The sequence below is a fragment of the Streptomyces sp. NPDC001153 genome, from assembly GCF_053598315.1.
In genome coordinates, this window is sequence record NZ_JBSFJZ010000024.1 from 89858 (window position 1) to 147528 (window position 57671).

Annotated in this window: 41 protein-coding genes and 1 pseudogene (1 of these 42 cut by a window edge); 20 read left to right on the forward strand and 22 right to left on the reverse strand. The window is 70.6% G+C overall.

Going from position 1 to position 57671, the window contains the following annotated elements:
* From ACWDEN_RS26430 to ACWDEN_RS26445, 4 genes are all read right to left on the reverse strand, one after another.
* Positions 1-3917: SAV_2336 N-terminal domain-related protein (locus tag ACWDEN_RS26430; protein ID WP_450860268.1), on the reverse strand; the 3917-nt coding region annotated here is incomplete at its 3' end.
* A complete protein-coding gene (locus ACWDEN_RS26435; RefSeq protein WP_351610308.1) occupies positions 3914-4891 on the reverse strand; it encodes an AAA family ATPase in 978 nt (325 codons plus the stop codon). The genes ACWDEN_RS26430 and ACWDEN_RS26435, both read right to left, overlap by 4 nt.
* Entirely contained in the window at positions 4891-7074 is a 2184-nt protein-coding gene (locus tag ACWDEN_RS26440) for a VMAP-C domain-containing protein (RefSeq protein ID WP_351610306.1), read from the reverse strand. Before ACWDEN_RS26440 ends, ACWDEN_RS26435 begins: the two co-directional genes overlap by 1 nt.
* 3 nt (positions 7075-7077) lie before the next feature.
* Positions 7078-7425 (reverse strand): CU044_2847 family protein, encoded by a 348-nt coding sequence (locus ACWDEN_RS26445; RefSeq protein WP_351610304.1) that lies wholly within the window; start codon positions 7423-7425, stop codon positions 7078-7080.
* A 481-nt stretch (positions 7426-7906) separates the two neighbouring features.
* Here ACWDEN_RS26445 and ACWDEN_RS26450 point away from each other — a divergent pair, with 481 nt between their 5' ends.
* Complete coding sequence (locus tag ACWDEN_RS26450) at positions 7907-9091, forward strand: beta-ketoacyl-[acyl-carrier-protein] synthase family protein (protein WP_351610302.1); 1185 nt, start codon at positions 7907-7909, stop codon at positions 9089-9091.
* Positions 9082-9204, forward strand: a complete 123-nt coding sequence (locus ACWDEN_RS26455) for a hypothetical protein (protein WP_351610300.1) — start codon at positions 9082-9084, stop codon at positions 9202-9204. Before ACWDEN_RS26450 ends, ACWDEN_RS26455 begins: the two co-directional genes overlap by 10 nt.
* 104 nt (positions 9205-9308) lie before the next feature.
* Here the strand turns inward: ACWDEN_RS26455 and ACWDEN_RS26460 are convergent, their stop codons facing one another.
* Together ACWDEN_RS26460 and ACWDEN_RS26465 are read right to left on the reverse strand one after the other, a co-directional pair.
* Entirely contained in the window at positions 9309-11471 is a 2163-nt protein-coding gene (locus ACWDEN_RS26460; protein WP_450860269.1) for a SpoIIE family protein phosphatase, read from the reverse strand.
* Positions 11472-11759: 288 nt separating this feature from the next.
* On the reverse strand, positions 11760-16412 hold the full coding sequence (locus tag ACWDEN_RS26465; protein WP_450860270.1) for a WD40 domain-containing protein: 4653 nt from the start codon (positions 16410-16412) through the stop codon (positions 11760-11762).
* 216 nt (positions 16413-16628) lie between these two features.
* Here ACWDEN_RS26465 and ACWDEN_RS26470 point away from each other — a divergent pair, with 216 nt between their 5' ends.
* Together ACWDEN_RS26470 and ACWDEN_RS26475 are read left to right on the forward strand one after the other, a co-directional pair.
* Positions 16629-17537 (forward strand): S-4TM family putative pore-forming effector, encoded by a 909-nt coding sequence (locus ACWDEN_RS26470; protein ID WP_351610293.1) that lies wholly within the window; start codon positions 16629-16631, stop codon positions 17535-17537.
* A 67-nt stretch (positions 17538-17604) separates the two neighbouring features.
* Complete coding sequence (locus ACWDEN_RS26475; protein ID WP_351610290.1) at positions 17605-22587, forward strand: hypothetical protein; 4983 nt, start codon at positions 17605-17607, stop codon at positions 22585-22587.
* Positions 22588-22847: 260 nt separating this feature from the next.
* On the opposite strand, the gene ACWDEN_RS26480 is transcribed toward ACWDEN_RS26475, so the two are convergent.
* From ACWDEN_RS26480 to ACWDEN_RS26495, 4 genes are all read right to left on the reverse strand, one after another.
* Positions 22848-23075 carry a hypothetical protein gene (locus ACWDEN_RS26480; RefSeq protein ID WP_228617260.1) on the reverse strand — a complete coding sequence of 76 codons (228 nt, stop codon included), beginning with the start codon at positions 23073-23075 and terminating at the stop codon, positions 22848-22850.
* A 21-nt stretch (positions 23076-23096) separates the two neighbouring features.
* Positions 23097-27377, reverse strand: coding sequence for a polymorphic toxin type 17 domain-containing protein (locus tag ACWDEN_RS26485; RefSeq protein WP_450860271.1), 4281 nt, complete (start codon positions 27375-27377; stop codon positions 23097-23099).
* Entirely contained in the window at positions 27361-27726 is a 366-nt protein-coding gene (locus ACWDEN_RS26490) for a hypothetical protein (protein WP_351610285.1), read from the reverse strand. The genes ACWDEN_RS26485 and ACWDEN_RS26490 overlap by 17 nt, the downstream gene beginning before the upstream one ends.
* A gap of 349 nt (positions 27727-28075) precedes the next feature.
* The gene (locus ACWDEN_RS26495; RefSeq protein WP_351610282.1) at positions 28076-28498 is read right to left on the reverse strand and encodes a secondary thiamine-phosphate synthase enzyme YjbQ; all 423 of its coding nucleotides are present in this window, start codon (positions 28496-28498) and stop codon (positions 28076-28078) included.
* Positions 28499-28951: 453 nt separating this feature from the next.
* On the opposite strand from ACWDEN_RS26495, the gene ACWDEN_RS26500 reads away from it, so the two are divergent.
* The gene (locus tag ACWDEN_RS26500) at positions 28952-30031 is read left to right on the forward strand and encodes an NAD(P)-binding domain-containing protein (RefSeq protein WP_351610320.1); all 1080 of its coding nucleotides are present in this window, start codon (positions 28952-28954) and stop codon (positions 30029-30031) included.
* 12 nt (positions 30032-30043) lie between these two features.
* Here the strand turns inward: ACWDEN_RS26500 and mltG are convergent, their stop codons facing one another.
* Positions 30044-30928, reverse strand: a complete 885-nt coding sequence (gene mltG, locus ACWDEN_RS26505; protein ID WP_351610279.1) for an endolytic transglycosylase MltG — start codon at positions 30926-30928, stop codon at positions 30044-30046.
* An 87-nt stretch (positions 30929-31015) separates the two neighbouring features.
* Entirely contained in the window at positions 31016-32827 is a 1812-nt protein-coding gene (locus ACWDEN_RS26510) for an ABC transporter ATP-binding protein (protein WP_351610275.1), read from the reverse strand.
* A 113-nt stretch (positions 32828-32940) separates the two neighbouring features.
* On the opposite strand from ACWDEN_RS26510, the gene ACWDEN_RS26515 reads away from it, so the two are divergent.
* Complete coding sequence (locus ACWDEN_RS26515; protein ID WP_351610273.1) at positions 32941-33390, forward strand: MarR family winged helix-turn-helix transcriptional regulator; 450 nt, start codon at positions 32941-32943, stop codon at positions 33388-33390.
* A gap of 111 nt (positions 33391-33501) precedes the next feature.
* On the opposite strand, the pseudogene ACWDEN_RS26520 reads toward ACWDEN_RS26515, so the two are convergent.
* The 3 genes and pseudogenes from ACWDEN_RS26520 to ACWDEN_RS26530 all read right to left on the reverse strand — a co-directional run.
* Positions 33502-33692, reverse strand: a pseudogene (locus tag ACWDEN_RS26520) (cation:dicarboxylate symporter family transporter); the annotation flags it as partial.
* A gap of 44 nt (positions 33693-33736) precedes the next feature.
* Positions 33737-35347 carry a peptide-N4-asparagine amidase gene (locus ACWDEN_RS26525; RefSeq protein ID WP_351610270.1) on the reverse strand — a complete coding sequence of 537 codons (1611 nt, stop codon included), beginning with the start codon at positions 35345-35347 and terminating at the stop codon, positions 33737-33739.
* A gap of 164 nt (positions 35348-35511) precedes the next feature.
* Positions 35512-36300, reverse strand: a complete 789-nt coding sequence (locus ACWDEN_RS26530; RefSeq protein ID WP_450860272.1) for a hypothetical protein — start codon at positions 36298-36300, stop codon at positions 35512-35514.
* Positions 36301-36526: 226 nt separating this feature from the next.
* Here ACWDEN_RS26530 and ACWDEN_RS26535 point away from each other — a divergent pair, with 226 nt between their 5' ends.
* The 4 genes from ACWDEN_RS26535 (at position 36527) to ACWDEN_RS26550 (ending at position 41620) form a co-directional block, all read left to right on the forward strand.
* Positions 36527-38332 carry an ABC transporter ATP-binding protein gene (locus tag ACWDEN_RS26535; protein WP_351610266.1) on the forward strand — a complete coding sequence of 602 codons (1806 nt, stop codon included), beginning with the start codon at positions 36527-36529 and terminating at the stop codon, positions 38330-38332.
* On the forward strand, positions 38329-40110 hold the full coding sequence (locus tag ACWDEN_RS26540) for an ABC transporter ATP-binding protein (RefSeq protein WP_351610264.1): 1782 nt from the start codon (positions 38329-38331) through the stop codon (positions 40108-40110). The genes ACWDEN_RS26535 and ACWDEN_RS26540 overlap by 4 nt, the downstream gene beginning before the upstream one ends.
* Positions 40111-40828: 718 nt before the next feature.
* Positions 40829-41296, forward strand: coding sequence for a DUF5709 domain-containing protein (locus ACWDEN_RS26545; protein WP_351610262.1), 468 nt, complete (start codon positions 40829-40831; stop codon positions 41294-41296).
* A 60-nt stretch (positions 41297-41356) separates the two neighbouring features.
* Positions 41357-41620: a type B 50S ribosomal protein L31 gene (locus ACWDEN_RS26550; protein ID WP_351610260.1), complete on the forward strand. Its 264-nt coding sequence runs from the start codon at positions 41357-41359 to the stop codon at positions 41618-41620.
* Positions 41621-41723: 103 nt separating this feature from the next.
* Here the strand turns inward: ACWDEN_RS26550 and ACWDEN_RS26555 are convergent, their stop codons facing one another.
* Positions 41724-42518, reverse strand: coding sequence for a metal-dependent hydrolase (locus ACWDEN_RS26555; protein WP_351610257.1), 795 nt, complete (start codon positions 42516-42518; stop codon positions 41724-41726).
* 145 nt (positions 42519-42663) lie between these two features.
* Between ACWDEN_RS26555 and ACWDEN_RS26560 the strand changes: the two genes are divergently transcribed.
* Together ACWDEN_RS26560 and ACWDEN_RS26565 are read left to right on the forward strand one after the other, a co-directional pair.
* Positions 42664-45177: a DEAD/DEAH box helicase gene (locus ACWDEN_RS26560; RefSeq protein WP_351610254.1), complete on the forward strand. Its 2514-nt coding sequence runs from the start codon at positions 42664-42666 to the stop codon at positions 45175-45177.
* A gap of 40 nt (positions 45178-45217) precedes the next feature.
* On the forward strand, positions 45218-46090 hold the full coding sequence (locus ACWDEN_RS26565) for an acyl-CoA thioesterase (protein WP_351610251.1): 873 nt from the start codon (positions 45218-45220) through the stop codon (positions 46088-46090).
* 120 nt (positions 46091-46210) lie between these two features.
* Here the strand turns inward: ACWDEN_RS26565 and ACWDEN_RS26570 are convergent, their stop codons facing one another.
* Together ACWDEN_RS26570 and ACWDEN_RS26575 are read right to left on the reverse strand one after the other, a co-directional pair.
* Complete coding sequence (locus tag ACWDEN_RS26570; RefSeq protein ID WP_351610248.1) at positions 46211-46768, reverse strand: DUF3291 domain-containing protein; 558 nt, start codon at positions 46766-46768, stop codon at positions 46211-46213.
* Between the two features lie 47 nt (positions 46769-46815).
* Positions 46816-47448, reverse strand: coding sequence for a DUF6262 family protein (locus tag ACWDEN_RS26575; protein WP_351610246.1), 633 nt, complete (start codon positions 47446-47448; stop codon positions 46816-46818).
* A 397-nt stretch (positions 47449-47845) separates the two neighbouring features.
* Here ACWDEN_RS26575 and ACWDEN_RS26580 point away from each other — a divergent pair, with 397 nt between their 5' ends.
* On the forward strand, positions 47846-48238 hold the full coding sequence (locus ACWDEN_RS26580) for a transposase (RefSeq protein WP_450860282.1): 393 nt from the start codon (positions 47846-47848) through the stop codon (positions 48236-48238).
* Between the two features lie 320 nt (positions 48239-48558).
* Here the strand turns inward: ACWDEN_RS26580 and ACWDEN_RS26585 are convergent, their stop codons facing one another.
* From ACWDEN_RS26585 to ACWDEN_RS26595, 3 genes are all read right to left on the reverse strand, one after another.
* Complete coding sequence (locus ACWDEN_RS26585) at positions 48559-49230, reverse strand: enoyl-CoA hydratase-related protein (RefSeq protein ID WP_351610243.1); 672 nt, start codon at positions 49228-49230, stop codon at positions 48559-48561.
* Between the two features lie 168 nt (positions 49231-49398).
* Entirely contained in the window at positions 49399-50442 is a 1044-nt protein-coding gene (locus ACWDEN_RS26590) for an SLAC1 family transporter (RefSeq protein ID WP_351610240.1), read from the reverse strand.
* 75 nt (positions 50443-50517) lie between these two features.
* A complete protein-coding gene (locus tag ACWDEN_RS26595; protein ID WP_351610238.1) occupies positions 50518-51534 on the reverse strand; it encodes an alcohol dehydrogenase catalytic domain-containing protein in 1017 nt (338 codons plus the stop codon).
* A gap of 237 nt (positions 51535-51771) precedes the next feature.
* Between ACWDEN_RS26595 and ACWDEN_RS26600 the strand changes: the two genes are divergently transcribed.
* From ACWDEN_RS26600 to ACWDEN_RS26625, 6 genes are all read left to right on the forward strand, one after another.
* Positions 51772-52344 carry a TetR/AcrR family transcriptional regulator gene (locus tag ACWDEN_RS26600; protein ID WP_351610236.1) on the forward strand — a complete coding sequence of 191 codons (573 nt, stop codon included), beginning with the start codon at positions 51772-51774 and terminating at the stop codon, positions 52342-52344.
* Between the two features lie 451 nt (positions 52345-52795).
* On the forward strand, positions 52796-53467 hold the full coding sequence (nthB, locus tag ACWDEN_RS26605; RefSeq protein ID WP_351610233.1) for a nitrile hydratase subunit beta: 672 nt from the start codon (positions 52796-52798) through the stop codon (positions 53465-53467).
* Positions 53464-54063: a nitrile hydratase subunit alpha gene (nthA, locus tag ACWDEN_RS26610; protein ID WP_351610231.1), complete on the forward strand. Its 600-nt coding sequence runs from the start codon at positions 53464-53466 to the stop codon at positions 54061-54063. Before nthB ends, nthA begins: the two co-directional genes overlap by 4 nt.
* Entirely contained in the window at positions 54060-54407 is a 348-nt protein-coding gene (locus ACWDEN_RS26615) for a nitrile hydratase accessory protein (protein WP_351610228.1), read from the forward strand. Before nthA ends, ACWDEN_RS26615 begins: the two co-directional genes overlap by 4 nt.
* A 612-nt stretch (positions 54408-55019) precedes the next feature.
* Positions 55020-55475, forward strand: a complete 456-nt coding sequence (locus ACWDEN_RS26620; protein ID WP_351610226.1) for a carbonic anhydrase — start codon at positions 55020-55022, stop codon at positions 55473-55475.
* 114 nt (positions 55476-55589) lie between these two features.
* Complete coding sequence (locus ACWDEN_RS26625; protein WP_351610223.1) at positions 55590-56660, forward strand: MBL fold metallo-hydrolase; 1071 nt, start codon at positions 55590-55592, stop codon at positions 56658-56660.
* 46 nt (positions 56661-56706) lie between these two features.
* Here ACWDEN_RS26625 and ACWDEN_RS26630 read toward each other — a convergent pair whose 3' ends face one another.
* Positions 56707-56829: a hypothetical protein gene (locus tag ACWDEN_RS26630; RefSeq protein ID WP_351610221.1), complete on the reverse strand. Its 123-nt coding sequence runs from the start codon at positions 56827-56829 to the stop codon at positions 56707-56709.
* 276 nt (positions 56830-57105) lie between these two features.
* Here ACWDEN_RS26630 and ACWDEN_RS26635 point away from each other — a divergent pair, with 276 nt between their 5' ends.
* Positions 57106-57671, forward strand: the 5' portion of a protein-coding gene (locus ACWDEN_RS26635; RefSeq protein WP_351610219.1) for an alpha/beta fold hydrolase. 262 nt of this gene lie beyond the right edge of the window; the window shows 566 of its 828 coding nt (coding positions 1-566); its start codon is at positions 57106-57108; the stop codon falls past the right edge of the window.

A 57671-nucleotide genomic window follows, 5' to 3' on the forward strand; every position in this document is an offset into this window, starting at 1 on the left:
CGTCGCGCCGCCTCCATCGCCTCCTCCGGCCGCCCTGTCTCCTGAAGGGCTCTGCCCAGACTGCTCCACGCGTCGGCCTCGGCCGAGACGTTGTCTGCGCGACGGGCCGCGTCGCGGGCGCACCGGCTCACGGTGATCCAGTCGTCGAAGAGCCGGCGCCACTCCAGGTACGCCGCGAGGTGTGCGGACAGCGTGAGAGCCGCCGGCGCGAACCGTTCCTCCCCGGCCCACTGAACGGCCGCCATCAGACCCGGCCGCTCCTGGTCGAACCACGCGAGCGCCTTGGCGCGGGTGTCGAACCGCTCCGGCTGCGGCCTCCCCGGAAGCCAGCGCAATCGGTCGTCAGCCGCGTGTGCCCGGCTCGCGTAGAACGCCAGCAGCCGTTCTCGCGCCGCCTCCGCCTCCTGTTCCCGACTCGGGTCACTCGCCGCCAGGCCTGCCGCGAAGGCCCGCACCAGGTCGTGCAACCGCCAGCGCGCCCCCGACTCCCCTGCCGGTACGGGCGTGACGAGGCCGGCCGCGGCGATGTCGTCCAGGAGCGTCAACGTGACCGCTGTGTCGCGGTCGGCGAGCACGGCCGCGGCCTCCGTGCTCGTGTCCGGGCCCGGAGCCACGGCGAGCAGACGCAACAACCGGGCCTGCTCGGCCATGAGACGGCGGTACGACGTCTCCAGCACCGGGCGCATCGAAAGGCCTGTTCCGTACTGGTCCACTCCCCGGGTGCGGAGGACGGCCGTCGGGTCCGGGGCCTCCTCGATCTCCGATACCAGCGAGGCGATGCTCCGATGGCGGCGGCGGCGAAGCAGCGCGGCGGCGACCTGGAGGGCGAGTGGCAGGTGTCCGCAGAGCTCGGCGAGTGCGCGGAGGGCCTCCGGTTCGCGGGATGCGCGGTCGTCCCGCTCGTCACTGCTTCGCAGCGCCGACCTCAGCAAGGCGACCGAGTCGTCCGGGCTCAGTACGCTCAGGTCGATCAGCCGCACCGGGAGGGAGTCGGGGGGGCGATCCCGGGAGGTGATCAGGAAGCGATGACGGCCGGTCGGGGGCAGCAGGGGGAGGAACTGGTCCGGGGACCCCGCGTTGTCGAAGATCAGCAGCATCGGTTGCCTTCTCTCGGCGAGAAAGGCCCGGTATGCGTCGAAGCGCTGGGCGCTTGTCGAGGGCATATGGGCGTCGGACAGTCCCAAGGCCGGGAGAAGAGCCGCAACGGCCTGTCCGGCCGTGACCGGATCGGTGTCGTAGCCGCGCAGATCGGCGAAGAAGACTCCGCCGGGAAACCAGCCCCGTGCCCGTACGAGGTGGCTGACCTGGACGGCGAGGGCTGTCTTGCCGATGCCGCCCATACCCGTGACGGCGCAGACCGGGAGCGGCGGCCGGCTGTCGTCGGCAGGAGAGGGGTCCAGTAGCGCGAGCAGGTGGACCACCTCCGCCGAGCGCCCCGTGAAGGCGTACGGGGGTAGGGGAGGTGTGGAAACCGTCGGCATGGGGCCGAGGGCGGGCGGCGTCTCGGGCTCGGGGTGCGGGATCGATTCCGGTGCCGACTCGCGGAGGACCTTGACGGCCACCGCGGCGGCCTGCGCCGCTGCCCACCGTTGGGTTCCCGCCGCGCCGCTGCCCTGCTTCGCGGCGTCGAGCGTGTCACTGATCCCCCGGATGGCCAACGCCTGTGCCGTGCCCTCGAGGTAGCTCGGGAACAAGGAGCCTGCCATCTCGGCCCCGCTGACGGCGATGGCATCGCTGACGTACTGCCAGAGGTTCCGGTCCAGCGACGCCGGTCCGTCACCCACTACGGGGAGGGCCACGAGGCGGCCGAAGTGCACGCGGGTGTCCTCCCGCAGTGCCAGCCTGGCCTGGTACTGCAGATGAGGTGACCCGAGCCGGAGCTCGGGGTGATAACGCGACCCCTCGGTCGAGTGCGGATCGGGACGAAGTACATATTCCTCTGTCGCCACGACGACGTCCCCGACGGTGACGCTGTCCTTCAGGCTTCCGGCGATGCCGACGAAGAGAACCACCCGCGCCTCCAGCCAGAACACCGTCTGCGCGATCAGCGAAGCCGGCACCGGTGCCTCTGGTGGCTCGAGGACGGCGACGCGCCAGCGCGTGCCGGCAAGACGCCCGATCTCGGCCCGGGTGCCGTACGTGGGGTGCACGCGCTCCTCGGGGTCGTCCAGATGGACCCGTACCGCGGCGTACTCCATGGGAAGCGTCGTGATCACCACGGCCGTCGCAGCCGACGCGTCCACGGGAACGGCCGGTTTCCCGGCCCGGAGCCGGAGACCGCCGGGGGCGGTGAGCCCGAGCCGCCCCAGCACACGCTCCTCCGTGATCGCGAACGGCAGCGACGCACCGTCGACCCGCCCGGCGCCCTGCTCATCGGCCAGCCAGGCGGAGAACTCGGGTGCCCGGCCGATCAGTTCGTGCAACCGGGTGCCGAGCGACCTGCTGGTCCGCAGCAGGTCGCTCGGCGGCACCGTACTCATCAGGATCCGGCGTGTCTCTTCCGGGAAGTCGAAGACACGGTCTTCGGGAGGGGTGGCGTCACCACCCGAGTCCGTGCGGAGCATGAGGCCTCCGAGGAAGACCTCCGCCAGGTGGCTGGTGCGGATGTGCTCTCCGAGCGCCATCTGCACCAGCCTCATGACGGGTACGGTCACCGGCGCGCAGGCCGCGAGATGGGCGGCGAGCCGGTACGCCTCGGGGGTGACTGCCGCGCGGAAACGCAGCACGTCCTGTCCGGGATCACTCGCGTCGGGCCCAGGTGGGGGGCGCAGCGCCGGCTGCGCGACGTCGAGCAGGGGCAGTTGCGCGGTGACGGCCGCGGCGGTCACCAGCCCGGCCCAGGCCTCGACGAAGTCGGGGGTGGGCTCCAGCACGGGTACCCGCAGTCCGTCGAAGGGGACCAGATCGGGTGGCAGGACCGGATCGCGGACCTCCCAGGAGTGGTTGGGGGCGCCCGCGCGGCGGGTCGTGACCTGCCACTGCCGGGCCCGGATGCCGGAGTCGTCACGCAGCGGCCGCGGGAGGGTGTGCATGACCGCGACGGGGCCCAGGCGTGCCGCGCGCGCGAGGGCGTCATGCATCCTGCCGTCGTGCCAGGCGGCTCCCACGCCGTCGCTCATCACCAGCAGGAGGGCGCTGTCCGGCGACGTGTCCGTCGCGAGCAGGCCCCGTGACGTGCTCCGTTCGTCATGGGTGTACGGGCGTGAGGACAGGCGTGGGGCATCCGGGCCGCGGCTGTCGAGGCCGTACACCCGGACGGTACGGAAGGCGCCGCTGCGTTCCAGCAGTTGCCGGACCTCGGTGACGAGACGCCGCCAGAGCAGCATCGACACGCCGTCGTCGACCAGCAGCACGAGGTCGAGCCATCGGGTGCGGGCCGGTCGCATGACGGGGTCGAGCAGCCCGGTGTCTGCCATGGCCGTGACCGTCGCCCGCTCGTCCAGTTCCCGAACTCGCAGATCGGGACGGTTGCGTTTGAGGGGGCGAAGCGCCCGGCCCAGGGGCAGCTCGTCCCGCGTCAGGGCTTTCGCCTCGGGGACCCGCACGGGCAACGCGGGCAGCGTTCCGGGCCGTGCAGGGGCTTGCGCACCGTGCAGCGCCGAGCCGGCCGCATCCGAGCGCGCCTCCTCGCCGTCCGGGCCGGCCTCGTGGCCGCCGGCGTGCGGCGCGCGCCGGTCGGGCGCCGTGAGGGACGGCTCGGCGCCGCGGATGGGCGGCTTGGTCCGCTGCCGGCGCCCGGTCACGGAGGCCGTGGCGATCCGCTCGGCGCCCGTGGAGCCTTCGAGGATGAGCGCGAGCGGCGTCGTGGCGTCCGCGGGCAGGTGCCGGGCCAGCCACAGGGCATCCAGCAGTTCGTCGGCCGACATGTCGACACCGGCATCGGCCAGCAGGCGCAGGACCTCTCCCGGTGACGTCACTGGCCGGCCCCGCCCAGCCGGTGCAGAACGGCGTCCAGGAGTCCGGCGGCGCCGAGGTCCACTCCGCCCATGCGCAGGAAGACCGCGTTGAGCAACTGGTCCGTGGCCAGTTCGCCTCGGGCACGGCGGTTGAGGAACGCCGTCATCAGCTCCTCGGCCTCCGTGGCGGCGGACTCGCCGAGATGGGCGGAGACGATGGCCCGCAGCCGCTCCTCGTCCGGGTCGGGAAGGTCCAGGCGGACGCAGCGGCGCAGGAAGGCCGGAGGGAACTCGCGTTCGCCGTTGCTGGTGATGACCACGACAGGGAATTCCTCGCAGAGCACCCGGCCGCGCAGCAAGTCCGCCCTTCGGTCCGCGTCAGCCGTCATCACCGACACGCAGGACTGTTCTTCGGGAAGCCGGGCCAGCTCCGGAATCTCGAACTGGCCCTCTTCGAAGAGTGTCAGCAGATCGTTCGGCAGATCAAGGTCTCCCTTGTCCAGCTCGTCCACGAGCAGGACGCGCGGTCGTGCGCAGGGCAGCAGTGCGGTGCCGAGGGGACCGAGGCGGACGTAGGAGCCGATGTCGAGGCTCTCGCCGGAGGAGTCGCGGGGCAGGTTGCTCTCCCGCAGCCTGCCGACGGCGTCGTACTGGTACAGGGCGTCCAGGACGGTGCTGCGGCTGTTCACGGCCCAGGTCAGTACGGTGCCGAGGCCGAGCTCGTGGGCGACGGCGTACGCCAGCGACGACTTTCCGGTGCCTGGGTTTCCCGTCACCAGAAGGGGCCGCCGCAGGAGGAGCGCCGCGCTGACCACGTCGGCCTCCTTCCTGCCGATGAGGTAGGGCCGACGGGTCGCCGTGGTCCGCTCCACGAAGCGCCGCCACGGTGGAGCCACGGGCAACTCGACGTCCCGCGGTCGGCCGTCCCCCCGGAACAGCCGCCACGGCTGAGCAGGGGCCGCCGGAGCCTCCTGGTCGGCGTTGGGATCGGTCATCAGCTGCGCACTCCTTCTGCGGGGTCCACGAGTCGGGGCCTGCTCGGCAGGGCCAGGGGTTCCTCCGGCTCCCACACCAGTGCGGGACGCGCCGGATGGCGCACGGGATCGCCCCAGAAGTCGCCGCGGAACCGCCTGACCCGTTCGGGCAGTTCGAAGAGCGGGCCGGCGGGACGCACCTCTTCGAGGTTGCGGGCGTCGGCGTACGACTCGGCGGCGCGGTCCCAGAGGATGACGGGCACCCCGCAGGCCAGACACACTTCGAGCAGGACGCTGCGGATCTCGGCGGATCCGTGCAGGACGACCTGGCTGGTGCCTTCGTGCGAGGTCCTCAGCTTGGTCACCAGCCGCCTCGGGTCCGAGAGCTGCTCGTCCACGACCAAGGGCTCGTTCACGCCGGCCTCCGACCAGCGAGCGCGCAGCATGGTGGCGTGCAGCCGGGCGTTTCGGCTCGTGAGATCCGGACAGCGCAACGACACTCGATAGGGGACGCCGAGGGGTTCGCCCGGCAGCCATTCCAGCACGCCGCCGGTATCCCATTCGTCGATCGGCAGATGCAGCCCGTCGCGATCCACCTGGATCTCGATGTCCTTGACCACGTGGCCGCTGTCCGCCGAGGCCCGCTCGGCCGCTTCACGGATCAGCCGGCCGATCTCCCCGGCCGTACGCGGCCATGCGTCCTCCGGGACGACGGGCCGCGGTGTGCCGTCCGCGTCCACCTGCCACAGGCGGAGGCGGTGGTGGTCGGCGGGGTCGGAAGCGAGGGTGCCGATCTCCGCGACGAGACGGACGACCGGCGCCGGACGCTGGGCGGCCCAGGCCAGCGCGTCCCCTCGGCGCTGGGCCAGAGCCGCCCTGTGCACGCCGAGCCGGCGCGAGGCGCGCTCGTTCCATGCCGTCAGTTCGTCACGGAGCGGTGCGGCAAGGGCTGCCGCCGTGAACTCGACCAGTTTCAGCAACGCGGGGACCGAAGGGCCGCCGTCCGGCAGGGCGTCACCGTCCGACAGCTCCTCCAGTTCGCCGACCGCGGCTTCGACACCTTCCGGGGACAGCGCCGCCCTCCGCGTGAGCGGCAGCGGTGTGTACCTCAGTGCCTCACGGGCGGCCCGTGGGAGCAGCGCGGGGTCGCTCGCCGCGACCTGCTTGAGCCTCTCGACCAGGCCGTGGTACTCGGCCACGGAGAGCAGTCGTGCCATGCCGCTCAGCCGCCCGGCCGCCAGCAACTGGTTCAGCGCTTCGGGGCGCGGTCCCTCCCCGTGTGCGAGGGACAGCGATTCCGTGAGCGTGGCCAGGGCGCGTTCCACGGTGGTGAGCAGGGTGACCAGCTCGTCCACGCTCGGTGGGGAGCCGTCCGCGGGCGTGCCGTATCCCAGCTGGGACGCCAGGCGGCAGGCATGGTCCGCTCGCTGGACCGGATCGGCGAGCAACCTCCAGAGCGCGTGGCTCAGCGTCTCACCGACGGTGTCCTCGCACGTGGCGGGCGCGCGCGTCACGCAGGAGTCGATCAGTTCGCCGGCTCCCGACGCTCGCAACTCGGCACGGATGGTCTGCCAGGGCAGGGCCCAACTGCGACGCAGGACCTGCTGACTGGCCAGTGGGCCCTGGGTGTGGTGATGCGCGACGACCAGGCCCACCGCGACCGTGTCGTTCCTGACCCAGAGGGGCCCACCGCTGAACCCGGGCGCGATCGCGCCCCCGGAGAGCAGGCCGTCCAGGTAGTAGACGCCCTGGTCGGCCAGTTTGGCCTCGGTGTCGGCGAAACCGCCCACCGCACCGTCACCGCCCCAGGCACGCAGCTGCTGGCCCTCGGTCATGTCCAGCCACACCACAGGGCGGACCTGCTCGGGCGCTGCGTCGGCCAGTTCGAGCACGCAGAGGTCGCCCTGCCACATGCCGGACGGTGCGGACCGAGGCGGCACCCAGACGCTCACGTGTGCGGTTCGCCGGGGTGCACCGGTGACATGGAACATCACGTCGAGCCCGTGCGCCGTGGGCCATTCAGTCGCCAACAGAGGCAGGCCCAAGGCGTCGTTGACGACGTGCGCGCAGGTGAGGACCTGACGGGGCGACAGCAGAACTGCCGCTCCCGCTTCTTGGACCGAGGCCTTCGCAGTGTCCCCCGGGGCATGCTTCAGCACAGACACGACGGGCCCGGGCGGGCCGTCCTGTCGGAACCACCCCATGGCTCAGTTCGGCTCTCCACCGAGGCGCCAGCTGGCCGTGATCTTCATGGTGGCCTGCCCGCTGCCGCCGACGATGCCGAGTTTCAGATCCTGACCGATCTGGACACCGAACTCCACGGAGACATCGCGCGGGGGGTTCGGGGCGCTCGCGATCGAGTCGTGCACCTGCTGCAGGACGGGGCCCAGGGGACGCAGCGCGGCCCTGAGCGTGTCGGCGGCCACCTCGGCGACCCTGGAGCCGCCGGCGGCCACCGGTGTCCACTGGCCACCGCCTGCGACCGGCTCCCCCACCTCGGCGACTTCCAGGCGCAAGTCCGCTCCGGCCAGGCTGAGTTCGATGTACTCGGGCATGGAGTCATTGTGCCGACCGTCGGACGGCTGAGTGACGCTGTTCCCACTCTGTTACGGGCGGCTCCCGCCGAGGCGCGCCGGAGCGGTGCACCGGCGCAAGGGCAACCTCGGTCCGCATCCCGGTGCGCAACGGCACATGTGTTCGCTCCTTCGTGCGCGACGCCTTCTCCGTGATCGCCAGGGGCTCGGGAGGAATGGCGGCGGCCACCGTCCGGACGACCTTCTGACGATCAGTCAGGTGAGCCTTATGGAGCCGCCCGGAGGGCGCCGATTGCAGCGGTGTGTGCCGTTTCACGCATTCCAATGCCGCCTAAGTTGTCTGCATCACAGCGGAAATGTCCATTTAGCATCCATGCTCGAAACGGACATCGACGACCGAAGTGGAGCCTATCGCCAACCTTTTGGGCGCAACGCTCCAAAGTGACCCATGACACAGCACTCGCGACATTCCTGCCTGTTTTCCCTGGAAAGGTGCCCCATTATGGCCGCTTATCTCTGTCCTCCTGCCGTGATACACGGCGAGCACGCCGTGAAGACCAGCGAGATCGTGGCGGAGGTGCGCGACCGGCATCCGCACGCGGCGTGGGCGCCGCGGATCGACGGCATCGCGGCCGGCACGGGCATCGAGAGCCGCGGGTGGATGCTGCCGCTGGAGACCGCCGTCGCGCCGGGCAACGGCGGCGGACTGCGGGGCGTCGGCATCGGGGCGGCCCAAGAGGCGCTGGCACGCGACGGTTTCACCCAGCAGGACGTGGACCGTGTGATCGCCGCCCTCGAGGCGATACCCGGGCCGCAGACCGTCCAGGAGCGCACCGCGCCGGCCTGGGAGGCCGTGCAGTCCTACGGCGAGCGTGCGGCGCGTGGGGCCCTGCAGATCGCCGGGCTGGACGCCGCGGACATCGACTGCCTGATCACCAGTAACTCCACCACCCCGGCACTGCCGGGCCTGGACATCTCTCTGGCCAACAAGCTTCCGCTCCGCAACGACGTGATGCTCCTGCCGGCCACGCAGTGGGCCTGCATAGCAGGGACCCGCTCCCTGGCGCTGGCGGCGGATCTCGTGGCCGCGGACCCCGACCGGGTGGTCCTGGTCGTGATCGCGGAGGCGCTGAGCACGACCTACCAGCCCGCGGACGACACCCTCGAGTCCCTGATCGTCCGGCTGCTGTTCGCGGACACCGCGGTCGCCGCGGTGGTCACGGGCCGCCCGAGGCGCGAGTCGGTGCTGCGGCTGGACTCCGCCTGGCACCACACCCTGCCCGGCACCCAGGACCTGCACCGCCTGGAGACGAGGGCGGACGGCACCCACTTCGTGATGGACCGGCGCGGGCCGCGCGCCGTACAGGAGACGGTCAGCGCGATGTGGGAGTGGCTGCGCGTCCGGTACCAGGACGACCCCGACTCCTGGCACCCCGACGTGCTGCTGGCGCACCCCGGCGGGACCCGGGTGCTGGAGTACATGGAGCAGACGATGCCCGAAGCGTGGCCGTCGGGCCTGCTGGACTACAGCCGGGACAGCTACACCAGCGGCAATCGCGGAGGCGCCGCCGTGTTCGACATCATGCGGCGGGCGCACGACGCCGGGCAGAAGCCAGGTAGTCGCGCCGTCCTGTACGCGGCGGCACCGGGCCTCACCGCCACCGCCCTGGAAGGGGAGTGGCTGTAGTGCGAGCCCGCGCCACCCGCACCGGCGAACGGGCGGTCCGCGTCGCCGGTCACGCCACCGGTACCGCTGAGGGCACCGTCCGTACGGCCGGTGGCGCCGGTGGCGTCGGCTGACGGCTGACGGCTGACGGCTGACGGCTGACGGCTGACGGCTGACGGCTACGCCTGTACCCTCGCCGCGCCCTCATACGCCGACCGCACCCCGACCCACGGCCGCGTCACCTCGCCACCTCCGCCCAGACCACCTTGCCGGTGTCCGTCCACCGCACCCCCCACCGGGTGGTGAGCCTGTGCACGATGTGCAGGCCACGGCCGCCGTCGTCGAGGAGGCCGCCCCGGCTCAGACGTGGCCTGCCGTTGCCGGTGTCGCCCACCTCGCACAGCAGGCCGTGACCGGCCCTGATCAGCCGCACCGTGATGGGACCGGTGGCGAAGCGCACCGCGTTCGTGACCAGCTCGCTGACCAGCAGCAGCGCGTTGTCCCGGGTGTCATCCCTGGTGCACCATTGCCGCAGCAGCGCGGAGACCTGCGCGCGGGCACGGGCGGGGGCATCGTCGCGGGCGGCCAGCCGCCAGGTCGCGGTGTCCCCCTTGCGGTAGCCGATCATCCGCGCGAGCAGCAGGGTCACATCGTCCCGCTGGTGCGCGGGTGCCAGCGCGGAGACGACGTGCCGTGCGGCCTGTTGCAGGGCGTCCCACGGATGCACCCTGGACACGACGTCCGCCAGCCTGGCGATGCCCTCGTCGATCGACACGGAAGGATCCTCCACCAGGCCGTCGGTGTAGAGGGCGAGCAGGGAGCCCGGGGACGCGTCGAACGTGTGCACGTCAAACGGCTCCCGCAGCGCGAACTCGGCGCCCAGGCCGGGGTGAGGGCGGACCGCGAGCGCGCCCGCGTGCCCGTCCGGGGAGACCAGGACCGGGGGGAGGTGGCCGGCGCTGGAGAGCGCCACATGGTGGCTGACCGGGTCGTAGAGGGCGATGCAGCAGGTCGACCCGAGGGCGCTGTACCCGGCCGCCAGCCCGGACTCCGCGTCGTCCAGCAGCGTCACGGTCTCGTCCAGGTGCTCCAGCACCTCGTCGGGCGCGAGTCCCGCGGACAGCAGCGCGCGGGCCTCCATGCTCAGCTGGCCCATGGTGGCCGCGGCTCCCAGGCCGTGCCCGACGACGTCACCGACCACCAGCGCGGTACGGCCGTCGGGCAGCGGAAAGCTGTTCACCCAGTCGCCACCGACGCCCGCGCTGTCGGGCGTGGCGGGCTGGTAGATGCTGGCGATCTCGATGGTGTCACCGCCGGTCCGCGGCAGCAGCCGGCGCTGCAAGGCCAGCACCTGCTTGTGCTCGCGCTGGTGCTGACGGGCCAGGTCGACGTGATGGGCGGTCCTGGCAACCAGTTCCTGCAGGTCGAACAGCTCGCTGTCGCGGAAGGGGCAGTCCGCCCGCCGCCATACCTCCGCCACGCCCAGCACGACGGGCGGCGAGCCGTCCAGGACCAGCGGTATGCACGCCACACCCGCCGACCGGTCACCGGGCACCAGGGCACGCATCACCCGCGGACTGCCGAGCACCCGCTCGACCGCCTCCCGGTCGGGTATGACGATGGCCTGCGGGGCGTCGTCCCGCCGTACCGCCTGCGCCAGCAGACGACTCGCGTCGCTGGGCAGATCATCGCCCGGAGTCACGTAGCCCTCGGGCCATGCCCGGTCCGGCACCAGGGCCGCCCGCCGTAGCCGGATGCGCCCCTGCCCCTGCCCGGTGACTCCCTCGCCCGTCCACACGGCGAAGTCGAGGTCGACGGCGGCCACGTCTCCCCAGGCCAGCAGGGACTGCGCCAGCGACTGCGCGGTCTCGCCGATGTCCAGCGAGGTGCCGATCGCGGTCTCGGCGGCGTACAGGTGCAGCCTCCTGGCCATGGCGATCAGGGAGACGGTCAGCCCCTCCTGAGGCGCCGCGGCGGGCAGGATGCTCATCGAGACCACCAGCTCCGACCCGTCGCCGCGCCGCAGGCGCTGGATCCGGGCGACGTGCGCCTCACCGGTCTCCAGGACCTGCCGCAACCGCCGTGTGACCGTCGGTACGTCCCCGGGGGGCAGGAGATCGACGAAGGGACTCCCGGCCACGGCCTCCAGACCCGCGAACACGGGGGCGGCGAGATTGCAGCGACTGATTCTCAGATCGCTGTCCAGGTTGACCACGCCGAGAATCTGGTCCTGACCGCCGGCTGCCGGGTTGCCGGGTGCGGGCCGGCGGGTGGTGCGGTCGTCCCGCGTGTCGGCAGGACCGGCGGCCGCTGCCGCTCCGCCGCGCGGGATGTAGCGCCCCAGGGCGCTGCTGACCAGGTCGAACGGCGACGAGGACGAGGGGGAGGGTGTGGAGTCCATGCGGCTCTCTCAGCAATCCCCGGCGCAGCGCCGAGGCCGTACTCGGACCCGTGCGAGGGGGCCCCGAGATCCCCGACGGCACACCTCATTGAATAACACCGGGGGTCCCTTCGCCCACACCAGCGCATCGCGCGGTGAACACGGACAGTGAGGGACTGCCCGGCCGGTGGAGCCGTGCTCACCTTGCCGGGGCCGCGGGAACCCGTCCGAGACCGCAGCCGCGCATGCGGTAGCTGTCACCCATGAGGGAGGTCACTTCGCCCTGGTGGGCGAGGCGGTCCGGAAAGCTCATCGGAGGATGCTGCACAAGTAGAGGCCGGCCGAGCCGCCGAGCAGGACGCGGTCGTCGTGCGGGTGGAAGGAGCAGGAGGACAGGTGATTGTCGACACGCAGTCGGCACACTTGGGCCTCCGATTCGGTGTCCCACAGGAAGGCGGAGCCTCCCATCGTGACGGCGACCAAACGGCTTCCGTCCCTGGACAAGGCCACGCCCCACACCGCCGTCCCGTCGCCTTCGAGCACGCAGCGAGGCAGTCGGGTCCCCGTATCCCACAACAGCGTGTAACCGTCGTACCCACCGGTGGCCAGGTGCCGGCCGTCGGGTGACCAGGACACCGCACCGATCGAACCGACGTGGCCGTCCCACTCCCCGACCGTCCCCGTGGGCCGACCGGCCTCGTCGAGATGAACCACGCGGAGTTCCATGGACGTGGTGGCCGCGGTCAGTTGTGACCCGCCGGGTGCGAACGCCAGAGCGTTGACACTGGCGCCCACCGAAATGCTGCCGACCCGCTGCCAGTCCGCCGTCCGCCACAGCAGCACGTCGCTGTTGTCCCCGGCGGCCACCCAGCGGCCGTCGGGACTCCATGCGACGGCGCCCGGGTAGGTCAGCGTCCGGGCCAGGACGCGGACCCTCTCGTGTCCTTCGGCGTCCCACAGCAGCAGTCGGCCGTCGTCGCCGACGCTCAGCAGACGCCGTCCGTCCGGTGCCCAGGACACACTCCGCAGATCGCCGTCGTGCGCGTACACGGCGTACCGCGACCAGACGGGGAGGTCCGCGAGACCGGCCTCGGTCGCCATGAGCTGACCGCCCGTGTTCCCCGCGGCCAGGGCACTCCGTGAGGACCAGGCCACGGTGTTCACCCGGCCGGCCAGCCCGGTGTCCGGATCATCCTGCTGGTCGGGGGTCCACAGACGTACCACGGGTTGCCGGGTGCCGACGGCGATCCTGTGCTCCTGCGGATGCGGAGCGATCGCCTTCACCTGGACGCCACGGGCGGAGAAGCTGTCGGTGAGCTGCAGGCGAGGGGTGCTCCCCCACCAGGAGACCTTCCACACGAAGACGGTGCCGTCGTTGTCGCCCGTGAGCAGGGTGTCCCCGGACGGCGTCCACGCCAGCGACCGCAGCCAAGCGGCGCCGCTGGGTTCGTCGCCGAAGACCCGGGCCGTGGCGTCGGCACCGGCGCAGTCGATGAGCGTCACCTCCGCCGAGTGCCCGGCGACGGCCAGCATGTTCCCGTCCGGGTGCCAGTCCAGGGCCTGGACCACGGACTGACCGGTGTCGAGCACCGCCGGTTCACCCTCCGGCTCCCCCCTCCACCGGTGGACCCTGCCGTCGGCGAGCCCGGCCGCCAGCCCGCCCCGGCGGTGCCAGCCCAGTACCGTGCAGGTGGCCTCGCGCCGGCCGGCCAGCGGTGGTCCCAGACTGTCCTCGGTGAACGGCGCGTGCCAGAGCCGTACGTCTCTCCCGCACGCCACGGCCACGGCCCCGGAGTCGGGGGCGAAGGCAACCTGGACAGGGGGACGGTCATCGCCGCCGAGGTCCAGCCGCCGCATGATCCGTCCCTCCGACGGGTCCACCAGCAGCACCTCGCCCCGGTCGGTGCCCACGGCCAGGGACACCACGTCGGGGCTCCACGCCAGGCCGGTCACCGCTCCGCCGCCCGCCGCGTCCACCACCAGGTCCGGTTCCCCGTCCTCCTCGACCCGGTGGATCCGTACCGTGCCGTCGGCGCTGCCGGTGGCCAGCAGCCGACCGTCCGGCCGCCAGCAAAGGGCGTGCACGGCACCCGTGTGGCCGGTCAGCACCCGCCACAGCCGCCCGTCGGGACCGTCGGGAAAGGGTGCTTTCGCGACCAGTCTTCCGGCCAGGGCCTCATGCGTGTGGTGCAGCCGCGCCATCACCTCCCGTGCTGCCAGACAGCGGCTGTACAGGGTGACGGCGAGGTCGACACGCCGCGCGTGTCCGGCCAGCAGGTGTGCCTCCCCGTAGACCAGCAGACCCAGTTCCCTCGCGAAGGAATCCCTGCCAAGAGGCAGGAAGACCCGGCTGCGGCGGCCCGCTTCCGCTTCCAGGGCCGTGGGGCCGCTGCGCCAGACCCGGGCGACCAGGAACCGGAAGTCGGTGGTGGTGTGGTTCAGGCCGATGCCGTCACCGGCCGCCGCCAGGTGGTAGGTGACGTTGTCCAGGAACTCGGGGTCGGCGTCCGGCCCGGCCAGGGCGTGCCAGCCCGTTCCGGCGCACAGCGGCGCGTGGGCGTCCAGCAGGGTGCGATGCGCCTGCCGTACGGTACGCGGGTCGCGGCGCTGCAGGACGTCCCGGATGACGTCGTGCAGCCGTACGCCGTCCGCGTCGAACTGGGCCAGCAGGAAGTGGTCGTCCAGGCGGGCGCACTCGCGTCGCGCGGTCAGTTCGGTGACGTGCCAGAGCCGGGCCAGCCAGCGGTACGGGATGTGCTGGTCCTCCGGGAAGCAGGCCATGGCCAGCAGCCGGGCCAGGGAGTTGCGGCCGGTGCGCGGGATCCGGGCGAGTTCCTCGAGGCTGAGGTCGACGGTGGCTTCCACGGTGCGGGTGTGCGGGTCGGCGTACTCGTCGAGCGTTTCCTGCAGTCCGCGGTGGTCGAGGTCGTCGGCCATCTCCCGCACGGCGTCCGCCAGGTTCATGCCGAGGCGCTGCACCATGCTGCGCAGGACGCCGTTGAGCAGGCGCAGGGCGAGCGGCCAACGGCCGGAGCGCTCGAACAGCGGCAGTACGGTGGTGTTCTCGGTCCCGTCGATCCCCGCCGTCAGCAGGCTCAGCGACTGGGCGAAGGACATCCGGTCGATGCGGACCAGCGGCGCCGACGGGTCCAGGATCCCGCGGCTGCGGGTGGTCACCAGCCGCACGCAGCCGCTGCCGCCGCGCAGGAACGGCTCCAGGTCTTCCCGGCGCCACACGTCGTCCACGACCAGCAGGACGCGCCGTCCGTCCAGTGCGGCGCCCAGGTCGACACCGGCCGCCTCCACGGTGGCGTAGGCCGGGGGTTCGGCGCCGGTGAGCAGTCTGACCAGATCGCGTGCCACGGTGATGATCCGCTGCCGCGGCACGTCCCGGCCGAGCTGTACCCACAGCACCCCGTCGGGGAAGGCCGCCAGCACGTCCGGGTGATGGCAGGCCCACGCGGCCAGTGTGGTCTTGCCGAAGCCGCCGGTGCCGTGGACCCCGGTGACGGACGAGGACAGACCGACGGCGAGAGCCGTGTCGGCGGCTCCGGCCCGCGCCTCCGCTGCGGCCGCCTTCAGCAACGATCTCAGCAAGTCGTCGCCCTCTTCGAGCCGTTCGACGAAATGTGAGGGGACCGCGGGAGCCATGTGCGGCATGGCCCTGGGCCTCGGCGCATCCACGAGAGGCCGGTCGGAGGCCGGGATGGTCATCGGGACGCGTTCGCGGCGGGGGTCGGCGGGCGCGGCCACAACGGCCGCCGAGGGCGGCGGTACGACTCGCAGTGCGGTGACTGGCGGTGCCACGTCGTGGCGTGCCAGTAACTCCTTGCCGGCGTAGGCCGCCAGGCGGAAGAACCGCCACCTGCGGATGTCACCCAGGTTCTCGTACGTGGTGAAGCGCAACGCCGTGGCCAGGACGGACAGCAGCAGCTGATCCGCCCACAGATCCCGCCAGTTGTCCGGGACGACCCCGGCGCAGGCGCTGTGCATGCCGTCCAGGAGCTGTGTCAGCCGGGGGACGAGATGGGCGACATGGGCGTCCTGGGGATTGACCACATAGGCCAGCAGCGTGCGTTCCTGGTCGGCTTCGAGGTCGACGGGCACCTTGTCGGCCAGGACCGAGAGCTTCAACGTCGCCAGGTCCCGTGTCAGGGGGGCCGCCTCTGCGAAGTCCGCCAGGTCGATGAGCCGGTAGGCGTCGGGGCACAGCGTTCCTCTGCGGAAGGGCACCATGACGTTCTGCAGGTGCAGGTCGGAGTGTGCCGCACCGCGCACCACCCTGAACCGCGGATCGGGCAGCCGACGGTTTCCCAGGGCCATGAGCAGCGGGTTCGGTACGACTGTGCCGTCGACATCGATCCAGGCCCCCCGCGACCCGTCCAACAGGAGCGCGTCGATCCCGGCGGCGTGGGCCCGGGCCTCACCGCCGTCCGCGAGCAACTCGCCGAGTTCCTCCCGCAGGAACCCGGAGAGGGAGACGTCCTCGGCCTGCCGGTCCTCGACTCCCCCGTTCCAGTCGATCACCAGTCCCGTGGCCACCGCGCGGAAGGCGGACATCAGATCGTTTCCGTCCAGGCGGGCCATCGTCTCCACACCCCGCAGGCTGCCGCCGGCGGGGTTCTGGAACGTCAGCAGCCGTCCGTCGCCCACGGGATACGGCGGGTAGGCCGGCTCGGTCAGGTGCCGCTCGGCGAAGTCCCGGGAGGCGCGCCGGGCGCGTTCGTGGGCAGCGTGTTCGGCGCGCTGAGCGTCGGGACACAGTTTGACGACCACGATTCCCGTCCCCGGGATCACCGTCACCGCCGCGAGCGCGGCGCCCGTGTAGCCCTTCCCCGACGGTTTCCAGCGCGGGCTGACCGGCTTGACCGTCGTCCCGAGGTCGTCGGCCCAGCGGAGCAACGCCCGTGCCGCCTGCTCGTCCCCCAGGCAGGTGATCAGCTCGGCAAGCTCGGTCATCATCTCCCCCGCACTGAGACCTCGACACGACGGACACGACCAGCCGCGCGTCGACCGGATCCATTGTGGCACTGCCGAGAGCGGCGGCCGGTCGCTCCGGGTACGGCCACGGGGGATCAACTCGGCCTCTGTTGCCACGCGGTGGGCCGAAGCACCTGTGTACACGACACGGACCAGCGGGCAGAGTAAGGGCACGGCCGAAGACGAGGGGGGAACGTCATGGGCAGCGAGCCGCTCGGGGGCTCCCGCATCCTGTCGGAACAGAACGACGAGGCGGCCCTGCACCGGCTGCGGGCCATGACGGCATCCCATCGCAGGGCCCAGCGTCTGGCCAACGCGCGCATGGGCGTATCGGTGCTGCTGGCCGTCGCCGGGCTCGTCATCATCTTCCTCCCAGGTCTCAGCGCGTCCGTGACGGTGCTGGGCGGGGTGTGGGCGGTGGCGTACTCGATCGGCCTCACGCACTGGGAGAGCAGCGAGGCCCGTCGCGCGGCACTGCTGCAGGAGTCGTTCGATGTCAGGCTGTTCCACCTGGAGTGGAACAGCGCGATGGCAGGCTCCCCGCCCGCGGCGCAGCTGATCAACAGCCTCAGCCGACGCTTCTCGGGTGACGAGGCCGAGCTGCGCGACTACTACGAGATTCCTGAACTGCCGCATCCTTACGAGGTGCTTGCCTGCCAGCTGCAGAACCTCGGATGGGGCGCCCGAGTCCGCCGCCGCTATGCCCGCACGGTGCTGACAGCGGTCCTGTTCTGGCTGGGCGCGGGGCTCGTGGTCGGTCTGTCGACGCGTATGAACGTGCTCGACCTCGTGCTGCTGTGGTACGTGCCTTCGCTCGGCGCGGCGATGATGGGCCTGGAGGTGTGCCGTACCCAGTGGCAGGTCGCCGGGGAACGGGAGCGGGTGATGGAACTTCTTCAGGCCAGGGTCGCCGCAGGCGGTGAGACGAGCGCACTGCTGGCTTTCGCCAGGCAGGTGCAGGACGTGATCTTCCAGTCCCGGCAGCGGTACACCCGCGTGCCGGACTGGTTCTTCCGGCGCTTCAAGAGCACGGACCGGGCCGATTTCCAGGCCGCCATGGACGACATGCGAAGTCTGGTCGCCCACCGGACGCCCCAGCCGGGCTGATGCCGCGGCGTTGGGAACTGGATCTCACATCGCCCCGCGGACGGGACACGGATCAAGGGAAAGCAAGGTGGAGAACGCGGACGGCCTTGAATATCTGTTCGACGACGAGCTGGCGTCCAAGGCGCTGGTCGCCTGGGCCCGCAAGGGAGTGCATGGCCGCTCTGTCCGGCCCTTCAAGCCCCTGTGGCAGCCGTTGGGCCAGAGCGCCAGTGGGGCCCTGCTGACCGCGGTGGTGGTCAGGCCCACGCCCGGCGTCGTGGTGGTCAAGGTGTCCGCCCCCGGCCAGGAGGACGAGGGGCGCAACCACGCGGATGCCCATGAGACGGCGAAGGACCATGTGACCAAGCCGCTGCCCTGGTCCTGGCCGGTGCAGGACGGCCGCATGCTGACGTTCCAGTCGCCCGCGACCGGCAGCCTGCGCGAGGTGCGCGCCATGGCGGCCCTGGAAAGGAACGAACTGCCCGCCGGCTGCGCCCATCTGACGAAATGGCTGCTGACGGAGTGGAACAAGGGCCCGGGCGGCGGGACGTCCGACTGCCGGCCCGTCGGCGAGCTGCTGCGCGAGGAACTCGGCGCGCTCGTCTCCAGCGGTGGCTCGGCACTCGCCTACGGCTCGCGGATCGGGGGCTTGGAAGCGGACACGCCGTGGATCCGCGTCGACGGCCTGGACCTGCCGAACCCTCTGGCGCTCGCCACCGGAGACACCGGGCGCCCGGAGCTCGACGTCGTACGGGGACGGGCGCACGGCGACCTCCACCTGCACAACGTACTGGTGCCGTTTCGGGAAGGCAGGGCCCGGTTCGAGGAGTTCCAGCTCATCGACCTGGCGACGTTCTCCGACAACGCGCCGCTGTCGCGGGACGTGGCGATGCTGCTCCTGTCCGCCCTGGCACCGACGGCCCGGGCGCAGCCGACGGACGAAGGCGACGCCCTGCTGCGCCATCTGGTGCGCCCCCACGAGAGATACCTGCGCCGGATCACCCCGGCGGCCAGCGACCTCGTGCGGGCGGTGCGGGAGACCTGCGGCGACGTCTCCAAGGGCGGCCTGTACGACGTGTGGATCCCGCAGTTCCTGTTCTCTCTGGTCGCGACCGGCCTGCGGTTCAGCACCTACGAGAACCTGGGCGATGGCGGACGGTGGTGGTATTTCAGGCTGGCGGCGCACGCCGGCGGTGAGCTGTTGAGGTGGTTGGAGGACCGCCCGAGCCCCGGTGGAGTGCCGATCACCGCGCCGGTACCGGCCGGCCCGCGAGTGCCGTCCCGCACACCAGCTCCGCTGGATCAGCGGTCCACGAAGGACACGGACACGGGGCCGGCGGACAGCACGGCGCAGGCCGCGTCCGTCTCCAGGGGTGCGGCCACGGGCCGGTCCGAGGAACTGCGCCGGCTGGAGGCGTACAGCCGCACCGCCGTCGTCGCCGCGGGACACCAGGGTGCTTCAGGCACCCACGCCCAGCCCCTGGACCTGGCGGCGCTCGCCGTCCCCAGGGACCTGGAACGTGACCTGCTCGACCTGCTCGGCAAGGGCCGCTCGGCGTGCGTGAAAGGGGAGCCCGGCACCGGGAAGACGACGCTGCTGTGGCGGCTCCATCGCGTGTTCGCGGCGGACCCGGCAGGCCCGCGGCCCTACTTTCTGCGGGCCGGCGACCTCTGGAACACGGCATCCGGTGCCGGACTCACCCTGGAGACGGTGCGCGCCGCCTGCCGCTTCCTGCCGGGTCCCGCGGTATTCCTCTTCGACACCGCGGACCTGCTGGTCTCCGACACGGCAGGCCTCGTTCTGCTCCAGGAACTGCTCACGATCGCCGCGGAGAACTCGGTGCCGGTCCTGATGACCTGCAGGGAGCGGGAGTGGGACGTCCTGGAACCGTACGTGAGGGACTTCCACCTCCAGCAGCACAGACTCGGCCCGTACAGTCCACGCGAGCAGGAAGAGGCCATCCGGTCTCACGCGCGGTACTTCTACGAGGGAGAGCCCGAGGTCTCCGTGGACGAGGTGTGCCGTACCGTCACCAAGGCGGCGGTACAAGGGCTGCCGATGCGCGAGGTGTGCGCGGCTCCCCTGACCCTGCGCATGCTGTTCGAGACGTTCGCCCCCAAGCCGCCCCTGGTGGAGGAGATCGACACCGCGACCCTCTACGACCTCTACTGGACCCACCGCGTCCGCCAGGACCAGCGGGCGGGGGACGCCCTCCGGACCGGCACGGTGCCGCCGCCCGATCTCTCCGAGGCCGGCGAGGAACTGGCCCAGTTGATGCTGGAGGAGGGCAGGGTCGAGCTGTCGGCCACGGAGCTGGGCAACGGTTCACCTGCCTCCTCCCGGATCCCTGAACCGACACGAAGCCTGCAGGGGCTCGTGGCACGAGGTGTGGTCGAACGCCAGGGTGCCGGCGCCACGGAGCGCTACTCGTACTTCCATCAGACCTTGTTCGAGTACGCGGCCGGCCGCCGGCTCTGCCGGACTGCCGCGTCCGACAGCCCGTCTCCGCTCAGCGAGCTGCTCGGCTGGCTGAAGGAGCATCCCGACGATCAGTTCCGGCTCGCCGTCGCCGAGCAAGCGCTCATCCAGGCCGGCCGGGCCGGCGGCCGTGCCGCCCGGGCGTGCACGGCTCTGCTGACCAGCACGCTCGCCGACACCTGGGACGACGACTCACCGGAGCTCCATGGGTTGCGAGCCATGCAGGTGCGGGTCTACGCCCGGCTCCCGGCGCCCGATGCCGCATTGCGCCGTCATTTCACACCGGTGATCGCCACGCTGAGTCCCGCCCTGGCCAGGATCTACCTGCAGGCGCTGCCGACGACCTGTCACCAGGACCGCGAGCGGATCGTCGACGAGCTGCTGGGGCTGTGGCGCGGTGGTCATGACGAGCTGAGACAGCCGGTGCTCATCGCTCTGACATGGTTCGCCGAGCTCCTGCCGGAGAGCGTGATCACGGTCCTCGACCGGACCTGCCCGTCCTCCGCGTCCGGCAAGGGCCCCTGCCGGGGCACGCGCTGTGATCCCCGGCAATGCGTGTGGGCCTGGTTGCTGACCCTGCACAACTCCGAGATGTACAACTTCCTCGGGGTCCTGGAGGCGCTGGCGCCCAAGCGCCCCGACTGGGTGTGGCATCGGCTGCGCATGGTGATGACGGATCCGCACCGCGACCTGGCTCCGATGGCCCGTTGTCTGCGGCTGGCCGCGCGGCGGCAGGACTGGCCGGAGCGGCCCTATCCCGCGGTCCGGCACGTCGTGCGCCACCGTTGGGGTCAGGACCTCCAGGGCAACAAGAACGGTGTTCAGGTCCAGGCGGCACTGGGACGGTTGATGGCGAGCAGCTGGCTGGCCAACGGCCGGCAGCCGGCTCTGGACGCCGTCCTGAGGTCCGCGGCCCGGCGTCCCGAGGCGTTCATGTCGTACGCACAAGTACGTGCTGTGGCGCAGCTGGCGCTCCAGACATCCCCCGATGAGGTCCGCCACTTGCTCGGGGTGCTGGAGGAGGTCACAAGGCCCGCATCGCTGAATTTGCTCTCCACGTGTCTGCTCCTGCCTCTGCTGACCGCCACGCAGGAGACCGCCGACACGATCGGCGGCGACAATCCGTCCCGCCGTGTTCCCGGGCCGGAGCCGGCCGCCACGAAAGCCGTCCGCAGCTGGTTGGCCCGGAGGCTGCGGGCACACGACCGGGCCGTCCCCGCCGACGCCACGCACCGGCTTGCCGTGGACACCTGGAAGCGCGACCTGGATGTGGCCACCACGGCCCGGCTGGTCGGAGAGGCGTGGCCCGAGGACGCCGCGAACCGATCAGCTCACCGCCGCGACGAGCGCCGTACGGAGGAGGAGTTGCGCCGGATCTGGCTCACCGACCCGAACGTCGCCATTCTGCTGGTCGCCGCCGCGGCGGCAGAGCACCCGCACGCGCGAAAAGCACTGCGGCTGTGGCGAACCGACCGGGCGAGGAGCGGCAACGTCAGGGGTCTTGCCCGGGGCATCGGCGTGACACAGACGGACAAGAGGATCGCCCGCTCTCTGCAGGGACTCGTACCGCAGCACCCCGAGCTGCTGGACGAGTTGTTCGCTGGAGGATCCGTGGATCTCCGGCTGGATCCCGGCTGGCTGAACGCGGTGCTCAACCACCGCGGGGCGGACGTCGACCGTCGGCTGACGACCGTCCTGCGCCGGCATTCCGCGGCGCTCGAGGAACTGTGCGATCTCGCCTGGACCCGGGACTACGGTGCCGAGAACGCCCAGAAGGCCATCCATGTGCGCCGCATGCTGATCACCCGGGGCGTCCTCAGTCCCCCGACCCCGGCCCGGCTCTGCGAGATGCTGGACAGACGCCACCATCCACGTCACCTCAGTGCCGCGCTGCTCCTCGTCGAGACGATTGTCGAGCACAGCTCGAACGGCTCCCTGAACACTCCGGAGTGGCGGCAACTGGAAGAGAGGACCCTACGTGAGTTCGCTGCTGCCGAGTACACGCAGGGGCGTACCGGGCAGGGTGAGCGGTGGCACGAGAACGTCCAGGCCGTGGCCCGCCGGTGCCTGATGGGCCTGGTGTGCCGCCACCACCCGCTCGATACACAGGAGCAGGTCGCTCAGGCACGTCTCAGCGCACTGCGCCACTTGGCAACGGCTACGCAGGTCGACGACGTGACGGTGCTCGGACGGCTCCTCGAACGCCTCGTCGAAGCCTCGCCGCAGGATGCGGTGAAGTTGGTCAACGCGGCTGCCGGGAGACTGCGCACACTGTCGACGGGCAAGGTGACGACACTGGCCCAGCGCTGGTACAGCCCGATCTCCCGTCTCGTCGAACGGGCCACCCCGGAACAGTGGAGGGAACTCGTCGGGGGTTCGTGGGAAGGCCCCGACGAGCTCCTGCGCGTACTGATCCGGAGTGGCGTTCGCAAAGGTACCGACGAGCCGGCGAGGTATCTTCTCGCGATCGCCGACAGCAGCCCGTGGCCCGACGTGATCCGGGAGACGGTGCGTGTCGGCACCCTCCTGCGCACCGAGGGCAGCCCGCAGCGCTGGCTGCCGGCCCTGAATTCCGGTTCGAAGCCCTCCTGACCCGGTGCCACCGACCATCGGCCGACCGTCAAAATCAACCGAGTCGCGAACACGCATCCACCGTCGGTGCCGTGGTCATCCCCTCGGGGCGACCACGCCGGCTGGAGGCTCGTAGGCTGATCGGCGCCGCGGTCAACGAGGCCCAGCCCCGCAAGACCCGAGGACCGGGCTCTCACCTTGTCTTCCGGAAAGAGACTGCTCTCAGGCATCACCGCAGACCCGCGTCGTAGACAGTGACGCCCAGACGTCGGCGACGGCCGTCAGTAGTAGTCCTCCTGCTTTCGCATATGCCCCGTGGGCTCGATCTCCTCGCGGAGGAACGTGTATACCTCCTCCTCTCCGTCGATCAGCACGGCGTAGGCAGGCGGAGTCGCTTCGTCGGGCGGCTCGGTGATGCCAAGGATGCCTCCGAGCTTGCCCTCCAGATCGGGTCTGTCGGAGGCCCTGAGCACGCGCACTTCTCCGTAGAACGGGAGGGTGTCCGCCATCTTGGAGTCAGTCCTTTCCCATCACTTATGGGTGATCTCGCCGTCGAGGGACACATTAAGGTGGCTACCGTCCCTGCTGAGCCATCCCATCTTGGCCTTGCCCAGTTTGCTCAGCTGAACATCCCACTCGAACGGCTGCCCGGCGGTCCTGGACGGTCCCTTGATCCATTCGTTACCGAACCGGTCGATGTAACCCTTCCGAGCGCCACGGGGCAGGCCCGTACTGACCGACACTCTCTTGTCCGGGACGAAGCGGATGCGTCCCGTGTGGGGGAGCTGAGCGTCCTTGATGAGCCCCTTGACCCCGGTCCGGGGTGTGGGAACCACCTCTTCGCACTTCAGACCCAGCGGGTCGACCAGCAGCAGCGGCGCGTCGACGTAGGCGTGGTGATCGGGAGCGGCGTCGAGCCCCAGCGGGTCAGGACTGAGGTACCGGGCGACTTCCGGATCGTAGTAACGGAAGTAGTTGTAGTTCAGGCTTGTCTCAGTGTCGGCGTACTGGCCCGGAAAGCGCAGCGGGCAGAGGACAGATTCCGGCTCGTCGGTCCCGGCAGGGAGGTGGGTGCCCCACAACGTGCTACGACGCTGCCACACCACCTCGCCCTCTTCGGAGACGAGCTCCATGGGGGAACCGGCGTTGTCGGTGATGACTGCGAGAAAACGCGTAGCGCTCTCGGGGCCCGTCTCCTCGGCGAGTCGCGCGAGGAAGGAGCCTCCCGCGGGGACAGGCGACGGTGTGTGAACGGTCTGGGTGACGGGGCGGTGTGTGTCCGGTTCGTAGTCCCACGTGGTCACCTTGCCGTCCGGGCCCGTCTGTTCGGTCAGACGGGTGTCATCCCAGGAGAATTCGACACGGTCGGCGGGTGATCCATCCTCGGTCTCACGGTGCTTGGAGATGCGCCGGCCCAGCGGATCGTAGGTGTACCTCCATCTGTCACCGCTCGGCGTGACCACCTCGGTCAGCCGGTCCTCCGCGTTCCAGCCGTAGGACCATGTATGGGTTTTCCCACTGAGGAGTTTGCGCGTACGGCGGATGAGCCGGCCTTGGGTGTCGTGCTCGTACGTCGTCCGCCCCGCCCGGCGGACGATCGTGCCCTCGAACGCGCGCTCACCGGGGGAGCCGTGGCCAGGTGCCGACACCTGTCGCACTTTGCCGGTGGTGTCGTAGGCGTAGGTCTCGGTCCAGCCGTGGGCCCGTACCTCTGTGACCCGGCCCGTGCCGTCCAGACCGAAGCGGCGTGTACCCGAAGTCAGCTCTCGGATCTCGGTGAGATGGCCGTCGACCCGGTAGGCGTACGTGCGGTGCTGGAGGAGGCGGCCCGGATCGGTCCCAGCGGTGGCGAAGGCCAGAGACTGCGCGGTCATCTGCCCGTTCGGGTTCCAGCTCTGCGTGAGGGTCACTCCCTCGCCGAACCGGCGCTCGATCTCACGACCCGCTGCGTCGTGCGAAAAGTCCAGAGAGCCCGCCGCTGAGCGCAGTCGCACCGGTCGTCCGGCCGCGTCATACGTCCAGTCCGAAGCCAGACCGGATGGTGCCACGCGCCGAGTACGGCGCCCAAGGGCGTCGTACCGGAAGACCGACGTGCGATCGTTGACCGTCTCCGACAGGATCCGCCCCAGCGCGTCCCGTTCCAGAGCCACCTGGGCGTCCGCGTTGGCCGCGCGGCACAGGTTGCCGTCCGGTGTGTACGCGTACGTCGTGATCTCACCACTGTCGGTTTCCTGGGCCACGACCCTGCCGCGCGCGTCACGGGTGAAGCGCAGAACCTCGCCGGCGCCGTTGGTCCGGGCGATCAGCCTGCCCGCGGCGTCAAACGCGTACGTCAGCGTGCGCCCGTTGAAATCCGTCTCCGCGATCAGCCGGCCAGCCTCGTCATAGAGGTAGGACCAGGTTCGCCCCTCGGGGTTGGTGACGCCTGTCAGACGCAACTCGGTGTCGTATGTGAACCCGTACCGGGTGCCGTCCGAGTCTGTGCGGGTTGCCGGGACGTCGAAGGGTGCAGCCGTCTGCTGGGTCGTGTTTCCGGCGAGATCGGTGTGCGCGATCAGGTTGCCTTCGGCGTCCCAGGTCCAGGATTCGCGCGTGCCGTCGGGGTACGCGTGCCACTTCGGCTTGCCCTCGACGGTCCACCCCATGCGTGTGGTGTGACCGAGTGGGTCGGTCACCGCGACGATCCGGCCGAACGAGTCGCGGCCCACGGTCGTCTCATGTCCCAGCTCGTCGCTGAGCGTGATCGGCAAGCCGGCCGCGTTGGACACGATCCTCCGTGTCTGACCGAGCGCGTCTGTGACCGCGGCCAGGTGCCCTGAACTGTCGTATGCGTAGTGGGTCTCGGCACCGGTCGGGTCCACGGTGGCAATCACATTGCCACGGTCGTCGTAGGTGTGCCGCCAGGTCGCCCCACCCGGCTCGACGACCTTTGTCGGCACTCCGAGCGCGTTGTACTCCGCCTGGGCCTCCTGGCCATCGGGGAGGCTGAGGCCGGTGAGGTTGCCGGCGTCGTCGTACGCGTAGCGCGTGGTGTAGCCCAGCGGGTCCGTCACCGCGAGCGGCCGGGAGCCGTACTCGTCCCACTCGGTCCGCGTGACATGGCCCAGAGGGTCTGTCTCCTCCACCACCAACCCTTCGGTGTTGTACCGGTGGACCGAGACATGCCCCTGGGAGTCCGTGTACGTCGTCGTGCGGGCGGTGTCGTCGTAGGTCAGGGTGCCGGAGAGAATGCCGTCGATGCCCTCGGTACGAGTCACGCGGCCGCGGTCGTCGTAGACGTACGAGAACCAGGTGCCGTTGCGGTCGGTCCAGCGGGTGACGCGGCCCTCTGTGTCGTAGGTGAAGCGCAGGGGCTCGCCGCTGGAGTTGATGACCTCGGTGAGGTTGCCGGTGGCGTCGTAGCCGTACCGCATCACGACCGTGCCCTCGTCGGCTGTGCTGCCCGGGCGGTAACGGGATGGCGGCTCGTCCAGCAGGCGCAGGGCCGTGATGCGGGGGCCCTGGGTGTCGACGGCGACGTAGTAGCCGCCGGAGTGGCGGATGCCGAACGGGATGCCCTCGTCGTCGCGTTCGACGTCGATGCGGTCGCCGTTGCGGTCGGCCCAGGAATCGAGGGCCAGGTGGAACACGCCGAAGGAGGGGGACGGGACAGGAGCGGCGAAGGTGCGGGTCACGCCCGTCGACGGGTCGGTGACCGTCATCGCGCCGTCCGGTTTGCCGTCCCACTCCAGGGGCCAGCGGGCGCCCTTGGCCGGCATCGTGGGCACGCCCGGCTCGGGGATCGGGTACACCAGGCGCATGCCGTCGGCAGCGGCGAAGACGACGCCCTCACCGTCGATCTGGAGGCACTCGTCCAGGGTGGAGATCCAGGTCGGGCCGAAGCAGACGCCACCCCGGTAGGAGGAGAGGTGAGTGCGCGTGAACTGAAGCGGCAGACTGCCTGGCAGCGTGAGGTCCGTCTGCGTCATCAGCATCGCGCCGGTCGCCACGTCGATCGGCTCGCCCACGCACGGCGTGTCGTCGGCGTTGCGGGCCGCCGTGCCCAGATCGACCAGGTCCGGGCGGAGCGACGGCGGGCGCAGCAGCAGCGGGGTGGTGTCGGCGAGGCCGCCTTCCATGCTCGCCTTCAGCAGGCCGCCGCCCGCCCCGAGCGCGCCGCCGAAGATCATGCCGTCCTTGGCGGCCTGGTTGACCTCGTCCAGGCTGAAGCCGTGCTGCAGACCCGTCGCCATCTGCAGCGGCTGGGCCACGGCGAGGTCGACGGTGACCGACTCGACCCCGCCGAACGCGACGCCGGCGAAGGCACCTCCGATGATGTCGGCCACCACTGCGGAGACCCCGACGCCTATCGTGGCGCCGAACTCGATGACCGCGTCTGCCGCCGCTGCCGCCGCCCCGGAGGCGATGCCCGCGGTCATGATGGCCAGGGCCACGCCACCCGCGATCACGGCGGCGTCGATGGCTATCCGCGTCCACAGCTTGTTGATCGCGTCGTCGATGCCGTCGGCGAACTTGTCCAGCCCGTTGGCCATGTCCCGCGAGGACTCCGCGAGGTCGCTCAGCCAGCCGCTGTGCTGGTCGGTGGCGTAGCGGCCCCAGAACTTGTGGAACGCCTCGATCGACTCACCCGTGTTGTTGTGGATGATCCCGGACGCGCTGCGGTGCACAGGGGAACGGACGTCATCCACCGAGTGGGCGAACGCGCGCCAGGCCTTCGCAGCGGCCCGTAGCTTGTCGGGGTCGGCCTCGGGCCACCACAGGCCCATGTCGAGAAGGATGTGGCGGGCTTTGGACTCAATGCTCACCGGCACCGTCGCTCTGCTTGTGGGTCTTTATCTCCGTGAACATGCCGGCGATGAGCTGATCGTTGTCCACGTGTCCGTCGGCCATGTCGACCATGGCTTCGTGAATGCTCGTCAGGCCGAGCACCAGGATGCCCGCCGCGCTCTCGATCTTCTTCTGGTGCGGCTTGTAGACGTCGCCGAACTGGTTGCCCTGGTCGTCGTGCCCCCAGGGCTCGCCCAGGCCGTCCAGGGTCTTGATGAGAGTGGTCAGGGCCTTGCTCAGATCGACGGCCCCCTGGTGAAAGGCCGGTGCCGCTGCCTTGATGTCGGCGGTCTTGATGTCCAGAACCTTGCCGGGGACCTTGCCGTCGCCCATCGCTGTCGTCTCCCCCCGGTTCGCAACTGCGGCTTCCGACCCTAGAGGAGGACAGTCAAGGGAAGGCCATATCGAAGACATGCGCAGGCAATGCACGGACGGTGAGACAGCGCCCCACAACGACGTTGCGCGGCGCCTTGGGGCTGTCGGAGGGCAGCCGCACGCGCGCACAGCAGAGAGATCAAGCGGCGCTGGCTCGCCGCCGCGACACCATCCGCTCCCGGCTTCGCAGCCTGGGCCACCGCACCTGGCGCGTTCCACCCTTGCGGAGCGGTCACGGGCTGATCCGGCGGGGGCCAAGGGGCATTGGGCGCGGCCGGAATTCGGCGCTACGGTTCCGGCACATACATCAGCCGAGGAAGCTCAGCCGGACCTTGCGCTCGGGATTGTCCCTGTTCGTGTCGACCAGGCAGACCGACTGCCAGGTGCCCAGCTCCAGGCGGCCGCCGATCACCGGGAGGGTCGCGTGGGGCGGGACGAGGGCCGGGAGGACGTGGTCGCGGCCGTGGCCGGGGCTGCCGTGGCGGTGCTGCCAGCGGTCGTCGGCGGGAAGCAGGGTGTGCAGGGCGGCGAGGAGGTCGTCGTCGCTGCCTGCGCCCGTCTCGATGACGGCGATTCCGGCCGTAGCGTGCGGGACGAAAACACTGAGCAGGCCGTCGCGGCCGGCCGCCGCCTCGCGCAGGAAGTCCTCACACTCGGCGGTGAGGTCGACGACACGCTCCCGGGAGCCGGTGGAGATGTTCAGCATGCGGGTGGTGAAGGCATCTGGCATGCCCCCATCCTGGCCCATACGCGGGGTTTCGCAGTCCGGGCTACGAGCACTTCCCGAGACGACTGGTCCACAAGACGAGACGCCGCTGGCCGGGACACGGGCGTCTGGCCACGTTCTGCCGCATGGTGCGTTCGTATGTCGCCGCGGCCGCCGACTCCCCTTCCGGTCTGCTTCTCCCGTCGGGCTCCGCTGCCCTGACTGGTCGGTGTGGGTCCGCCGCCGTCGGCCATGGCGACCCGGTCCGGCGTGTCGGACGCGCCGGTGCAGATGCTGCGTACCGTGCCGTTCGTCGGTCTCATCCCGTTGTTCATCGCCTCGCTCGCGCGGGTCTTCGCCGAGTCTGCCGGGCACCGCGCTGATCGGGGACGGCGTGATCCCGGAGTTGTCGGCCGGCTCCTGCCCCGGGACGACGCTCCCGGGAAGATCCCTGCCCGGCACCAGGTTAGTAGAAGCGTGAACGAATTGCGTGAGGTCGAGGTTGTCGTCATCGGCGCTGGTCAGGCCGGGCTGTCCAGCGCCTACCACCTGCGGCGCACCGGATTCGAGCCGGACCGCGACTTCGTGGTTCTCGACCACTCCCCCGCGCCGGGCGGCGCCTGGCAGTTCCGGTGGCCCTCGCTGACGTACGGCAAGGTGCACGGGATGCACGCGCTGCCCGGCATGGAGCTGACGGACGCCGATCCCGCCCGCCCCTCGGCGGAGGTGATCGGTGCGTACTTCGCCCGGTACGAGGGCGCCTTCGACCTGCGCGTGCGACGGCCCGTCGACGTAAAGGTTGTACGGGAGGGAGACGGCGGGCGGCTGCTCGCGGAGACCTCGGACGGCACCTGGTCGGCGCGCGCCCTGATCAATGCGACCGGCACCTGGGACCGGCCGTTCTGGCCGCGCTATCCCGGTCAGGACACCTTCCGCGGGCGGCAGTTGCACACCGCGCAGTACGCCGGGCCCGAGGAGTTCGCCGGACAGCGCGTCGTGGTCGTGGGCGGCGGCGCCTCGGGCACCCAGCACCTGCTGGAGCTGGCCCCGTACGCGGCCGCGACCACCTGGGTCACCCGGCGGCCTCCGGTGTTCCGCGAGGGGCCGTTCGACCAGGAATCGGGCCGCGCGGCCGTCGCGCTGGTGGAGGAGCGGGTGCGCCAGGGGCTGCCCCCGCGCAGTGTGGTCTCGGTCACCGGGCTGCCCCTCAACGACGCCGTCCGGCAGGGGCTCGCGGACGGGGTCCTGGACCGGCGGCCGATGTTCGACCGGATCACCCCGGACGGCGTGGAGTGGGACGACGGACGGCACGTCACCGCCGATGTGATCCTCTGGGCAACCGGCTTCCGCGCCGCGCTGGACCATCTCCGTCCGCTGCGGCTGCGGGAGACGGGCGGCGGGATCCGCGTCGAGGGCACCCGGACGGTTGCCGATCCGCGCGTCCATCTCGTCGGCTACGGCCCGTCGGCCAGCACCATCGGCGCGAACCGGGCGGGCCGCGCGGCCGTCCGGGACATCAGGCGACTGCTGGACGAGGAACAACCGGTCGCCGCGTGACGTTCCGCCGGCTCAGCGGGCCCGAGACCGCGGGAAAGCCGGGCTCACACTCGGGCTCTGCGCCCGACCCGTGCCCTGGTGGAAGGAGTTGAACTCCGCCACGTTGCGCATGTGTGTCGCGTAGTCCGAGGTGAAGCGGGTGTCTCCGGGCTTGACCGTGACGAAGTACAGCCAGTCGCCCGGCGTCGGGGTGAGCGCGGCGCGCATCGCGTCCTCGCCGGGGTTGTCGATCGGTGTGGGCGGCAGGCCCATGCGCTGGTACGAGTTGTAGGGGTTCTCGATGCGGGCGTCGATCTGGCTGGTGCGGACGGTGCTGCGGTTCAGCGCGTAGTTGATCGTCGAGTCCATCTGCAGCGGCATCCCGCGCTTCAGCCGGTTGAAGACGACCCGGGCGACCTTGCCCATGTCCTCCCTGGTCGCGGCCTCGGCCTGGACGATGCTGGCGATGGTGACGGTCTGGTAGACGTTCACCGCGTTGCGCTGCGCCCCGGCCGCGATCGGCGCCGCACCGAACTTGCTGTCGGCGGTGTCGACCATGAATCGCAGCAGGGACTCGGGCGTCGCTCCCCTCTGAAGGGGGTACGTCGCCGGGAAGAGATAGCCCTCCGGGTTGCCCGCGGCGTCGCTCGGCAGCTTCAGACCGGCCTCCCCGACGGATGTGCGTGTGCTCCCGGCAGGCAGCCGGAGAGCCTTGTCGATCGCGTCGTACACCTGGCTCGCACGCCAGCCCTCCGGCACGACCAGCACGGCGGGCGGTGTCCGCTCGGATGTGCCGTCCAGCGTCAGCAGTGGCACCGCCACGGCGGTGCCGGCCACGACGGCGCCGGCCACGACGAGGACGAGTCTGCCCCGGCGGGTCAGTCGAATCGTGCTCCGTGGCGGAATGTTCGTCTGCATGCGGGAACGGTAATACGCATATCGCCACGAACCCGGCATATGTTCAGTCTGTCGGCCGCAGCGTCAGCGCGTCGGTTACGGCCGCGTTCAGCGCGTCGGTTCGAGCTGCGCGTCCCGTCGCACCAGCGCCGCGTACCGCCCGCCCAGTTCCAGCAGTTGCTCGTGGCCGCCGCGTTCGGCGACCCGTCCGGAGTCGAGGACCACGATCTGGTCGGCGCTGCGGATCGTGGACAGGCGGTGGGCGATGGTGATCGTCGTCCGGTCGGCCGACAGGGCGTCGATCGCCTCCTGGACGGCGGCCTCCGTACGGGTGTCGAGCGCGCTGGTCGCCTCGTCGAGGATGAGGACCGGCGGATCGCGCAGGATGGTACGGGCGATCGCGAGGCGCTGCTTCTCACCGCCGGAGAAGCGGTGGCCGCGTTCGCCGACGACCGTGTCATAGCCGTCGGGCAGCGCGGCTATGTGGTCGTGTATCTGCGCCGCCCTGGCCGCCGCCTGCAGTTCCCCGTCCGTGGCGTCCGGTTTGGCGAAGCGGAGGTTGTCGGCGACCGAGGCGTGGAAGAGGTACGTCTCCTGCGAGACGACACCGACCGCGCGGGCGAGGGTGTCGAAGTCGAGGTCCCGGACGTCGACGCCGTCGATGGTGACGCGCCCGCCGGTGACGTCGTACAGGCGGGGCACCAGATAGCCGAGCGTGGACTTGCCGGCGCCGGTCGGGCCGACGACGGCGAGGCTGCCACCTGCGGGCACCGTGACGTCGATGCCGTCGAGGACGGGGCGGGTCATCCTGTCGTCGTTGTCGTAGCGGAACTCAACGCCCTCGAAGCGGACTTCGCCCTTGACCTGGTCGAGGTGGACGGGCCGCTCGCGCTCGGTGATGTCGATGGGCAGGTCCAGATACTCGAAGATGCGCTGGAAGAGGGCGAGGGAGGTCTGGATCTGGACGCCGGTGGCGAGCAGGCTCACGGCCGGCCGGAACAGTCCCTGCTGGAGCGAGACGAAGGCGACGATGGTGCCGAGCGAGACCTTGGGGCCGCCGAACTGCAGGGCCAGGCCTGCTGTCCAGTAGATGACGGCCGGCATCGCGGCCATGACGATCGTGATCACGGCCATGCGCCAGCGCCCGGCCATGTTCGACTTCACTTCCAGGTCGACCAGGCGCTCGGACTCCTCGGCGAAGGACGCCGTGAGCGAGTCGGAACGGCCCATGGTGCGGCCCAGCAGGATGCCGCTGACCGAGAGCGACTCGGTGACGGTGGCCGCCATCGCGGCCATCTGCTTCTGCCGCTGTGTGGTGATCTTCTTGCGTTCGTTGCCGACGCGGCGGCTGATCCACACGAACACCGGCAGCAGGAGCAGCGAGACGATCGTGAGCCGCCAGTCGAGGGCGACCATCGCGACGATCGTGGCGACCACGCTGGTGACGTTGGAGACCAGGGAGGTGGCGGTCGAGGTGACGGTGGCCTGCATGCCGCCGATGTCGTTGGCGATCCGGGACTGTACCTCGCCGGTGCGCGTGCGCGTGAAGAAGGCGAGCGACATGCGCTGCAGCCGGCCGTAGACAGCGGTGCGCAGATCGTGCATGACGCGCTGGCCGACAGTGGTCGAGATCAGCGTCTGGAGGACGCCGAAGACGCTGGAGAGCACGGCACTGAGGATCATGCCGAGCGCGAGCAGGCTGAGCAGGCCGATGCGGCCCTGGGGGATCGCGACGTCCAGGGTCTCCTTGAGCAGGAACGGCGTGGCCACCGAGACCAGCGAGGAGGCGCCGACCAGCAGGCCGACGATCGCGAGCCGCCCGCGGTAGGGACGGAAGAGCTTCAGGATGCGGCGCACCTGCCGGGGCTGTTCCTTGGCGTCGGCAGGCGGGGTCCAGGACGGTTCTCGGTCGGGATGCATGGGCTCCTACGGAGGTGAACGGGCGCCGGTCGGGATCGGCCGACGATGACGAACGGATCGTAGCTCATTGTTACCTATACTCACAATGAACTGCATCCTGATATTGTTCCCGCATGACCACCCCCGATCCCGACGGCCTCCTCGCCGAGCAGCTGCTGCGGCTGACCCGCCGGGTGCACCGCATCCAGAAACGCCATCTGGAACGGCACGACCTGGGCGTCACTCCGGCCCAGTCCCGGCTGCTGCGCACCCTCGCGCACTACGCCTCGCCTCCGCGCATGGCCGACCTCGCCGAGCGCCTGGAGGTGGTGCCGCGCGCGGTGACGACGCTGGTCGACGGGCTGGAGGCGAACGGGAAGGTGCGGCGGATGCCGGATCCGGCGAACCGGCGGGTGACCCGGATCGAGCTGACGGACGAGGGGCGTACGACCCTGCGTGAGCTGCGCGGCGCACGCCGCTCGGCGGCCGAGGAGATACTCGCTCCGCTCACGGAGAAGGAACGCCAGGTGCTCGGCGTACTGCTGGACACACTCATCGAGGGGGACGGCGGCCAGCGCTGCTGAACACGGCGCAACGGGCACGGCGTACGGGGCACCGGGCTCGGCGTACGGCCCGTCGGCATGGATCAGCCGGCGCGCGACGCGAGTTCCTCGACGGTCAGCCCGCTTCCGGAGCAGTTCGATCCGCCCGAAGGCCTTCAGATCGCGGCCTTGGCGATGTCGCGGACGACCACGCGGAACACCAGCGGCGAGATGACCGCCTTGACCAGGCGCACGAAACCGTCGCCGAGCGGCCGGATAGCCGTGGCCGGCTCCGGCCACGGCTTCCCGACGACGATGCCGAGCACGAATACGCAGGCGCCCAGCCGTGTAGATCACCGCGCGCGTGGCGCACTCCGCAGCGCCGTGCTCAACAGCGCTCGCGATCCTCCGTCAGCACTCCCTGAACCGTGGTCAGCGAACGGTCGTAACAGCCGTCGGAGCCGTACAGCCGATAGCGCTCGCTCGACGTGCCGACCGCATGCCGCTGGTCGCGCGGAACGTTGATCGTGTACGCCGCGTCGCCGCTGTAGGTGTCGTCGAGCCGCGACCAAGCGACGCGTCGGCCATCCCGCAGTTCCACGACCGACGCGCGGTCGCCGAGCGTCAGCACGGTACGCAGCCGGTCGTCCGCACCGATGGTCGTCGCGCCGTTCATGGTGTACGTCCGGTCGGTGCGCGTCGCCCGCGCGGGACCGTCGCCGGCGACGGTGACCGTCTGGTCGTCGGTCCAGGTCGCGTCCAGTGCGTCCGTGTTCTCCCCGTCGGTCCACCGGTGGACGGAGGTGTTGGCGAGTGTGCGGGTGACGGTTGTGGTCACGCGGCCGTGCGAGGTGTCGAGGTATCCGGACACGGTGAGCCGGTGTCCGGCATCGGTGTTCACATGGTTCTCCGAACCGGGCGTGTAGGTGGAGGAGTTGGCGATGTCCGTCGCCTTGTTCTCGGTGAGCGCCCCCGTGACGTGAGCGCGGTGCGCGTCCTGCCAGACCAGGACGTTCACCGGTGCGCTCCAGCCCGACTGGCCCGCGGGCACGCCGACGACGGAGACCTCGACGCGGTGCGGACGCCCGTCGTCGAGCAGGCCCGCGAAGGGGGTGAGGTCGTATTCGATGGGCCGGACGTCGAAGGCGTGCGGCGCCGGGATGACGTACCAGAGGAAGGGGTTGGACCAGCCGCCGGTCCAGACGTTCGGGAACGGTGCGGCGATTCCGGCCAGTTGGCCGTCGACCTTGATCTGCACCTCGCGGTAGGGGCCGTGATCGGCCTTGCAGGAGTACGACGCCGGGTCGGCCACGGTCAGGTACCAGAACTCCTCGCAGCCGCCGCCCGAACCGGTCGCGTAGACCTCGGCGACGATCCGCTCGCTGTTGCGCGGGGTGGTGAGGGTCGCGCCGTCGGGCGTGTCGGCGAGGGTGAGCACGCGGTCTGGGGTCCGCTGCGAAGGACGGCCCGCGTAGAAGGTCAGAGTGACGTGTACGTCGATGACGCCGGTGTAGGTGTCGTCCACCACGTTGCCGATCAGCATCTCGACGTCCTGCGGGCTGCGGAAGGTGTCGCTGTAGCGGGTGACGTCCTTCTCGACGTGCCATGCGATGCCGTCGGGCGAGGGCTCCGGGGTGGAGGTGCGCAGGATCTCGACCCCACCGACGTGCAGATAGCCGAGGCGGTCGTACTGACGGCCCTTCACCTTGCCGTCGAGCCGCAGGACGACCTTGCTCCAGTGGTCGCCGCAGCCCTGGGGCGGGGTGTAGGCGCCCCGGTACGGCGTGAAGTCACGGAACTGGGCGTCGGCGAGGGTGACCTGGCACGACGTGGCGTGCGGTCGCTCGACGGGCGGCGCCGCGGTGACCGGATCGTGCCAGTCGGTTCCGAACTCGGCCGGGACGTCGGCCGCTTGGGCCGCAGCGGCTCCGGTGCCGAAGAACGCGCTCGCCAGGAGGGTCGCCCCTGCGAGCATGGACATGACTATCCGTCTTCTCATGCCCGGTGTTCTACGGGCAGTCGGGGGCGACCCGCAATGACGCCTCGGGAAGAACGGCGCGATCGCACGCCGGGCGTGCCGACGCCAAGTCGCACGTCACTCACATGGATGCCCGTGCCGGGCTTGGCCATTCCTGGCCGCCGGGTCCCGCACGCGCCGGTGCGTCAGGCGCGCAGTTCCGCCTGGTCGCCCATCACCATCACCGGGTGCAGGTCCGGGTCGAGCGTGCGCAGCAGGAACTCCATGGCCTCTTTGGACACGCTGACACACGCGGACGTGCCGTCGCCGTGGTCGAGATGCAGCCAGATACTGCCGCCTTTGTCGTCGCCCTCGGGGCGCGTGGGGTCGTCCGGCCGGGTGCCCGGGAGACGGTTGTAGTCGATGGCGATGACGTAGTCGAAGTCGTGCTGGTGCGCCTCGCCCCACTCGTTCGGCGGCGCATAGCCCTCCTCGTCCTGGTCGTACGGCAGCCGGGTGCCGGGGTCGGCGAGCACACCCCCCGCGTCGGACAGCCCGAACACGCCGACGGGGCTGCGCTCGTCACCCGTGTGATGGTCCGTGGTCCAGCCGTTCCGCCCGTTGTGCCCCGGCCAGTCGGCCACCGCCCGCCACTCCGGTCCCTCCCGTGTGTACAGCACGACCATGGAATCGGCCGAGTCCTCGTCCTCTCCGTACACCGCGACGACCTGGCCGGAGTCACGCGGGATCTGCCGGAACAGCCGGTCGCCGACGCCCGGGATGCGGGTCGGGCCGGTCGTGGGGGTGGTCGACACCGTCGGGCTCTGCCCGCCGGGGCCGGGGCCCGCCGCCGCGGCGGAGCGAGTCGGGCCGGGGGCGTCCGTGCCGCACGCCGACAGCGTCACCAGAAGGCTTCCAAAAGCCGTCACCGCGACCGTCGTTCGCCGCAGAGTGGGGATCTTCACGCTTCCATGGTGGCCTGGGCAACGGCTCATTGTGCGATCTTCCGGACATCCGGGTGACGGCAGCGGCACCGGGCCCGGTGAGCGGTGGCCGGAAGCCGGTGCATTTCGGCGCTCCGTCAGAAAAACCGTTTGAAATTCACCACTCAGCGACGCGAACCTTTCACGGCTTGTCACCGCTCTTCGCCGCTTCCCCACTCCCCCTCTTCTCCCTGTCCCCTCTCCATCCCTTCCCCCTGACACGAGCCACTGGGACGTCATGCAGATTCAAGACCTTCCGTACTCCGATCCGGGCGTCCCGGACGCACGTTCGGGCCCCCGATTCCTGTGGTGGCTCGGGCGGAACCAGCTGGGCGGACAGCTGAAGTCGCTCGCCTGGGGCCTGCTGCACTTCGTCTCCGTCTCGGCCCTTCCCTTCTGTGTCGGCCTGGCCGTCCAGGCGGTCGTCGAGGGCTCCGGCTCCCGGCTCGCCCTGACGGGCGCTCTGATGTTGTTGTGCGGCACGGGCATCGCCGTCGGTGACACCTTCCTGCATCGGACCGCCGTCACCAACTGGATCACCGCCGCCGCCCGCGTCCAGCAACTGCTGGCGCGCAAGGCCGCCCACTTGGGCTCCGCCCTGACCCGGCGGGTCGCCGCCGGGGAGGTGGTGGCCGTCTCCACCGGTGACGTCGAGAAGATCGGCTGGTTCGTCGAGGCGGTCTCCCGGTTCACCGCGGCCGCGCTGACGGTCGTGGTGGTCTGTGTCGGCCTCGTCGTCTACCAGCCCGCCCTGGGCGTGGTCGTCGCCCTCGGACTGCCCGTCGTGGCGCTCGCGGTGCTGCCGCTGCTGCCCCGGGCGACGCGCCGCGCCGACGAGCAGCGCGAGAAGGCCGGGCGTGCCACCGAACTGGCCTCGGACACGGTCGCCGGACTGCGGGTGCTGCGCGGCATCGGCGGCGAGGAACTGTTCCTCGACCGCTACCGCCGCGCCTCACAGGAGGTACGGCACGCCGCGGTGCGCAGCGCCCGGATGTGGTCGCTGATCTCCGCCGTCCAGGTGCTGCTGCCCGGACTGCTGCTCATCGCCGTCGTCTGGCACGGCACCCACCTGGCCCGCCAGGGCCGCATCACCGTCGGCGAACTCGTCACCGTCTACAGCGCGGTCATGGTCCTCAACTACCCGCTGCGGCACTTCGAGGAGATCGCCATGGCGTACTCCTTCTCCCGCCCTTCGGCCACGCGGGCGGCCCGCGTGCTGTCGCTGGAGCGTTCCACGGCCACCGAGGGCACCCTCGAGGCGGAGGTGCCGGGCGGCGACCTGTACGACCCCGGCACCGGTCTGCTCGCTCCCGCCGGCCGTCTCACCGCCGTGGTCTGCGGCGATCCTGACGCGGCGGGCAGACTCGCGGAACGCCTGGGCGGACACCCGACCGAACCGGGCCGCTCGGTGCTGCTCGGCGGAGTCGCCCTGGACGACCTCCCCCTGGACAGCGCGCGCACCGCCGTCCTCGTCCAGGACAAAGACCCGGTGCTGCTCTCCGGCACGCTGCGCGAGCTGCTCGACGTGCCCGCCTCAGGAGCCGTACGGGCCGCGGACGCGCTGGCCGCGGCGCAGTGCGAGGACGTCCTGGACGCACTCGTCCAGGGATCCCTGGACACCGCCGACCCGATGGACGCCCGCATCACCGAGCGCGGACGGTCCCTGTCCGGCGGCCAGCGCCAGCGGCTCGCGCTCGCCCGGTCGCTGATCGCCGACCCCGAGGTGCTGGTGCTGGACGAGCCGACCTCCGCGGTCGACTCGCACACCGAGGCACGGATCGCGGACGGTCTGCGCCGGCTGCGCTCGGGACGCACGACCGTGGTGTTCACCTCCTCGCCACTGCTGCTCGACCGCGCGGACCGGGTCGTCCTGGTCCACGAGGGCGAGACCGTGGCGGTCGGTGCGCACCGCGAACTGCTCGACAGCGAGCCGCGATACCGGGCCGTGGTCACGCGGGAGACGGACGACGAACTGGCCACGGCCGACAAGGGCGCCCTGGTGGGCGCGCGCCAGGATCTGGAAGAGATCGAGGAGAGCGCATGATCGGCGTTGCGCCACCGGCGTACGACCCGGCGGCCCCGACGACCGCCACCACCCTGCCCGTCGGCGCGGCCTCGACCGTGCGCGCCTATGTCGTGGAGCTGTTCCGGCGGCATCGCCGGGCGTTCCTGCTGCTCATCGGCGTCAACACGGTGGCCGTGATCGCCTCCATGGTGGGTCCCTACCTGCTCGGTGGCCTGGTCGAGCGGGTGTCCGACCGGTCGCGGGAGCTTCATCTCGGCCCGATCGCCGGGCTGTTCGTGCTCGCCCTGGCCGTGCAGGCCGTGTTCACCCGGCAGGTGCGGCTGCGGGGCGCGATGCTCGGAGAGCGGATGCTGGCCGATCTGCGCGAGGACTTCCTCGTCCGGTCGGTCGGACTGCCGCCGGGCGTGCTGGAACGGGCGGGGACGGGCGATCTGCTCTCCCGCATCACCACCGACATCGACCGCCTGGCCAATGCGATGCGCGAGGCCGTGCCGCAGCTGGCGATCGGTGTCGTGTGGGCCCTGCTTCTGCTCGGTGGGCTCGTCGTGACGGCGCCGCCCCTCGCGGCCGCCGTGCTGCTGGCCGTGCCGGTGCTGGTGGCCGGGTGCCGCTGGTACTTCAGGCGGGCGCCCTCCGGCTACCGCTCCGAGGCCGCCGGGTACGCGGCCGTCGCCGCCGCGCTCGCCGAGACGGTGGACGCGGGCCACACCATCGAGGCGCACCGGCTCGGCGCCCGCCGCGTCGCCCTGTCGGAGCGGCGGATCAAGGAGTGGACCGCCTGGGAGCGGTACACGCTGTGGCTGCGGTCCGTGCTCTTCCCGGTCATCAACGCCGTCCACGTCATCGTGCTCGGCTCGGTGCTGATGGTCGGCGGGGCCTTCGTCCTGGGCGGCTGGATCGGGGTGGGGCAGCTGACCACGGGCGCCCTCGTCGCGCAGATGCTCGTCGACCCGGTGAACCTGATCCTGCGCTGGTACGACGAGGTGCAGGTCGCCCAGGTGTCGCTGGCCCGTCTGGTCGGCGTGCGGGACATCGAGCCGGACGCCGGGGACGCCTCGCTGGCGCCGGACGGGCGGGACGTGCTGGCCGACCGGGTCCGCTTCGGCTACCGCGAGGGCGTCGACGTGCTGCGCAAGGTGTCCCTAGAGGTCGCCCCGGGCACCCGGCTGGCCCTGGTCGGCCCCTCGGGTGCGGGCAAGTCCACCCTGGGCCGGCTGCTCGCCGGGATCTACGCGCCCCGCGACGGCCGGATCACCCTGGGCGGTGCCGAGCTGTCCCGAATGCCGGCGGAACGCGTCCGTTCGCACGTCGCCCTGGTCAACCAGGAACACCACGTCTTCGTCGGCTCCCTGCGCGACAACCTCCTGCTGGCCCGCACCGATGCCACGGATGCCGAGCTGTGGGCGGCGCTGGGGGCGGTCGACGCGGACGGCTGGGCGCGGGCACTGGACGACGGCCTGGACACCGAGGTCGGCTCCGGCGGGCTTGCGCTGACCCCCGCCCAGGCCCAGCAGATCGCGCTGGCCCGGCTCGTGCTCGCCGATCCGCACACGCTGGTCCTGGACGAGGCGACCTCGCTGCTGGACCCGCGCGCAGCCCGGCATCTGGAGCGCTCCCTGGCCCGGGTGCTGGACGGCCGCACCGTGGTCGCCATCGCCCACCGCCTGCACACCGCCCATGACGCGGACGTGATCGCCGTCGTGGAGGAGGGCCGCGTCAGCGAGCTCGGCAGCCATGACGAGCTGGTCGCGGCGGACGGCGCATACGCGGCGCTGTGGCGGTCCTGGCACGGGTGAGCATCCGGCGAGCCCCCGGGTGGCCGGTACCGCGGCGCAGTGCCCGGGGGGCAAGGCCGGTCCCCGCGATCGCGGCGGCGCTGCCGGCAGTACCCGGGGGTGCGCCGCCGGGTGCCGTGGCCGCGGTCGTCGGTTCTTGGGAGGACCGGACCCTCGCAGGCCGGCGCGCGCCGGGGGGGCCGCCTGCGGGGCTGCGCTGCCCCTGCCGGGTCACAGCGGGGGCCGCCACCGACACCGACCCCCGCCAGATCACAGCGGGGGCCGCCACCGACACCGACCCCCGCCAGATCACAGCGGGGGCCGCCACCGACACCGACCCCCGCCAGATCACAGCGGACAGGTGCGCGCCCCTGCCCCCGGGCGCTTCGGGCCGCCGGGACCCGGCGCGCGGGCTGCCAGGAGGGGCTGCCGACGCCTGACCGAGCGGGTCCACGGCGGGCGGGTGCGCGGTCGCGCCTGCCGACGCTTTGGGCAGTCGGGTCATGGGGCGCGGGCGCCCAGTGGGCTGTGACCGGTGCCGGTGTCCGGGTGCGGGCGATGACCGGTGCCCGTGCCGTTGCGCGGTCCCGAGCAGGGGTGGAAGTCTGGAGAACGGCACCGGTGCGGGGAACGCCCCGGAACCATCCGGTTCGCGGAGTGTGACCCTCGTGCCACACGTGCCGGCGGCTCGCCGTCCGTTGTGGTGGCACACGGCCGTCCTCACCACCTGGAGGTACTCGTGGACAGCGCCGACGGCTGGGGGGACGACGTCTACCAGCCCGATCCCTCGGAGATCCGGGAGGATTCGGGGGTGCTCGACGTCGAGGACACACTGGACTTCGACGGCGTCGCGGACCCGCTCGACCGTGGCTGGTCCCCTCCCGAGCGTCCCTGGGCGGTGGAGCACATCGGGGTGACGGCGGCCGAACGCCAGGCGGGCGAGACCCTGGACCAGCGGCTCGCCGAGGAGCAGCCCGACCTCGTCGCCCGCGACGGCGACGACATCGGTGACCACGACACCGACGGGGAACCCCTCGACAACGAGGTCGGCAACCTCCGCTCCGGCCGGCTGGTGGCCCCGGACGAGGGGGCGCACGAGGACGAGGAGGCGGCCCTCGTCGCCACCGACGTCGGTATCGACGGCGCCGCCGCGTCCGCCGAGGAGGCCGCGATGCACATCGTCGACGAGGACTCCCTGTCCGGCTGATCCGCGGGCCCCGGCAGGCCCGCCCACGCCCTGCCCGACCGCACCGCCCGAGGAGCCGCCATGCAGCAGGACAAGCACCCCGACTACCACCCTGTGGTGTTCCGCGACCGTGCCGCCGGCTACGCGTTTCTGACCCGCTCGACCGCTCGGAGCGAGCAGACCATCGAGTGGGACGACGGCCAGACCTACCCGGTGATCGACGTGGAGATCTCCTCCGAGAGCCACCCCTTCTACACGGGCAAGGCCCGCACGGTCGACACCGAGGGCCGTATCGCCCGCTTCGAGCGCCGGTACGGCGAGGCGGAGGCCGGCGGGACGACCTGATCCCGAGGGGTGCCTCGGGCCAGGTGCCGGGGCGTTGGAGAGAGGCGCCTCGGATGCGAGGAGTGGCTCAGATCCGAGGGACAGCTCAGATGCGAGGAGTGCCTCAGATGACGTTGAGGGCCGCCGCGCAACCCACGCCGCCGAGCAGCATGAACACGGGCATCAGCACCTTCAGCTCCACCCAGCTCCCGGCCCGGAACCGTATCGCCTTCGGCGGCCCCACGGGGTACCAGCGCCTGCGGCCCAGGGGGATCGGCCACAGGATCGGGCAGCCGGACACCGTCAGGGCATCCCCGATGTCGTGCACCAGCGCACCGAGCACGATCGGCAGGCCCAGCCACAGGTACTGCTGCCCCGGCGCCGAGAACAGCCAGTCGGAGCCGTTGCCCGGCTTGTCCAGGACGCCCGCGAGAATCCACGCGGTGGTCGCCGCCAGCAGCCAGACCAGGACATCGCTGCTGGAGCCCCGTGCCGCCCGCCACAGCAGCCCCTCGATCGCCAGCACCATGTGCACGAACAGGATCGCCAGCACGGCCCAGCGGCCGCCCGCGATCGCCGCGGCGGAGCAGCCGGCACCGAGCAGGACCGCCCACAGCCAGGTGTGCGTCAGCGTGCGGTGACCGCCGTTGCGGCGCGGGTCGCCCTTCATCCGGGTCGCCTTGTAGACGGCGTACGACAGCTTGTCCACGATCTCGCAGATCCAGTGGGAGATCGGACCGAAGGAGCGCGAGATGGTCGCGGCCTTGTGGTCGAGGTCCGGGGCGAGCGCGGCACCGGCACAGATCAGAGCCCCCACGAGGAGAACCGGCCAGGGCATCGGATGCCCCGCCGCCGCAGCAGCGGCTCCGACCCCGAGCCAGGCCGCGGCCCCCGACAGTGAGTGTGCTGGTCCCATCATGGCCGCTTCCCGCCCCATTCCTCGTGTGCCGCTGTCCAGTTGACCTGGTGCGCTGACGCTGCGTCGGCGACACAGCGTAGCGGCCATGATCTTCCTGCCCACAGCCGATTCCCCTCTGGGGGGCAAGGCCAGGCAAGATGGGTGCGTGACCCTCATCGATCAGCTGCCGCCGACCGCCGACCCCGACGCCCTGTACGAAGCCTTCGAGTCGTGGGCGCAGGAACGCGGCCTCACCCTCTACCCCCATCAGGAGGAGGCGCTGATCGAGGTGGTCTCCGGGGCGAACGTGATCGTCTCGACGCCCACCGGCTCGGGCAAGAGCATGATCGCCGCGGGGGCGCACTTCGCCGCGCTGGCCCGGGACGAGGTCACCTTCTACACGGCCCCGATCAAGGCGCTGGTGTCCGAGAAGTTCTTCGAGCTGTGCAAGCTGTTCGGCACCGAGAACGTGGGCATGCTCACCGGCGACGCCTCCGTGAACGCCGACGCACCCGTGATCTGCTGCACCGCCGAGGTGCTGGCGTCGATCGCGCTGCGCGACGGCAAGGACGCGGATGTCGGCCAGGTCGTCATGGACGAGTTCCACTTCTACGCCGAGGGCGACCGTGGCTGGGCCTGGCAGATCCCGTTGCTCGAGCTCCCCCAGGCGCAGTTCATCCTGATGTCGGCCACTTTGGGCGATGTGTCCTTCTTTGAGAAGGACCTCACCCGCCGCACCGGTCGCCCCACGTCGGTGGTCCGCTCGGCGACCCGCCCGGTGCCGCTCTCCTACGAGTACCAGCTCACGCCGCTCACCGAGACGCTCACCGACCTGCTGGAGTCCAAGCAGGCCCCCGTGTACATCGTGCACTTCACGCAGGCGCAGGCCGTGGAGCGGGCACAGGCGCTGATGAGCATCAACATGTGCTCACGCGAGGAGAAGGACCAGATCGCCGAGCTGATCGGCAACTTCCGCTTCACCACCAAGTTCGGCCGCAACCTCTCCCGTTACGTCCGGCACGGCATCGGCGTGCACCACGCCGGCATGCTGCCCAAGTACCGGCGCCTGGTGGAGAAGCTCGCCCAGGCCGGTCTGCTGAAGGTCATCTGCGGCACGGACACGCTGGGCGTGGGCGTCAACGTGCCCATCCGCACCGTGCTGTTCACCGCCCTCACGAAGTACGACGGCAGCCGCGTGCGCACGCTGCGGGCCCGGGAGTTCCACCAGATCGCGGGCCGGGCCGGCCGGGCCGGTTTCGACACGGCCGGCCTCGTCGTGGCGCAGGCGCCGGAGCACGTCATCGAGAACGAGAAGGCGCTGGCGAAGGCGGGCGACGACCCGAAGAAGCGGCGCAAGGTGGTGCGCAAGAAGGCGCCGGAGGGTTTTGTCGGCTGGACGGAGAACACCTTCCAGAAGCTGATCGAGTCGGAACCGGAGCCGCTGACCTCGCGTTTCCGGGTGACGCACACGATGCTGCTGTCGGTGATCGCCCGCCCGGGCAATGCGTTCGAGGCGATGCGCCACCTTCTGGAGGACAATCACGAGCCGCGCAGGCAGCAGCTGAGGCACGTCCGCCGGGCGATCGCGATCTACCGGTCGCTGCTCGACGGCGGGATCGTGGAGAAGCTCGACAAGCCCGACGCCGAGGGCCGTATCGTCCGGCTCACCGTCGACCTGCAGCAGGACTTCGCGCTCAACCAGCCGCTGTCCACGTTCGCCCTCGCCGCGTTCGAACTCCTCGACCCCGAGTCGCCGTCCTACGCCCTCGACATGGTTTCCGTCGTCGAGTCCACCCTGGACGACCCGCGGCAGATCCTCGTCGCCCAGCAGAACAAGGCGCGGGGCGAGGCCGTGGCCGCGATGAAGGCGGACGGCGTCGAGTACGAGGAGCGCATGGAGCGCCTCCAGGACATCACCTATCCGAAGCCGCTGGAGGAGCTCCTCTTCCACGCGTACAACACCTACCGCAAGAGCCACCCCTGGGTCGGCGACCACCCGCTGTCGCCGAAGTCGGTCATCCGGGACATGTACGAACGGGCGCTGTCTTTCACCGAGTTGGTGTCCTTCTACGAGCTGGCCCGCACGGAGGGCATCGTGCTGCGCTACCTGGCCAGCGCCTACAAGACCCTCGACCACACCATCCCGGACGACCTGAAGTCCGAGGATCTGCAGGATCTGATCGAGTGGCTCGGCGAGATGGTCCGGCAGGTGGACTCCAGCCTGCTGGACGAGTGGGAGCAGCTCGCGAATCCGGAGGAGATGACGGCCGAGGAGGCCCAGGAGAAGGCCGACGAGGTGAAGCCGATCACCACCAACGCGCGCGCCTTCCGGGTCCTGGTCCGCAACGCCATGTTCCGTCGCGTGGAGCTGGCCGCCCTCGATCAGGTCGAGGAGCTCGGCGAGATGGACGCCGAGTCCGGCTGGGACGCCGACGCCTGGGGCGAGGCGATGGACAAGTACTGGGACGAGTACGACGACCTCGGTACCGGTCCCGACGCCCGCGGTCCCAAGCTGCTGGTCATCAGCGAGGAGCCGGCGAACGGCCTCTGGCGCGTCCGCCAGATCTTCGACGACCCGAACGGCGATCACGACTGGGGCATCAGCGCCGAGATCGACCTCGCTGCCTCGGACGCCGAGGGCCGTGCGGTCGTGCGCGTCACCGATGTCGGTCAGCTGTGAGCCCTTGTCGACCAGTAGTGAGCCCAGGAGAATCCCATCGATGACGACGAACCCGGCCGAGCGACTGGTCGACCTGCTCGACCTGGAGCAGATCGAGGTCAACATCTTCCGTGGTCGCAGCCCGCAGGAGTCGCTGCAGCGTGTCTTCGGCGGCCAGGTGGCGGGCCAGGCGCTGGTCGCCGCCGGCCGCACCACGGACGGCGATCGCCCGGTGCACTCGCTGCACGCGTACTTCCTGCGCCCGGGCCGCCCCGGCGTGCCCATCGTGTACCAGGTGGAGCGGGTCCGCGACGGCCGGTCGTTCACCACGCGCCGGGTCACGGCCGTGCAGCAGGGCCGCACGATCTTCAATCTGACCGCCTCCTTTCACAAGCCCGAGGAAGGACCGTTCGAGCACCAGCTGCCGCCGGCCCGTGAGGTGCCCGACCCGGAATCGCTGCCGACGGTCTCCGAGGAGATCCGCAAGCACCTGGGCGCACTCCCGGAGCAGTTGGAGCGGATGGCGCGCCGCCAGCCCTTCGACATCCGCTATGTCGACCGCCTGCGCTGGAACGCCGAGGACATCAAGGGCGCCGAGCCGCGCAGTGCGGTGTGGATGCGCGCGGTCGGACCGCTCGGCGACGACCCGCTGGTGCACACGTGCGCGCTGACCTACGCCAGTGACATGACCCTCCTGGACGCTGTCCGCATCCCGGTCGAGCCGCTGTGGGGGCCGCGGAACTTCGACATGGCCTCGCTGGATCACGCCATGTGGTTCCACCGGCCGTTCCGCGCGGACGAGTGGTTCCTGTACGACCAGGAGTCGCCGATCGCGGTGGGCAGCCGCGGTCTGGCCCGGGGCCGCATCTACAACCTCTCAGGGCAGCTGATCGTGTCCGTGGTGCAGGAGGGACTCTTCCGCAAGCTGGGCTGACCTGCGGTTTCACCGATCGTCGGCCGACCCGCGTGGCGTCGTGCGGTTGTGCACACCCCCGAGCCGGTCGCGGACCAGGTTGCGGAAGGCATCCTTGTGGGAGTCGTTCAGGCTTCCTCGTCAGGGAACCTGGTCGCTCTTCGGCCCTATGCCTTTGATCCTGGTCGGAGTTCCGTCCGGGGCGAACGAGTGGTGGAAGGTGAAGGCGTGCGGCGCGGAGCCGTGGTCGTGGAGGTGCTCCAGCCTGGAAACCCCGTCCCGCCAGGTGGGTATCACGCCGTCGGAGACCCACCAGCACACGTAATTCGGGTGCCCTGTCCTCTCGAACCAGTCGTAACGCCTGTTCAGCGCCTCACGGTGCAGACCGGTGTAGACGGCGTCGAAGGCGGGGCGCAGGTCGGTCCAGAGCGAGAGGGTCGCGGCCAGCGCGGTGGTTTCCACCGTACGGCCCTTGCCGTACCAGGTCGGTACGGCGAACTCTCCCCATGCACCCCAGTCCGCCTCGAAGAGCATGCCCCGGTCACCGCCTGCCGCTTCGGCACGCGCGAGGTATCCGGGGTGCTGACTGATCTTCCGGTAGACGGCCTCACCCATGTCGTAGAACTCGCGCGTGAGAGGTGCGGGATCGGCGAGAGGTGACTTCAGGACGCCGAATGTGTACAGAGCAAGATGGGGCATGCGTCTCTCCCTGGTTGGGCTGCCTGGCGTGGACCCGGTTCGGTGGCTTACGCATGGGGGCGAGGGTTCGTGGGGCGTGACCGACTCATCCCGTCGCGGCCGGCCCAGCCTGAAGGAATCCCTGTGCGACCGTGGCGACCACCGAGGACCAGACGAAGGTAGCTGCCTCCGCGAGCCATGTCGAAGTTGCAATTTCCCTGTCCAAGTGGCCTCTTGTACAGGTCCTCGCGGGAACTGGGGCGGTGGTGCTGCCTGCCGCGGGAGGGATCAGGACGTCGGTGCCGGTTCGGCGATGCGGGCTTCGAGGTCGGCGACGCGCCGGTCCTGGAAGCGCAGGTTCGAGCGGGCGGCCTTGAGTCGCTCGTCGAGGGTGCGGTTGTCGGTGGTGAGCCGGCTTTGAGGGCGTCCTCGGCGTTCAGGGCGCGTTCGCGCCAGGTCGCTTCGCGTTCGTCGTCCTGTTCGGCGAGCGTGCGGGATTGGTGTTCGCCGGCCTGAGCCATCGCCGCGGCGACCGCGGCTCTGGCCTCGACGTTGTCGTAGAGGAAGGTGCGTGAGACGTCCGCTCGACGGGCGAGGTCGGCGGCGCTGACCTGGGCTTTCTCGCGTCGGAGCCGGGCGATGGCCTGGTGGACGCGGTCAAGGGCGGCTTCGGTCTTGCGGCGGCGTGCGGCCAGGGCCACCGCGGTGCGAGGTTCGTCGGTGGCACATCTGGTCGGACCTTGCCGAGGCCGTCGAGAAGACCGTCGTCCAGCGTCGCGCTCTGCTTCGCGAACCGCACGACTCCGCCACGGTCCAGGTCACTGGGGTGATGGTGACGCTGGATCTCGAACCGGTCTCCCCCTCGGGACCGCGGACAGCCCAGCATGCCGCCGTCCACGCCCTCCTCGACAAGGGAGTTGGGCCGCGAGCGATCGGCCGTGAGCTCGGACTGGCTCGCCACACCGTCCGCCGCCTCGCCCACGCGGCGAGCGCGGACGAACTCTGGTCGGACGGTGGGCCGGCCGCACCAGCATCCTCGACCCACACAAGCCCTACCTCCACCAGCGATGGGCCGAGGGCTGCGTCATCGCCCGCCGCCTGTTCGAGGACGTACGCGAGCGCGGCTGCACCGGCGGCGAGAGCGTCGTTAAGAACCGTCTCACCGACGACCAGGCACAGCGCCTCAAGGAGATCCTGGCCCGCTGCCTCGCACTCGACCGCACCCCCGGCCACGTCCGCGTGTTCGCCGAGCTCATGAACAACCGCAAGGGCCGGGACCTGGACCAGTGGATCACCAGCGTCCAGGCAGACGACCTGCCTGCCCTGCGCACCTTCGTGACCGGCCTCGGCCAGGACCTCGACGGCGTCGTCGCCGGTCTCAGCCTGCGCTACAGCTCCGGCGCCGTCGAAGGCCACAACAACAAGAGCTCCTCGCCGCGCAAGGCCGTTCATGATCGCGGTTTCGGTGATCCGCCGTGGCTCTGGCACTGAAAGTGATCCAGAACCACAATTCAGCCGTCGCCGACAATCGATGGCAGGAACCTCGTCGATGACGTGACCGCACACGCTGTGAGAGGTATGCAGGCGTGACTTTTGATCCGCGAGGCGGGCCGTGGCCCGGTCGGAGAGGTTCATGCCGGTGGTGAGGGAGAAGCGGGTGCCAGGGCGGTGGCCGGTGCCGCGCTGACGAAATCCGGGGCGCCGCGGGAGTTGGTTGCCTTGCCGCGGCGCATCCGCACGGTGGCGATCACCCGCCGGGAGGTCAGTTGGCAGTCTTCGTGCCCCGCCCGGGCCGACGATCCGGTAGGGCGTCAGCCCAGCGGGTTGGTCGTGTCGCGGAGCTTGGTGAGGGCAGGGGCGTACATGCGCGTCTTGATGGTTCCGAGGCTGTCGCCGGCCTTGCTCGCGTGAGCCTGGGCAAGTTCGAGGGCGGCAGTGCGCAGGGCGCCCTCGTCCACGGCCTGATCGACGATTCCGGCGGCTGCGGCTTCCTGGCCGCCGAAACGACGGGCGGAGACCATGGCCTGGTGGGCCGTTTGCGGGGTCAGCCGGGACTGGATGAGGGCGGACATGCCCGGGGTGAAGGGGATGTTGATCTCTGCCTCGGGCAGGCACCAGAAGCCGCGGTCGGCGCGCATGAGACGGAAGTCGTGGGCCAGGGAGAACATCGCTCCGGCGGCGAACGTGTGTCCTTGCAGCGCGGCTACGGTGATCAGTGGGAGGGACAGGAACCTTGCGAACAGAGCGTGGACGGAGCTGACGTAGTCCAGGTGCTCGTCGCTGTGCGCGGCGAGCCATTCGAGATCGAGACCGTTGGAGTAGAACTTCCCGGTCGCAGCGGTCACCAGGGCGCGGGGCCCTTCCGACTTCTCCACCTCGTCCAGGGCTGCGTTGACCGAGGCGATCCAGTCGGGGTGGAAGCGGTTCTCCCCGTCACCGAGGTCGAGAACGAAGACGGCGTCGTGGCGGTCGAGCTTGGGCATGATGGCTCCTCGAGATATCTCGGCGGGTCAGGGCACATTGCCGGGGGGAATCGGGGTCGGCCCGCGAACGGGGCTGCGGGCTCTCACCCTCCGGTGAACCGGGGCTGGTCAGCACACGAGGACGAGGTGATGCCTCCGGCGGGCATCTCTCCGCGGCCGGAGCGGAAGTCAGCTGGGAAGCGCTCGCCGGGCGCGGTGGAGCAGGGTCGCCGCGGCCAGCAGGCCCAGCGCCGAGGTCGCACCGGCAAGGAGGATGCCGGTGAGGGCCGGCCCACCGGGAAGTTCGGACGCGTGGATCCAGCGGATGGCGAAATTGGTGCTTGCCGCTATGGGGAAGCTGAAGATCCACAGGCCCGGATGGAACGAGGGCTGGCGCAGCTCGGGGAGGAGGAAGACGACGAGGAGGACGGTGAAGAGCAGGGTCCCGGCGAAGCCGTATCCGACGGCATCGAAGACGCCCTTGTGAGCGGCGGTCCAGGCGATTCCGCCGGTCGCCGGCGGGATGGTCAGGACGGTGAGGGCCGGGCGGGCGGGCCCGGGCAGGGGGCCACCGGTGACGAGGCCGCCGAGGATGACGGTGCCGAAGGCGAGCCAGTACAACAGCCCCACCGCGAAGGCGGCGTCAGCGACATCGGGCAGTCTGAGCGTGGAGGCGACAGCACTCGCCACGAACGGTGCGGAGGAGACGGGCAGCAGGTAGCCCGGGTGCAGGACTGTTGCGCTCAGAGCACCCGTGAGCCAGTGGGCGAGCAGGCGTGCGGCGATGAGGGCGGCCAGGGTGACGAACACGGCGTAGGCCCATCGTGGGCCTGTGATCCCGTACCGCGAGAAGTGGCCTGTGATCAGCATGCCGATGATGGGGACGTACCCGAGGGTGAAGCCATCGCCGGGATGACGCAGGTCGTGGCGCAGGTTGCGCCACCTGGTCCCGCCATGGCGCAGGTACTGGGCCAGCAACACCAACCAGATGAGACCGCTGACGGTGAACAGCGCGTCGCTGACCTGCAGAGCGGGCGGAAAGGTGGTTACCGCCGCCTGCCAGGCTCCGCCGAGGCCGGCGGTGCCGAGGGAGATGGACAGCAGCCTGATCCGTGCAGCGCGGGTTGCATCGGCACCGTTGACTTGGGGGACGATGCCGGCGGCTGAACGCGCAGGCCCGCTGCCGCGCGGGGCCGTGCTGGTGTGCTCTGTCGTGTCGACCATGTCGGTCATGTGGGGAAACCTCAAGGGGATTGCCAGGGGCGCGGGCCGGGACTCGCCTGCCCGGCGGCGCGGGTCGTGGCGTGGTCAGGCGTCCATGTCCAGGACGACGCGGAAGCGGGCCTTGCCCGAGAGCATCCGCTCGTAGGCGTCCATGGCGCGGGTGAAGGGCATGGTCTCGGTGGCGGGGCGGATGCCGTGGGCGAGGCTGAAGGCGAGGTTGTCCTCGTTCTGGATCGACGATCCGGTCAGGCTGCCGACGATGCGGCGGGTGCCGAAGATCAGGTCGGCCGTGGCGACCGTCAGCGGGTCGGGGGCGGCACCGACCACGACCAGGCTGCCGCCCGGGGCCAGGCCGCGGACCAGCGGGTTCATGGACGTACCGCTGGATGCCGTGGCGACGATGACCGAGGCGCCACCCAGGTCGGCCAGCGCCGCGCCGGGGTCGGTGCCGGTGCTGTCGATGTACTCGTGGGCGCCCAGCTCCCTGGCGAGTTTCTCCTTCTCCTGGCCGCGGGCGATGGCGGCCACACGGTGTCCGAGGCTGCGTGCGTACTGCAGGGCCAGGTGCCCCAGCCCGCCGATCCCCTGCACGGCGACCAGGGCGCCCGCGCGGGTGGAGGCCTGCTGGAGCGCGGTGAAGGTGGTCAGTCCGGCGCACAGCAGCGGGGCCGCCTCGATGGCGGGCATGCCGTCGGGGATGCGCACCAGTCCGCTCGCGCGGGCGTAGGTCACCTCCGCGTATCCGCCGTCGATGGTGGTGCCGGTCTGTGCCTGGTCGAGGCAGTTGACGAAGTCGCCGCGGCGGCACGGTTCGCACTGCCAGCAGTGCCCGTTCAGGAAGCCGACGCCGACGCGGTCGCCGGGCCGCCAGGCGGTGACACCCGCGCCCACGGCATCGATCACACCGACGATCTCGTGGCCGGGGACGACGGGGCGTGACGGGTCGGGGCGCAGTCCCTCCACCGCCAGCACGTCGGAGTGGCAGACACCGCACGCCTCCACCCTGAGCCGGACATGTCCGGGCTCCGGGTCGACCAGCTCGCGCTCGACGAGCCGGAGCTGGTGCACGCCGGTGGCCTCGAATGCTCGGTACGCGGACATGACGCTTCTCCTCGGTGCTGCCTCTGACCGACACGCGGAGGGCCGAGGCTGGGGCGGGACCGGCATCCAATATGACCGGTCACTTCAATATGACCGGTCGCTTTAAACTTAGTCAAGCAGGTCCGAGGGCCGAGACGTGGGCCACGTGTCGATGTGGGCGGGGGCCGCTTCCCCGGTGGCCTGGGTTTGACCTGCGGTAAGGCGACCGGACATATTGACCGGGAGGTGGTGGTGAGGATGGCACGCGCGTCCAAGCGCGAGGAGATCGCGCAGGCAGCCCTGGAGCAGTTCCGCACGCGGGGCTTCCATGCCACGGGCATCAGCGACATCACCTCGGCGGCCGGGGCTCCCAAGGGCTCGTTCTACAACCACTTCGCCAGCAAGGAGGAGAGCGCCCTCGAGGCACTGAGCCGCTACGCCGCCGGGTTGCGGTTCGACCTGCTCGACACGCCCGGGCGCCCTGCTCTGGAGCGGCTTCGGGCGCACTTCGAGTTCCTGGGCGCGGACACGGTCGACAGCGGCTTCGCCCGCGGATGCCTGGTGGGCAATCTCGGCGCCGAGGTGGCGGACCACTCCGAGGAGATCCGCTCCGCCGTCCAGGGCGGATTCCAACGGTGGGCCGCGCATATCCGGCGGGTGCTCACCGAAGCCCGGGAAGCAGGTGAGCTGGACGCCGCTCTCGACGTCGAGGAGGCCGCGCTGTTCATCCTCAGCGCCTGGGAGGGCACGCTGATCGCGGCCCGGGCCGACAAGACCTCCGCTCCCTTCGACGCCTTCTTCCACATGGTCTTCGGCGTCCTGCTGCGCTGATCGCGGCCGGCCGCTGACGACTCGCAGCCACCGCCACCACGCCATGGTTCCTCCGGCCGGCACGGCAGGCGCGGGTGAGCCTGAGCGCCTCGGTACACGACGCGTCGCCGCAGGGGTCCTCCGCGGGACGGGAGAGGGCTTGCTCGGCCCAGACCGCCGTCGCGTCGTTGGTGTAGCGGATACTCCGGTCGTGTGTGAGCTGAGTGCAGATGAACAGGCCGCGGCCGCCTTCGTCGACCGACCGTCGAGGACATGAACCGACCCGGGCGGCGGACCCCGGCCGCTTGAACACCGGCTGCATCGGGCCCAATGACCGGGCCGAGCCGCCTCGTCGCCGACGCAGTGAACGATGCAGTACGGCGTACGGCGTGACGTCACAGACATCAGCCACATACGCATCAGCCAAATACGATGGACATGTCCGCCTTTGCGGCAAATGAGAGGCCATGGCATGGACGGTATTGCCGACATGGGAGGCACCCAGGGCTGGGGACGCGTTCATCCACCGGATCGCGAGGAGCGCGTCTTCGCGGAGGACTGGGAGCGCAAGGCATTCGCGCTGGCGATTCTCTCCAGCCGCGTTGCCTTCGGCGGCGTCAACACGGATGCCTTCCGGCATGCGTTGGAGCGCCTGGACCGCGCCGCCTACCTGGACGACGGCTACTTCGGGCGATGGCTCAACGCCGGAGAGCTGATGCTCACCGAACACTCCGTGCTGGCGCCCGGTGCGGTCGAGGCCCGCGCCCGTAACCTGCACGGCGAACACGTGGAGGAGCCACCGCTCCCGGAACCGGCCCCGCCCCGGTACGCCCCCACCGCCGAGGGCTCACTGCGGTCCGTGGAGACCTCACCGGCCTTCGGCGTAGGCGATCGCGTACGCGCCAGGAACATGTCCGTGCCCGGGCACACTCGACTGCCGCGCTACGTCCGGGGACACAGCGGAGTCGTCGAGATCATCCAGCCCGCCCATGTGCTGCCGGACACCAATGCGCACTTCATGGGCGAGAACCCCGAACACGTCTACTCGGTGCGGTTCGACTCACGGGAACTGTGGGGCGCCGATGCCGAACTCTTCACCGTCACCGTGGACATGTACGAGAGCTATCTGGAGACCACCGCATGACCACCACCGGCGGCTCCGACGAGAGCCCTTCCGTGGCGCTGCGCACCGAGGCACTCGAGCAACTGCTCACCGAGCGCGGCCTGATCGACCCGAAGGCCATGGACGCGATCATCACCCGCTATGAGACGAGCGTGGGTCCACTCAACGGTGCCAAGGTCGTCGCCAGGGCGTGGACGGACCCCGACTACCGGCGGCGTCTGCTCGAGGACGGCACCGCCGCCATCAAGGAACTCGGCTTCTCGGGACAGCAGGGCGAGCACATCGTCGTGGTCGAGAACACCCCGACCACCCACAACGTCGTGGTGTGCACGCTGTGCTCGTGCTACCCGTGGCCGGTCCTCGGCCTGCCGCCGAGCTGGTACAAGGACCCCGCCTACCGCGCGCGCATGGTCAGGGAGCCGCGCACGGTGCTGGCCGAGATGGGACTCACGCTCGACGACGATGTGCGGATCATCGTCCGGGACTCCACCAGCGAGGTGCGCTGGCTCGTACTGCCCGAGCGTCCACCCGGCACCGAGCGCCTCACGGAAGAAGAACTCGTGCCGCTGATCACCAGGGATGCGATGGTCGGCGTAGCCAGGGTGGGGACACCGTGAGCACGCCGCTGGACGCCGAGGGCCCGGCAGCACCTCCCCGCTCCAACGGCGAGCTGGTGTTCGCCGAGCCGTGGGAAAGCCGTGCCTTCGGCATGGCCGTCACCCTGTACGAGGCGGGCGTCTTCAGCTGGCCGGAATTCCAGACCGCGCTGATCGCCCGGATCACCGCCTGGACAGCCTCACGGGAGCAGGACGAGCCATACCACTACTACCGGCTATGGCTGGGCGCCCTGGAAGACGTACTCGCCGGCCTCGGCGCCGTGTCCACGGACGAGGTCATCACACGCTCCCAAGCCCTGGCACAACGCTCCCCAGGGCACGACCACCGTGACCACGCGCGTTGACTCCGGCGCCTTCAGGGCAGACTTCCCTGCCGGCGAGCTGATCCTCCGGGAGTTTTCAGGACGAGTGAACGCAAGGGCTCCGCTCGGGCCACCGAAGTAGCCACCCGCACGCGAGTGGCCGGCAGCCCGGCACGAGGACATGCGGCGACCGTCCACCCCGACATCATCTCCTGGAGCAAGGAGGGCACCCCGCCTTCCCTCCTCGCCTTCACCATCACGTCACCGACGGCCACATCACCGAGATCACCGCCGTGGTCGACCCGGCCGGACCGGCCGGTCATGGGGCTCCGTGCAGCGCCGCATCAAGCGCGGTCGCTCAGCGTGTCCTGGCCGGCGATGATTCCGTTTGTCACCGCTGTCCGAGACCTCGGCTTCGTGCCGAATCATGATCATTAATCCGTTGACCTGCGTGATCACCATGTGTCGCAGAGCCGAGTGGCATGGGAGGCAGCGGCGGGCCAGGATGGGCGGCAACGGGAGGTCGCCGTCGGCGTCACCAGGGGGCCACGCTCAGAGCGAGACGGGGTTACCGGCACAGTGATCGACACGGACGAGCTAGCCAAGCGGAACGCCGGGTTCGCCGACGGCGGATCATTCGCCAGTCTCAAGATCATGCCCAGCGGCAGTCTGACGGTCATCGGCTGCGTCGACCCACGTGTCGACCCGTCCACCGTGCTCGGGCTCGAGCTCGGCGAGGCGGCGGTGATCCGCAACGTCGGAGGGCGGGTCACGCCCGCGACACTCCGAACGCTGGAGATGCTCTCCAAGGTCGTGCAGGCCCGCACGGGCGGCCCTCGCCCGGGTGACAACCACTATGCGGTCCTGCACCACACCGACTGCGGCATCACGGACCTGGCCGCGTTCCCCGAACTGCTGGCCGATTACTTCGAAGTTCCGGCCGGAGACCTGGACGCCAAGGCGGTCACCGACCCGGTCACCGCCGTCCGCGTCGACGTCGAAACCCTCAAGCAGAAGCTTCGGGCCGGAGTCTTCGTCTCAGGGCTCGTGTACGACGTGGCCACCGGGCTCATCGACGTCGTCGTCCCGCCCGCGCGGGTGGAAGCATGACCCCGCCGCACGGCGCCTGCGGCCGGTCCGGCCGGCGCGACCGCCGTGGGCCTGCGGCTTGTACCTGGTCCTGCTTCGCCGGCCGGTCGTATGGGCGGGGAGGCGCTTTCTAGCATGTGCGACGATCATGGGCACTCGGCGACCGAGGCGGCGTGGACGGCGCCTCGCATCGCGGAGGGGCCGGCCGTCGAGCCGGTGACGCTGCCCGAGGCCGACGAGGTCAGGGTCACGACGATGGTCGACAACACCTTCGACGCCCTGCTGGCCTCTGCCGAGGGAGTCACCCGGGCGTCGGTGGGCGCCGGGCGCACCGCCGCGCGGCAGTTCGCCGGCGGAGAGGCCCTCGCGGGGCTGCGTGCCGAGCACGGCTTCTCCGCCCTGGTCACCGTCCAGAGCGGGAACGCAAGCAGCACGCTGCTGTTCGACACCGGAGCGTCGCCTGACGCGCTGGCGGTGAACGCCGAGCGTCTTGGCATCGATGTCGGCGGCCTGCAGGGCGTCGTGCTCAGCCACGGGCACTTCGACCACGCGGGCGGCTTCGACGGCCTGGCCCGGCTGCGCGGGCGCTCCGGCCTGCCGCTGACCGTCCACCCCGCGGTCTGGACCCGCCGCCGCCTGGCACTGCCCGCCGGCCAGGGTCTGGAGATGCCGACCCTGTCACGGGGTGCCCTGGAACGCGAAGGGTTCGAGGTGATCGAGCGGCGGCAGCCGTCGCTGCTGGCCGGCGCCATCCTGATCACCGGCGAGGTGGACCGCGTCACCGAGTTCGAGCACGGCATGTCGCAGGCACACCAAGCCTGGGACGGGAACAGCTGGCGACACGACCCGGCCGTCATCGACGACCAGGCACTCGTCATCAACGTGCGCGGCCGGGGACTTGTCGTCATCACCGGGTGCGGCCACGCCGGAGTGGTCAACATCATCCGGCACGCCATGAGGCTGACCGGCGTCAGCCAACTGCTGGCCCTCATCGGCGGCTTCCACCTGAGCGGTCCCGCCTTCGAGCCGGTCATCGGCCCGACGGTGGCCGCGCTCACCGAACTCGCACCCGAGCTGATCGTCCCCGGTCACTGCACCGGCTGGCGCGCCCAGCACACCCTCGCCGCAGCCCTCCCGGACGCATGGGTGCAGACCAGCGTCGGAACCACCTACACACTCAGCGCCCCCCAGGCGAGTGATGCCTGATCCCGAATCGGCAGTGCGACTCGACCGGTGCAACGGAGAATCGGGATCACGGGCGAGGCCGGCAGGCTCTCGTGAGCGGACCGTCCAGCGGGCCGCCTATGAGAGTGGCGTAGGTCTGCTGGTCCTGGCCGTACACGCGGCGGCGCAGCAACTGCTCATCGCCGTTCATGACACCGGCCGCTGCCCCCACGGGCCGTTCGGGGCCCGCTGCTCCTTCAGTCGCGCACCCGTCGTTCCCTGTCCGGTCGCCGCGGTCCGCCCGGCGTGCTGGCGTGGGGCTCTGCGAGTAGCGTGGCTGATACGACGCGCTCATGGGCCGCTTCCGCTGTCGGCCTCTCCGTCGCCTTTTGCGTCCGCTGCCGGTCGTTGCGTGACATTCCCCTTGCGGCCCGTGCGCTGAATTCTTATGAAGCGGAACTTCCGGACAAGTGTTGGAGGAGCGATCATGGCCTTCGCCACTGCCGAGGACGGCACGCAGATCTATTTCAAGGACTGGGGATCGGGTCAGCCGGTGGTCTTCTCCCACGGCTGGCCGCTGATCGCGGACGCGTGGGATCCGCAGCTGATGCTGATGGCGGACAACGGCTTCCGGGTCGTGGCCCACGACCGGCGCGGGGGCGGACGCTCGGGCCAGCCCTGGAAGGGGAACGACCTCGACACGTACGCCGACGATCTCGCCTCCGTCACCGAAGCCCTCGACCTCCGCGACATGATCCTGGTCGGTCACTCGACCGGTGGCGGAGAGGTCACGCGCTACATCGGCCGGCACGGCACGGGCCGTGTCGCCAAGGCGGTCCTGCTGGGTGCGATCCCCCCGTTGATGCTCAGGACGGATGCGAATCCGGAGGGGCTGCCGATCGAGGTCTTCGACGACATCAGGAAAGGCGTGCTGACGGACCGTTCCCAGTACTACAAAGACCTCAGTGCCCCCTTCTACGGCGCCAACCGCGAAGGAACGACCGTCTCCCAGGGAACCCGCGACGAGTTCTGGCTCTGGAGCATGACGGTCGG

Bases quoted from the DNA above. Each gene is read 5' to 3' on its own strand.
- ACWDEN_RS26515 (WP_351610273.1), top strand. From the start codon at position 32,941: ATGACCACCCCCGATCCCGACGGCCTCCTCGCCGAGCAGCTGCTGCGG.
- ACWDEN_RS26585 (WP_351610243.1), bottom strand. From the start codon at position 49,230: ATGCCCAAGCTCGACCGCCACGACGCCGTCTTCGTTCTCGACCTCGGT.
- ACWDEN_RS26565 (WP_351610251.1), top strand. From the start codon at position 45,218: ATGACGACGAACCCGGCCGAGCGACTGGTCGACCTGCTCGACCTGGAG.
- ACWDEN_RS26435 (WP_351610308.1), bottom strand. From the start codon at position 4,891: ATGACCGATCCCAACGCCGACCAGGAGGCTCCGGCGGCCCCTGCTCAG.
- ACWDEN_RS26525 (WP_351610270.1), bottom strand. From the start codon at position 35,347: ATGAGAAGACGGATAGTCATGTCCATGCTCGCAGGGGCGACCCTCCTG.
- ACWDEN_RS26540 (WP_351610264.1), top strand. From the start codon at position 38,329: ATGATCGGCGTTGCGCCACCGGCGTACGACCCGGCGGCCCCGACGACC.
- ACWDEN_RS26460 (WP_450860269.1), bottom strand. From the start codon at position 11,471: ATGGACTCCACACCCTCCCCCTCGTCCTCGTCGCCGTTCGACCTGGTC.
- nthA (WP_351610231.1), top strand. From the start codon at position 53,464: ATGACCACCACCGGCGGCTCCGACGAGAGCCCTTCCGTGGCGCTGCGC.
- ACWDEN_RS26600 (WP_351610236.1), top strand. From the start codon at position 51,772: ATGGCACGCGCGTCCAAGCGCGAGGAGATCGCGCAGGCAGCCCTGGAG.
- ACWDEN_RS26570 (WP_351610248.1), bottom strand. From the start codon at position 46,768: ATGCCCCATCTTGCTCTGTACACATTCGGCGTCCTGAAGTCACCTCTC.
- ACWDEN_RS26480 (WP_228617260.1), bottom strand. From the start codon at position 23,075: ATGGCGGACACCCTCCCGTTCTACGGAGAAGTGCGCGTGCTCAGGGCC.
- ACWDEN_RS26625 (WP_351610223.1), top strand. From the start codon at position 55,590: ATGTGCGACGATCATGGGCACTCGGCGACCGAGGCGGCGTGGACGGCG.
- ACWDEN_RS26555 (WP_351610257.1), bottom strand. From the start codon at position 42,518: ATGATGGGACCAGCACACTCACTGTCGGGGGCCGCGGCCTGGCTCGGG.
- ACWDEN_RS26470 (WP_351610293.1), top strand. From the start codon at position 16,629: ATGGGCAGCGAGCCGCTCGGGGGCTCCCGCATCCTGTCGGAACAGAAC.
- nthB (WP_351610233.1), top strand. From the start codon at position 52,796: ATGGACGGTATTGCCGACATGGGAGGCACCCAGGGCTGGGGACGCGTT.
- ACWDEN_RS26550 (WP_351610260.1), top strand. From the start codon at position 41,357: ATGCAGCAGGACAAGCACCCCGACTACCACCCTGTGGTGTTCCGCGAC.
- ACWDEN_RS26590 (WP_351610240.1), bottom strand. From the start codon at position 50,442: ATGACCGACATGGTCGACACGACAGAGCACACCAGCACGGCCCCGCGC.
- ACWDEN_RS26595 (WP_351610238.1), bottom strand. From the start codon at position 51,534: ATGTCCGCGTACCGAGCATTCGAGGCCACCGGCGTGCACCAGCTCCGG.
- ACWDEN_RS26530 (WP_450860272.1), bottom strand. From the start codon at position 36,300: ATGAGCCGTTGCCCAGGCCACCATGGAAGCGTGAAGATCCCCACTCTG.
- ACWDEN_RS26440 (WP_351610306.1), bottom strand. From the start codon at position 7,074: ATGGGGTGGTTCCGACAGGACGGCCCGCCCGGGCCCGTCGTGTCTGTG.
- ACWDEN_RS26510 (WP_351610275.1), bottom strand. From the start codon at position 32,827: ATGCATCCCGACCGAGAACCGTCCTGGACCCCGCCTGCCGACGCCAAG.
- ACWDEN_RS26450 (WP_351610302.1), top strand. From the start codon at position 7,907: ATGGCCGCTTATCTCTGTCCTCCTGCCGTGATACACGGCGAGCACGCC.
- ACWDEN_RS26465 (WP_450860270.1), bottom strand. From the start codon at position 16,412: ATGATGACCGAGCTTGCCGAGCTGATCACCTGCCTGGGGGACGAGCAG.
- ACWDEN_RS26630 (WP_351610221.1), bottom strand. From the start codon at position 56,829: ATGAACGGCGATGAGCAGTTGCTGCGCCGCCGCGTGTACGGCCAGGAC.
- ACWDEN_RS26495 (WP_351610282.1), bottom strand. From the start codon at position 28,498: ATGCCAGATGCCTTCACCACCCGCATGCTGAACATCTCCACCGGCTCC.
- ACWDEN_RS26490 (WP_351610285.1), bottom strand. From the start codon at position 27,726: ATGGGCGACGGCAAGGTCCCCGGCAAGGTTCTGGACATCAAGACCGCC.
- ACWDEN_RS26445 (WP_351610304.1), bottom strand. From the start codon at position 7,425: ATGCCCGAGTACATCGAACTCAGCCTGGCCGGAGCGGACTTGCGCCTG.
- mltG (WP_351610279.1), bottom strand. From the start codon at position 30,928: ATGCAGACGAACATTCCGCCACGGAGCACGATTCGACTGACCCGCCGG.
- ACWDEN_RS26620 (WP_351610226.1), top strand. From the start codon at position 55,020: ATGCCCAGCGGCAGTCTGACGGTCATCGGCTGCGTCGACCCACGTGTC.
- ACWDEN_RS26535 (WP_351610266.1), top strand. From the start codon at position 36,527: ATGCAGATTCAAGACCTTCCGTACTCCGATCCGGGCGTCCCGGACGCA.